Origin of the sequence: Proteus hauseri (assembly GCF_004116975.1) — a bacterium.
Lineage (GTDB): Bacteria > Pseudomonadota > Gammaproteobacteria > Enterobacterales > Enterobacteriaceae > Proteus > Proteus hauseri.
This window is the reverse complement of sequence record NZ_CP026364.1, coordinates 2,191,513-2,249,183: the sequence shown is the minus strand read 5'-3', so window position 1 is coordinate 2,249,183 and position 57,671 is coordinate 2,191,513. Positions and strand designations below refer to the sequence as shown.

41 protein-coding genes and 2 pseudogenes (2 of these 43 only partly in view) are annotated in these 57,671 nt (G+C 37.6%); 10 read left to right on the top strand and 33 right to left on the bottom strand.

The window, feature by feature from the left end; genetic code table 11:
• On the bottom strand, positions 1-162 hold the 5' portion of the coding sequence (locus PH4a_RS10245) for a porin (protein ID WP_239994678.1). Its footprint begins 1,032 nt before the window's first position; the window shows 162 of its 1,194 coding nt (coding positions 1-162); the start codon lies at positions 160-162; the stop codon falls past the left edge of the window.
• Between the two features lie 1,354 nt (positions 163-1,516).
• Between PH4a_RS10245 and rdgC the strand changes: the two genes are divergently transcribed.
• Positions 1,517-2,425 carry a recombination-associated protein RdgC gene (gene rdgC / locus PH4a_RS10240; protein ID WP_129039557.1) on the top strand — a complete coding sequence of 303 codons (909 nt, stop codon included), beginning with the start codon at positions 1,517-1,519 and terminating at the stop codon, positions 2,423-2,425.
• Between the two features lie 298 nt (positions 2,426-2,723).
• On the opposite strand, the gene PH4a_RS10235 is transcribed toward rdgC, so the two are convergent.
• Positions 2,724-3,425 (bottom strand): DAPG hydrolase family protein, encoded by a 702-nt coding sequence (locus PH4a_RS10235; RefSeq protein ID WP_129039555.1) that lies wholly within the window; start codon positions 3,423-3,425, stop codon positions 2,724-2,726.
• Positions 3,426-3,516: 91 nt separating this feature from the next.
• Here PH4a_RS10235 and PH4a_RS10230 point away from each other — a divergent pair, with 91 nt between their 5' ends.
• Positions 3,517-4,155 carry a TetR/AcrR family transcriptional regulator gene (locus PH4a_RS10230; protein ID WP_129039553.1) on the top strand — a complete coding sequence of 213 codons (639 nt, stop codon included), beginning with the start codon at positions 3,517-3,519 and terminating at the stop codon, positions 4,153-4,155.
• 71 nt (positions 4,156-4,226) lie between these two features.
• Here the strand turns inward: PH4a_RS10230 and yedF are convergent, their stop codons facing one another.
• The 14 genes from yedF to exbB form a co-directional block, all read right to left on the bottom strand.
• Positions 4,227-4,469 (bottom strand): sulfurtransferase-like selenium metabolism protein YedF, encoded by a 243-nt coding sequence (gene yedF, locus PH4a_RS10225; RefSeq protein WP_064718982.1) that lies wholly within the window; start codon positions 4,467-4,469, stop codon positions 4,227-4,229.
• Positions 4,466-5,692, bottom strand: a complete 1,227-nt coding sequence (gene yedE / locus PH4a_RS10220; protein ID WP_129039551.1) for a selenium metabolism membrane protein YedE/FdhT — start codon at positions 5,690-5,692, stop codon at positions 4,466-4,468. Before yedE ends, yedF begins: the two co-directional genes overlap by 4 nt.
• 208 nt (positions 5,693-5,900) lie before the next feature.
• Positions 5,901-6,920 (bottom strand): hydrogenase expression/formation protein HypE, encoded by a 1,020-nt coding sequence (gene hypE, locus PH4a_RS10215; RefSeq protein ID WP_129039548.1) that lies wholly within the window; start codon positions 6,918-6,920, stop codon positions 5,901-5,903.
• The gene (gene hypD, locus PH4a_RS10210) at positions 6,917-8,053 is read right to left on the bottom strand and encodes a hydrogenase formation protein HypD (RefSeq protein WP_064718979.1); all 1,137 of its coding nucleotides are present in this window, start codon (positions 8,051-8,053) and stop codon (positions 6,917-6,919) included. Before hypD ends, hypE begins: the two co-directional genes overlap by 4 nt.
• A complete protein-coding gene (gene hybG / locus PH4a_RS10205; protein ID WP_064718978.1) occupies positions 8,040-8,306 on the bottom strand; it encodes a hydrogenase maturation factor HybG in 267 nt (88 codons plus the stop codon). Before hybG ends, hypD begins: the two co-directional genes overlap by 14 nt.
• Positions 8,297-9,460 carry a hydrogenase nickel incorporation protein HypB gene (hypB, locus tag PH4a_RS10200; protein ID WP_129039546.1) on the bottom strand — a complete coding sequence of 388 codons (1,164 nt, stop codon included), beginning with the start codon at positions 9,458-9,460 and terminating at the stop codon, positions 8,297-8,299. The genes hybG and hypB overlap by 10 nt, the downstream gene beginning before the upstream one ends.
• A gap of 61 nt (positions 9,461-9,521) precedes the next feature.
• Positions 9,522-10,022, bottom strand: coding sequence for a hydrogenase-2 assembly chaperone (hybE, locus tag PH4a_RS10195; RefSeq protein ID WP_129039544.1), 501 nt, complete (start codon positions 10,020-10,022; stop codon positions 9,522-9,524).
• Positions 10,019-10,507: a HyaD/HybD family hydrogenase maturation endopeptidase gene (locus tag PH4a_RS10190; RefSeq protein ID WP_064718975.1), complete on the bottom strand. Its 489-nt coding sequence runs from the start codon at positions 10,505-10,507 to the stop codon at positions 10,019-10,021. The genes hybE and PH4a_RS10190 overlap by 4 nt, the downstream gene beginning before the upstream one ends.
• Positions 10,507-12,210 (bottom strand): hydrogenase 2 large subunit, encoded by a 1,704-nt coding sequence (gene hybC, locus PH4a_RS10185; protein ID WP_129039542.1) that lies wholly within the window; start codon positions 12,208-12,210, stop codon positions 10,507-10,509. Before hybC ends, PH4a_RS10190 begins: the two co-directional genes overlap by 1 nt.
• A complete protein-coding gene (gene hybB / locus PH4a_RS10180; RefSeq protein ID WP_064718973.1) occupies positions 12,207-13,388 on the bottom strand; it encodes a Ni/Fe-hydrogenase cytochrome b subunit in 1,182 nt (393 codons plus the stop codon). The genes hybC and hybB overlap by 4 nt, the downstream gene beginning before the upstream one ends.
• Positions 13,375-14,388 (bottom strand): hydrogenase 2 operon protein HybA, encoded by a 1,014-nt coding sequence (hybA, locus tag PH4a_RS10175; protein WP_064718972.1) that lies wholly within the window; start codon positions 14,386-14,388, stop codon positions 13,375-13,377. Before hybA ends, hybB begins: the two co-directional genes overlap by 14 nt.
• Positions 14,385-15,512: a hydrogenase 2 small subunit gene (gene hybO / locus PH4a_RS10170; RefSeq protein WP_064718971.1), complete on the bottom strand. Its 1,128-nt coding sequence runs from the start codon at positions 15,510-15,512 to the stop codon at positions 14,385-14,387. Before hybO ends, hybA begins: the two co-directional genes overlap by 4 nt.
• A gap of 1,942 nt (positions 15,513-17,454) precedes the next feature.
• Positions 17,455-17,883, bottom strand: a complete 429-nt coding sequence (exbD, locus tag PH4a_RS10165) for a TonB system transport protein ExbD (protein WP_064718970.1) — start codon at positions 17,881-17,883, stop codon at positions 17,455-17,457.
• 6 nt (positions 17,884-17,889) lie between these two features.
• Positions 17,890-18,891 carry a tonB-system energizer ExbB gene (gene exbB / locus PH4a_RS10160; RefSeq protein ID WP_129039539.1) on the bottom strand — a complete coding sequence of 334 codons (1,002 nt, stop codon included), beginning with the start codon at positions 18,889-18,891 and terminating at the stop codon, positions 17,890-17,892.
• Between the two features lie 330 nt (positions 18,892-19,221).
• On the opposite strand from exbB, the gene metC reads away from it, so the two are divergent.
• On the top strand, positions 19,222-20,415 hold the full coding sequence (gene metC, locus PH4a_RS10155) for a cystathionine beta-lyase (protein WP_129039537.1): 1,194 nt from the start codon (positions 19,222-19,224) through the stop codon (positions 20,413-20,415).
• 121 nt (positions 20,416-20,536) lie between these two features.
• Entirely contained in the window at positions 20,537-21,202 is a 666-nt protein-coding gene (locus tag PH4a_RS10150; RefSeq protein ID WP_064718967.1) for a DedA family protein, read from the top strand.
• A gap of 145 nt (positions 21,203-21,347) precedes the next feature.
• On the opposite strand, the pseudogene PH4a_RS10145 reads toward PH4a_RS10150, so the two are convergent.
• A pseudogene (locus tag PH4a_RS10145) lies at positions 21,348-22,130 on the bottom strand (class I SAM-dependent methyltransferase).
• 188 nt (positions 22,131-22,318) lie between these two features.
• Between PH4a_RS10145 and PH4a_RS10140 the strand changes: the two are divergent.
• The 3 genes from PH4a_RS10140 to PH4a_RS10130 all read left to right on the top strand — a co-directional run bounded on the left by PH4a_RS10140 (position 22,319) and on the right by PH4a_RS10130 (position 31,671).
• Positions 22,319-23,476 carry an iron-containing alcohol dehydrogenase gene (locus PH4a_RS10140; protein ID WP_129039535.1) on the top strand — a complete coding sequence of 386 codons (1,158 nt, stop codon included), beginning with the start codon at positions 22,319-22,321 and terminating at the stop codon, positions 23,474-23,476.
• 26 nt (positions 23,477-23,502) lie between these two features.
• Positions 23,503-24,333 (top strand): 2,5-didehydrogluconate reductase DkgA, encoded by an 831-nt coding sequence (dkgA, locus tag PH4a_RS10135; protein WP_064718964.1) that lies wholly within the window; start codon positions 23,503-23,505, stop codon positions 24,331-24,333.
• Between the two features lie 234 nt (positions 24,334-24,567).
• Positions 24,568-31,671, top strand: coding sequence for an Ig-like domain-containing protein (locus tag PH4a_RS10130; protein ID WP_129039533.1), 7,104 nt, complete (start codon positions 24,568-24,570; stop codon positions 31,669-31,671).
• 767 nt (positions 31,672-32,438) lie between these two features.
• Here PH4a_RS10130 and carB read toward each other — a convergent pair.
• The 8 genes and pseudogenes from carB to ribF all read right to left on the bottom strand — a co-directional run bounded on the left by carB (position 32,439) and on the right by ribF (position 44,120).
• Positions 32,439-35,666: a carbamoyl-phosphate synthase large subunit gene (carB, locus tag PH4a_RS10125; RefSeq protein WP_129039531.1), complete on the bottom strand. Its 3,228-nt coding sequence runs from the start codon at positions 35,664-35,666 to the stop codon at positions 32,439-32,441.
• Between the two features lie 17 nt (positions 35,667-35,683).
• Positions 35,684-36,847, bottom strand: a complete 1,164-nt coding sequence (carA, locus tag PH4a_RS10120) for a glutamine-hydrolyzing carbamoyl-phosphate synthase small subunit (protein ID WP_129039529.1) — start codon at positions 36,845-36,847, stop codon at positions 35,684-35,686.
• 433 nt (positions 36,848-37,280) lie between these two features.
• Positions 37,281-38,102, bottom strand: coding sequence for a 4-hydroxy-tetrahydrodipicolinate reductase (gene dapB / locus PH4a_RS10115; RefSeq protein ID WP_129039527.1), 822 nt, complete (start codon positions 38,100-38,102; stop codon positions 37,281-37,283).
• A gap of 245 nt (positions 38,103-38,347) precedes the next feature.
• Positions 38,348-39,300 (bottom strand): annotated as a pseudogene (ispH, locus tag PH4a_RS10110) (4-hydroxy-3-methylbut-2-enyl diphosphate reductase).
• Positions 39,281-39,751 carry an FKBP-type peptidyl-prolyl cis-trans isomerase gene (gene fkpB, locus PH4a_RS10105; RefSeq protein ID WP_064718956.1) on the bottom strand — a complete coding sequence of 157 codons (471 nt, stop codon included), beginning with the start codon at positions 39,749-39,751 and terminating at the stop codon, positions 39,281-39,283. Before fkpB ends, ispH begins: the two are co-directional and overlap by 20 nt.
• A gap of 71 nt (positions 39,752-39,822) precedes the next feature.
• Entirely contained in the window at positions 39,823-40,335 is a 513-nt protein-coding gene (lspA, locus tag PH4a_RS10100) for a signal peptidase II (RefSeq protein ID WP_129039525.1), read from the bottom strand.
• Positions 40,336-40,338: 3 nt separating this feature from the next.
• Complete coding sequence (gene ileS, locus PH4a_RS10095) at positions 40,339-43,149, bottom strand: isoleucine--tRNA ligase (protein ID WP_129039522.1); 2,811 nt, start codon at positions 43,147-43,149, stop codon at positions 40,339-40,341.
• Between the two features lie 29 nt (positions 43,150-43,178).
• Positions 43,179-44,120, bottom strand: coding sequence for a bifunctional riboflavin kinase/FAD synthetase (ribF, locus tag PH4a_RS10090; protein ID WP_129039520.1), 942 nt, complete (start codon positions 44,118-44,120; stop codon positions 43,179-43,181).
• A 452-nt stretch (positions 44,121-44,572) separates the two neighbouring features.
• Between ribF and rpsT the strand changes: the two genes are divergently transcribed.
• Positions 44,573-44,833 carry a 30S ribosomal protein S20 gene (gene rpsT / locus PH4a_RS10080; protein ID WP_004248964.1) on the top strand — a complete coding sequence of 87 codons (261 nt, stop codon included), beginning with the start codon at positions 44,573-44,575 and terminating at the stop codon, positions 44,831-44,833.
• A gap of 79 nt (positions 44,834-44,912) precedes the next feature.
• Here the strand turns inward: rpsT and nhaR are convergent, their stop codons facing one another.
• Together nhaR and nhaA are read right to left on the bottom strand one after the other, a co-directional pair.
• On the bottom strand, positions 44,913-45,833 hold the full coding sequence (nhaR, locus tag PH4a_RS10075; protein ID WP_129039518.1) for a transcriptional activator NhaR: 921 nt from the start codon (positions 45,831-45,833) through the stop codon (positions 44,913-44,915).
• A 198-nt stretch (positions 45,834-46,031) separates the two neighbouring features.
• On the bottom strand, positions 46,032-47,204 hold the full coding sequence (nhaA, locus tag PH4a_RS10070) for a Na+/H+ antiporter NhaA (protein ID WP_129039516.1): 1,173 nt from the start codon (positions 47,202-47,204) through the stop codon (positions 46,032-46,034).
• A 450-nt stretch (positions 47,205-47,654) separates the two neighbouring features.
• Between nhaA and PH4a_RS10065 the strand changes: the two genes are divergently transcribed.
• The gene (locus PH4a_RS10065; RefSeq protein ID WP_129039514.1) at positions 47,655-48,500 is read left to right on the top strand and encodes a DMT family transporter; all 846 of its coding nucleotides are present in this window, start codon (positions 47,655-47,657) and stop codon (positions 48,498-48,500) included.
• A gap of 64 nt (positions 48,501-48,564) precedes the next feature.
• Here PH4a_RS10065 and dnaJ read toward each other — a convergent pair whose 3' ends face one another.
• From dnaJ to tal, 5 genes are all read right to left on the bottom strand, one after another.
• Entirely contained in the window at positions 48,565-49,704 is a 1,140-nt protein-coding gene (gene dnaJ, locus PH4a_RS10060) for a molecular chaperone DnaJ (RefSeq protein ID WP_129039512.1), read from the bottom strand.
• Positions 49,705-49,809: 105 nt separating this feature from the next.
• Positions 49,810-51,732 (bottom strand): molecular chaperone DnaK, encoded by a 1,923-nt coding sequence (gene dnaK / locus PH4a_RS10055; RefSeq protein ID WP_129039510.1) that lies wholly within the window; start codon positions 51,730-51,732, stop codon positions 49,810-49,812.
• A 493-nt stretch (positions 51,733-52,225) separates the two neighbouring features.
• Complete coding sequence (mog, locus tag PH4a_RS10050; protein ID WP_129039508.1) at positions 52,226-52,807, bottom strand: molybdopterin adenylyltransferase; 582 nt, start codon at positions 52,805-52,807, stop codon at positions 52,226-52,228.
• Between the two features lie 150 nt (positions 52,808-52,957).
• Entirely contained in the window at positions 52,958-53,941 is a 984-nt protein-coding gene (locus PH4a_RS10045; RefSeq protein ID WP_129039506.1) for a tetratricopeptide repeat protein, read from the bottom strand.
• A 183-nt stretch (positions 53,942-54,124) separates the two neighbouring features.
• Positions 54,125-55,078: a transaldolase gene (tal, locus tag PH4a_RS10040; RefSeq protein WP_129039504.1), complete on the bottom strand. Its 954-nt coding sequence runs from the start codon at positions 55,076-55,078 to the stop codon at positions 54,125-54,127.
• A 304-nt stretch (positions 55,079-55,382) separates the two neighbouring features.
• Between tal and yaaA the strand changes: the two genes are divergently transcribed.
• The gene (gene yaaA / locus PH4a_RS10035) at positions 55,383-56,165 is read left to right on the top strand and encodes a peroxide stress protein YaaA (protein WP_129039502.1); all 783 of its coding nucleotides are present in this window, start codon (positions 55,383-55,385) and stop codon (positions 56,163-56,165) included.
• A gap of 92 nt (positions 56,166-56,257) precedes the next feature.
• On the opposite strand, the gene PH4a_RS10030 is transcribed toward yaaA, so the two are convergent.
• A protein-coding gene (locus PH4a_RS10030) for a calcium-binding protein (RefSeq protein ID WP_129039500.1) crosses the window boundary here: on the bottom strand, positions 56,258-57,671 show its 3' end. The gene runs 6,758 nt beyond the window's last position; 1,414 of the gene's 8,172 nt are visible here — the last part of the coding sequence; its start codon lies beyond the right edge, outside the window; the stop codon is at positions 56,258-56,260.

The window sequence follows — 57,671 nt, the reverse complement described above, 5'->3', positions numbered from 1 at the left end:
CATTTTCATTTCATGATTTTGGCTAGTTACTTGTGTTTTTAAACGGAACTGACCATTTACATCGAAACGTGTCCCTTTATCGTTATACACGTTTACTGCGTTTGCTGATCCAGAAAGGATCAGTAAACCAACCAATGCTGCTAAAGGCTTCAAGCTTTTCATGATTAAAATACCCATCTATTTTCTATAGTTTTATGATTTTCTTTAAGGTTAAAAAGAATACCGCCGTAATTTAATTAACCTGTAATTCAGACAAAAAGATCCCTGCCACGAATTTCGAAAAAGAAAATCGCTCTCACAATCGATAATTTTTATGACTACTAATTATTACTCTACTTTTACTCTACTTATTACTCTATAAAACTTCTTAAGGGTTTTAATTTCTGGACACAGACGTAATCACCATTAAGACGTAAAAATAACGTCCTCATCTATATTTAAATAAAGGCATTACTTTTATTTCTATCTGGAAATGAATTACATCATTGATGTTTTCGCTGGCATGTTACTCAAAAAAAAGCCTAACTTTCGTGATGCAGCCCACAATTACACCAACATACATTTTCATGGTTACATACCTAAGTGATAGGTATCACATTAAAGAGTAAAGATACGTGTTTTTTGAACTTAATCAACTTTTTCAAAATTATTATTTTTACTTTTTCTTTTATATTTCATTCCGTTATAGCATTATTTTTTTTGACAATAAAAAATTTATCTCCTCCTTTAATATATTTAAAAGGAAGTATTAATTTTAACCACTAAATAAATAACACTAAAGGTTTAAATATTATTATTCTGAATTAATAATTTTATATTTTTATATTTATTTCTTATTTAAATAAAAACAAAGTCGAATTTAAATACAATTTCACTGGTGGTAACGAATAACAACTGCTCATTAAAAGAATAAACAACCAAAAATATTAATAAAGAAAGCACAATAGCGAGATTCAATTACAATATCTAATCAATACGTAGAGGTATTAAAAAAAACCAAAGAAACATTACAAAATCTAAACAATAACCATATGTAATATAAAAAGGCCATTTGTGCGATTTTCACTATATTTAGAAAATAAATATTCAAGTTTGTGATCGCCATCACTATAAATCCAATGAAAAATCACCTGTTATATTTTCCTAATTTTGTGATATCAATCACACACAATCGTCAAGAAGATTTTTGTTTTGTAAATTACTACAGGGATAATTCAGAAAATCATTTCATATTATGAATAAAAAATAGCTATAAAAAGAAAGAACGTGATCATAGTCACATAACAAGTTGTACTAAAAATTTAGTAATTTCATTATTAATATTCTTAAGTAAATCAAAACAATTGAGAATGCCTATCATTTTCATAAATCGGTTTCACTAATTATTCGTTTCAGCTTTTCTTGGCATTTTTATTAAATAACTAACTGAGTATTTTCTTTTCAGGGATATTACCTTTTAGATACTCCAAACATTCAGTATCATATCGGAGTTAATTATGATTAAGGGGAATGTCAGATGCTGTGGTTTAAAAATATTTTGGTCTATCGCTTAAATAAAGAGATAGCACTGTCAATGGATGAGTTAGAACAACAGCTTGCTTCATTGGCATTCACTCCTTGCAGTAGCCAAGATATGACAAGGACAGGCTGGGTTTCACCTATGGGTGACCGAGGTGATGCTTTTATTCATGTTGCAGGCAAACAAGTGATGCTGTGCGCTCGAAAAGAAGACAAAATTTTACCCGCAACCGTCATAAAACAAGCGGTACAAGAAAAAGTAGAAAAACTTGAGGGTGAGCAAGGTCGTAAACTGAAAAAAACGGAAAAAGCCACATTAAAAGATGAAGTGGTTCATACCCTACTTCCTCGTGCTTTTAGTAAGTTTAGTCAAACCTTTTTATGGCTAGATTTAGAAAAACAACTCATCATCATCGATTCAGGTAGTTCAAAACGCGCCGAAGACAATTTAGCGCTGTTACGTAAAACCCTTGGTTCTTTGCCTGTTGTTCCACTTAATTTTAACGAATCTGTTGAGCTGAAAATGACAGAATGGGTACGCTCTGGTGAACTACCAGCAGGGTTCTCATTAATGGATGAAGCGGAATTAAAAGCGGTATTAGAAGAAGGCGGCGTTATTCGCTGTAAAAAACAAGAACTGGTTTCTGATGAAATCGCGACACATATTGAAGCGGGCAAATTTGTCACTAAGCTTTCTATCGATTGGGAAGAGCGCCTGCAATTTATGCTTTGTGATGATGGCTCAATAAAACGGATCAAGTTTAGTGAAACTTTACGTGAACAAAATGATGATATTGATAAAGCAGATTTTGCCCAACGTTTTGATGCCGATTTCGTTTTAATGACTGGTGAACTCAGTGCTTTAATTGAACGAGTCACCGAAGTCCTAGGTGGCGAAGCAGAGTAATCCAGATAAAATCACGGGTAGAACAGCCAATTCGCCGATCTACCCGCTATTAATGTTTACACCCTCACTCCCTTCATTCTTTTACTCTTTTTATTCTTTTAGCTCTTTCTATCCTCATAAATACTCTAAATAATTCGAGGTGTAGCTAGGCGACAAGTGAATGAGTCGCTAGGAGCATACAATAGTATGTGACTAGTGCGAGTGAACGTAGCCACAACGCTACACCTTGAAGTATGACGAGTATTGTGACTAGTGCGAGTGAACGTAGCCACAACGCTACACCTTGAAGTATGACGTATTACCAAGGCAAGGATCCTTTCTCCCCATTAGCATGCTCCCCATAATAAAGTGAAGGTAGGAAACGAGAAAGATAAGTAAATTCATTATAACAGTGCTGTAATAAACCAAATCCAATCTCATCAGATAACTCTGTTAGCGGATCAGCAAGTGAATTTCCTAAGTAAAAACGACTTCTTAATACACATCCCCATTGTGTATCTCGGGTTAAATGCACCATTTTTCCGTCAGTTGGATCACCGTTATTATCTATTTTTATATGCTCACCAAATCCAATCGTGCCGCAAACCGCTGCGGAAAGCGCGCCTGAATTATAGGCTTGAGTAAGTTTAGAATGATCAAAAAAATCATTGGCATCATGAAATTTAAGTTGCGCATTGACTGGAGGAATATCCCCTAAAGACTCAACAGCACTAATCGATGCACCAATATAGTTTTTTCCTTTTATCCATTTATCATCCCAACCATGATGAGCGACATGGTCATGAGGATGCCACCAGCGAATATGCTGTGAGGTTTCAAAAAAAGTAAACCACCACGCTAACATTTTTCCTTTGCAACCATGCAAATCCGTTCGAACTGCTACTGTTAAACACCCTTTTTCATCTCGCTCAAGCCCCATTTCTAGGCGCAATGGCGCTGGCAACAGTAGTTCATTAATTTCATTAACGGCCCAAGGTAAATAACGTGTTTGTTTTTTCATTGTCATACTCCAATCAATTAAGAAACGAATTATGTTTCTTAATTGTTTTATCGCTAAAGAATGATAAAATCAATAAAAAAGAGGGATTCGAATGACCGATAGCAAGATTAATCAAAAACGGGGACGTCCAGCCCGTCCTGAGCAAGAAATACGCCAAGAAATTTATCAGGCAACATTAACATTGCTTTTTCAACGCGGTTATAACGCGACAACGGTGGATGATATTGCTAAACAAGCAGGAATGGCGAAAAAAACACTCTATCGGTTTATTACAGATAAAGAAAATTTAGTAGAACAAATTGTATTATCGTGGACAGACCGTTTTATTGAAGTTTTTCATGATGATGCAAATAACTTTGATGAATTTAAAGCACTATTATCACAGCATTTACATCACATGACACAAACCGTACTTAATCATGATGCCGTGGGGTTATTTAAATTGTTGCAGCAAAATTTCCCAAGCCGAGATATTTTGATGGAGAAATATCAGCGTAGCGGAATTTTACGTGGGCGTGAGTTACTCACTCAATGGTTAAAACGCCAAGAAAAAAATAAAATTATCAACCAATACGATTACGCTACGTTAAGTGACCTATTACTGGCTATGGTTATCGCTGAGCCTTTACGTCAAATTACGTTAGGCATTATTCCCCCAGCGCCTCAATCTGATTTTACTGCGCGCATTCAACATGCTATCGCATTAATTTTGCCTGCATTAAAACCTTAAAATAATTCACAAAAAAAACAGCAAATAAGCCTAACTAACTTATTTGCTGCCTTTTAATACTATCTACAAAGTTATTTTTGAATTAAATAACGAATTGTTGGACCATCTTGTTGAATATCTAATACGGTATAACCGTAGTTTTTAGCATCAAGAGGTATGTTATTAATCGATTGAGGGCAATCACTTACCACTTCTAATATTTCGCCTTTCTTAAGTGATGGCATTGCTTCTAACGTCGCTACCGCAGGATAAGGGCAAGGCTCACCCACCATATCAAGACGATAATCAGGGATTATTGTGCTTTTCTCACTCATGCTATTTCCTTATTAATCTGGTTAGAAATTGATTGTGCCTGCTGTGCTTTTTTGCGGAAAAAGTGTTTTTCCCACCACAGTAACAACACAAATGACAGACCCAGCATAAGATAAGTCACTACTAATCCACCTACTGGCCCAAAAGTATCAAGAAGATTTATTTTGTCGTAATCTGTGGCTAATACTGCTGAGAAATCATCCCAATAATAAGCCAACAAAGTAGAACCAATAACGTTGCCTAACCCCACCCACCAAAAGTGGATTTGTCCTTCAACGGCACGATACATCCAACCTGTTTCACAACCACCCGCAAGTACGATACCAAAACCAAACAGTAACCCGCCCACAACAGCATTTGGCCCAGCCCACATAATTTTTGGTGCAGCACCTAATTGGACATAACTAAAAATACCCACAGCACTCACGGCCATACCAATAATTATCGCTTTGGCCATATGCGTTCTGCCAGTTATCCATAAATCACGGAAAGCAGAGGTAAAACAAATTTGTGCACGTTCAATTAAAATACCAAAACCAATTCCACCCAACATAGCAAAGCCGAGTTTAGGCGAATCAAAGAGAATAATTAATGACCATGCAATCATGGCAAAAAAGATAACCATGCCCAATCTAAAGCGGCGTTTTGCGCGCTGTTTATCTTGAGTTAATGGCGAGGCTTGACTTACTTTTTGTAATTTAACCGGAATACGGAAAATTGGCATAAGTGAAAGTTTAGCGCCAAAATAGGAACCAATTGCCGTTGCAACCGCGAAAAACCACGCATGAAGCGAGAATTGAGGGATCCCCGTAAAGAAAGCAGCAAGGTTACACCCCATTGCTAAACGAGCACCAAATCCGGCAATAATACCACCTAAAACGGCCTGAAGAATGCGGATTTTATGTTGAGGATGGCGAAGTTTGACGTTGTTAGCCCAAAGTGCGGCCATAATGCATCCAGCGAACATACCAATAATCATCACACCATCAATGCGTGTTAATGGCGTTCCTTCAAGGCCGATGATTTTAAAATAACCCCATTCCTCAGGGTGAGCACCAAACCATTGCATAATGTGACCACCCCAGCGAGTAAACTCACCAGTAACAGCCCAGAATGTGCCGGTTAAACCAAAGTAGTAAGTTGAAATGATACCCGCCGCAATGACTGCTGGAAGAGGCTTCCAAAAACGGATCAGGTATTGAGCTTTAAATTCTGACCAAGACATGTTTTTTCCTAGAACTTACCTCTACGAGAGACCCTCTCCACGCAGTAGGATGAGCCGAACATGTTACTACTAAAAATTTTTTAGCAAAGAGCCAGAATTAAGATAAATGACGGAAGTTTGCGTTATAGCAAACTTCCGTAACAACTAAGCAACTTATTTTATTTACAAATCAATAATACTTTTCGATTTATAAATAAGAAGAGAAAACTTAACAAATACGAGGAAGTGGTTCGTTATAAGGTAGGTCAAGAATACGGCTAGTACCAAAAATACCTGTTAAACGAATATAATTATCTGTTGTAACTTCACCAATAGCACAAGCATCTTTGCCTAATGGATGTTGATGTAACGCCTCTAATACTTTGGCCTCAGCTTCAGGTGAAACCACTAATACAATTTTACCTTCATTGGCAAAATTAAGTGCTTCTAACCCTAAGAGCTCACACACACCACGAACAGATTGTTTCATTGGTAGTTTGTTTTCATGCACATTCATACCACAACCACTTGCTTGCGAGAATTCATGCAAAATAGCCGTTACCCCACCACGCGTTGCATCACGCAGTGCTTTAATGCCATCAATATTACGTAAAGGTGCTATCATCGGCTCAAGTACCGCGCAATCACTTTGCAGATCAGCTTCAAGACCTAAATTTTCACGTAGATTAAGAATAGTTGCACCGTGATCACCAATAGTACCGCTGACTAAAATCTTATCACCCGCTTTAATATTCGATGCAGCCCAATTAATCTTAGTTGGGATCACACCAATACCCGCAGTATTAATAAAAATTTTATCCGCAGCACCACGAGGCACCACTTTAGTATCACCTGTAACAATTTGAATGCCTGCTTGCTTTGCAGCATTTGCCATTGCTGTTACTAATATTTCTAACGTCTCAAAAGGTAAACCTTCTTCAAGGATAAAACCACAAGAGAGATAGCGAGGAACGGCACCACCAACAGAAAGATCATTTGCCGTACCACATACTGATAATTTACCGATATTTCCACCAGGGAAAATAATCGGATCAATAACATAGCTATCAGTACTAAACGCTAAACGATCACCTAATGCGGTGAGATCATTTAACGATATGCGTGCCTGATCTTCTTTTTCATTAAGTAACGGATTATCGAAAGCCTTTAAAAAAAGACCTTCGATAAGTTGTTGCATCCCTTGCCCACCATTTCCTTGAGCTAAGGTTATTTCATCAGGTTGTTTCATATATTACCTTCGCGGCGATACTGATAATAAGCCGCACACGCACCTTCTGAAGAGACCATCAATGCACCCAACGCAGTTTCTGGTGTACAACTTTTACCAAACAGTGGGCAATCAGATGGTTTACAGCGCCCTGTTAATACATCACCACAACGAGATTGCGGATTATCAGCAACTTTTTGTGGTGCTGGCATAAAGCGTAACTCAGCATCAAACTGTGCATAATCTGGCGTAAGTTGAATGCCCGACATAGGAATTTCACCTAATCCACGCCATTCGCTGGTTTCTTTTAGCATAAAGACTTCTTGCAGTGCTTTTTGAGCAAGCTTGTTGCCTTCATTAGGTACAATGCGACTATATTGATTTTCAATACTTAAAACATAATTTGCATTTTCTGCTTTTGCTTTAAGTTGCTTTATGACCATCAGTATAGCTTGTAATAAGTCTAAGGGTTCAAATCCTGTTACAACAAAAGGCTTTTCAAATTCGTCACATAGCGGTTGATACGGTGTACAACCAATCACCATGCTCACATGTCCTGGAGCAATAAAACCGTCGATACGAACATCATCTTGTTCAAGTAAACAACGTAATGTAGGCACGATAGTAATATGCTGACAAAACAGTGAAAAGTTTTTCAGCCCACGTAATTTTGCTTGTTGTAGCGTCATTGCTGTACTTGGCATGGTGGTTTCAAAACCAAGACCAAAAAAGACTACTTGTTTATCTGGATTTTCTTGTGCGATTTTTAATGAATCGAGTGGTGAGTAAACAATACGAATATCAGAACCACGACGACGTGCATCAAGCATAGAGCCATTACGACCCGGCACTCGCATGGCATCACCAAAGGTACAAAAAATAACCTCAGGACGAGCCGCTATTTCTAAACAAGCATCAATCCGCCCCATTGGTAATACACAAACAGGACAGCCAGGTCCATGAACAAATTCAATTTCTTCAGGTAATAAACGGTCTAATCCAAATTTGAAAATGGCATGGGTATGCCCACCACACACTTCCATAATTTGTAATGGCCGTGTAATGGGATGAGGCCATTGTGAGATTGTTTCACGAATTTGCACTAATAATGCTTTAGCAAGTTCGGGATCACGAAATTCATCAACGTATTGCATCATCAGCCTCTTCAAGGGTGACACCATAAACATGCTGTAATGCATCAAGGGTATCTTGTGCTTCTTGTTCGTCAAGAATACTCATGGCAAATCCAACATGAATAAGCACCCATTTACCTAATAATTCTTCCGGTTCACCTTCGCATACCATTGAAATATTAACCGCACGTTTAACGCCACTGACTTCAGCCCAAGCGAGTTGGTGGACATCTTCGCCCACCTCTACAATTTTAGCGGGAACACCTAAGCACATAAACGACTCTCCAGCCAAGCCAGCCATTTTTCCATGCCTTCACCTGTTGTGGCAGATAACGCAATGATTTGAATATCTGGGTTAACTCGACGAGCAGATTCAATGCACGCATCAATATCGATGTTTAAGTAAGGTACTAAATCGATTTTATTAATGATCATTAAATCAGCAGCTGCAAACATATGTGGGTATTTCAGTGGTTTATCTTCGCCTTCAGTTACTGAAAGGATAGCCACTTTATGTCTTTCACCAAGATCAAAACTTGCAGGGCAAACTAAGTTACCTACGTTTTCAATAAACAGTACGCTGTTGTCCTGTAACCCTAATTGGTGAGTCGCATCATGCACCATTTGCGCATCAAGGTGGCAACCTTTACCTGTATTCACCTGGATCGCAGGAACACCTGTCGCACGAATACGATCTGCGTCATTTGTGGTTTGTTGGTCACCCTCAATAACCGCACAGGCTACTCTTTGCGCTAACTGTTTTAAAGTTTGCGTAAGTAATGTGGTTTTGCCTGAGCCTGGGCTTGAGACTAAATTTAAAGCCAACACATTTTGCTGTTCAAAATGTTCACGGTTATGCACAGCGATACGATTATTTTTATCCAGCACATCCATTTCAATTTTCAGCATACGTTTTTGGCTAATACCAGGAGCATGAGTTCCTGCTTCACCTTGACCATAATGCATATTTTGATTTTCGATAACTGGATTAAATTTTTCTTCATGTTCATGGTCATGATTATGCGCATAATCGTGAGTATGACTGTGTTCATGGTGATGATCGTCATCTCCATGATGATGCTCATGGACAACTTGCGGTTTATTAGGCTGAGTGTCGCTATGAAAATGAAGGTGTACATCACCACTGTTATGATAATAGTGATGATGAACAATGATAGGCTGACCATTGGTTTCGTAGTTATGTTTATGCTTTTGTTCAGACTTATCAATATATTTATGAACGGTATTTGCTGGAGCAGCGTCGTGTTCATGATGATGATCGTGACCATGATGATGATCGTGATCGTGGTGATGACCGTGGTCGTGATGATCATGGTCATGAGAATGATGATGGTGGTGCTCGTGCGAATGAGGCTCTTGACCTTCAATTCTCACATTGCCTTCGCCACAACCGCAAGTGCTACACATATTCTGACTCCTGACTATTCAATAAGAAGAATTTGACTCTGTGTCGCGTAAAATTTCTACCCTATGATCTTAACTGACCACGGAAGAGAGAACGACGACTTAAATCAACTTCTGCTACGGATTGAGTCTGAACAGGAAGAGAAAGTGCCATTTTTACACTATTTTCTGCCAACTCAACCGCCTGATCACCTTTTAAATGACGATCAAGAGGCGACATTAATGAACAAGCAAGATATTGAATACCATCAGCAAGCTCACCAACGACAAATTTAACCTGACCACAAGGCAATTCTAATGCGATGCGTTCGCCAATTTTACGTCGTGGCCACTCTTGTGAAGGCCCAGGAAACACAACTAACTCTAACATCCAAGGTGTTAGTACTGTACCTATCCATTGCTTTTCAAATAAAGTGAAACCACCCGCTTTTACCGGAATACCCTCTCTAAAAAAGGGCAGGCCTTTCATCTCTTTTTCTGCAATTTCACTAAAACAGGCTTCTAGTTGTTCGATAGGCGGTGCGTCATACCCCATGATATCCCAGCTTAATTCTAGTTCACTCATGCGGTTACCTCTTTTGGTGTTACTACAACACCATATTCACGTAAAATATTCACAACGTGTTCTAACGCGATTTCCATAGACTGATTACCAATGTCAGACAGCGACATGCTTGGCTCTAAAGAGGCTGGCTCAATCCCAACTAAAATCAGTTTACGCGGAAACTCATCCGTCATACGTAATGCCATCAAGACATCAGATAAGCCTAGTTGATGAGGCGATATTTTCTGGGTGAATAATGCAGGTACATCATCATCATGCAAAATAAAAATACTACCCGGTTTATGATTACTTCTTACCGCATCAGCAACAATCAGTAAGTCTCTTGCTGCGATATCTTGCAAGATTTCCATACCTGATGTGCCACCATCAATAACATCGACGTTCTCTGGTAAAGAGAAGCGCTCTTCGAGCGCTTCTACTATACGAACACCAATGCCTTCATCGCTTAGTAATAAATTACCAATACCTAAGACAAGAATTCGCATTACAATACCTTCACCTTACTCAGTTCTTTACCAGTCAAATCAACCATATGCACGGCGCATGCCATACATGGGTCAAATGAGTGGATAGTTCTGACAACTTCCAATGGTTTTTTCGGATCAGCAACAGGTGTGCCAACCAGAGATAACTCATATGGACCCGGTTCATCATTAAAGTTACGAGGACCCGCATTCCATGTAGAAGGAACGACTGCCTGATAGTTAGTGATTTTACCGTCTTTGAAAACAATCCAGTGAGAGAGCATACCGCGTGAGGCTTCTTCAAAACCAACACCACGATATTCTTTACCCGGTTCAAACTCTGGCTTAATAAATGCAGTGGTATCACCACGGCCAATATTATCTACCAGTGATTGCCACAAGAAGTTTAGAGAATCTTGTAACACACACGCATGAACAGTACGTCCAATAATGCGTCCCCAAGTTGACTCTAACTGCTCATTAACCAGTGTTTCACCCGTTAATTTAGTATAGATCCCATTGATTTCATTGTAGTGTTTAACAGTCCCTTCATGCTTACCTGCTAAACCACATACTAACCATGCTAACGTACCCACTTCGACAGGTTTGCCGTAGAATGTAGGTGATTTAACCCATGAGTATTTTTCGTTCTCATCCCAACCTGTATATTTAGGACGAGTCAAACCTTCCCACGGTTTTAATGGTTCATCATCTTCATACCAAGCATGCTTACCACTTTCTTCAATACCGTCTTTTAGGTTTTCATCTTTCCAGTCTTTGATTGGACGATACGTTGAGAAATCAACGCCTTCCATATAACCACCAGAAAGTAAGAACTCTGTATTGTTACCATTAATAGGTAACTCTGGCACAGATAAATAGTAGTTAGCACCTTTACCAATTTTTAGCCACTCTGGATAGTAAGCAGCAAAAATCGCGGTATCGACTTTATAAACTTGCTCAATAAAATCGCCAAGATTATCGATAAAGTGTTTCACATACATTAAGCGTTCTAAGTTAAGAACACTTGGCGCATCAAGGTTAATTGGGTTAGCAACGCCACCCACTGCCAAGTTTTGAATGTGTGGTGTTTTACCACCCAGAACCGCTACGATACGGTTTGCATCACGCTGGCATTCAAGCGCTTGCAGATAGTGAGCTACCGCAATCAGGTTAACTTCTGGCGGTAATTTCATAGCTGAGTGACCCCAGTAGCCGTTAGCGAAAATACCTAACTGACCGCTGTCCACCAGACCTTGAATTTTCTTCTGAACTTTTCTGAACTCTTCAGCAGAGTTTAGTTGCCACTGAGAAACACCTTTCAGCATTGCTGACGCTTTTTCAGGATCAGCTTGTAATGCTGAAGTAATATCAACCCAGTCCATCGCAGAAAGCTGATAGAAGTGAACGATATGGTCATGAAGAATGTGAGAAGCCAGAATGATGTTACGGATATACTGCGCATTGACAGGAATATCCATCCCTAAGGCATCTTCAACTGCACGTACTGAGGCTATGGCGTGAACTGTCGTACAAACACCACAGATGCGTTGCACGATAATCCATGCATCACGAGGATCGCTTCCTTTTAGGATCTCCTCCATTCCGCGCCACATGGTACCGGAAGACCAAGCCTTAACAACTTTTCCGTTATCAATTTCACAATCGACGCGTAAATGCCCTTCAATACGGGTAATAGGATCAATAGTAATGCGTTGGCTCATGATTTAACCTCAGCCTTTTTTAATTGTATATTTGAGTCTGTTTGTGCTGGTAAAACCGGCAGTAAACGGATAATAAGAATGTAAGCTGTCACTTCAAATGCAACGAAACCAATAGAAATCAGCAATTCACTTGCTGTTGGGAAATAGTGGTAACCATTGCCTGGATTGTAAGCAACTAAAGAATAGTTCATACGCCACATTGCTGCGCCAATTAAGATAAATACAGCACAGACAAACAACATTCTTGGACTACGGCGATTGTTATTTAAATGCATCAGAATAAGAGGAAGTAATAATAATGCACTTTCAGCGATAAATAACCACGAGAACATATCCCCATTGGCGATATAACTCAGTTTACCGTTCCAAATTACCTCACCCCAGCGACATACCAAGAAAGCAATCAATAACACTTCAATCACTCTAGTTAACTTGGTAAATAGTGGTGTTTCATCATCATTCATAGTGCGACTTGCTTTTAGCAAAGAGCCTTCAAAGATAACGATAGTGAAACCAAGGAGAAAAGCGGTCAGCAAAGAAAACAGAGGTAACATCTCATACGATTGCCACAATGGATGTACTTTCCAACCCGCTGAAATCATTAATGATCCCATTGAAGATTGGTGCATAGTTGGCAGCAAAGCCCCAAGACCAATGATAAAGAACATCGCTTTGTTGAGACGTTTCAACGACACTTTCCAACCTAAACGTTCTAATAACGCAGGTAAGAATTCTAATGCCATCACCATAATATAGATGGTCATACAGGTCGCTGTTTCAAACAACACAGAGTTGACGTTAAAGTACTGAGGCATAAAGAAGTGAGGCATGTTCCAGTAACGACCGATATCAATGGCGATAGATAAACCACCTAATGAATAGCCGAACAAGCTCGCTAATAATGCAGGGCGCACTAATGGATGAAATTCCCCTTTATTAAAGACATAAACCGCCCATGCAAGTGCCCAACCGCCACATGCAAAGCCTGTTCCTATCAATAAGTCAAAGGCAATCCAGATACCCCAAGGGTATCCCCCATTCAGATCGGAGACATCACCCAGACCTAAGACTAAACGCTTACCAATAAGAATAAAACCGAGCACAGCAAGCGGAAGGAAAACTCTCACCGCGAGAGTAAATAGCTTACCGCCAAGTGGACGAGGATCATGACTCGACATCGTTATCCTCCTTGTGGTGTTCCTGCTCTTGTTTTTTACTATTACGGTTAACCAAATAGGTGATCCCTGCAAGGGCTGCTATTGGTAATACCATGCCTTTATAAAGCGTATGTTGGATATGTTCAGAACGCGCACCTGTTGATAATGGATCAACTTCTGGCATTCCTAATTTGTCAAAAGGAACAGCAGAAAGCACCATTACCTGAGTACCACCACCTTCAAACTCACCATAGATATGATCCTGATATTCTGGGATCTTATGCAGATAAGTATCGCCACCACTAATGGTTTGACGGGGATAATGATATTCATCACCTGCTTTTTTCGCTAAACGACGTTTAGCTTCTTCAAGCAGCTCTTCACGAGTACCGAAAATAACCGCACCTGTAGGACAAACTTCAACACAACCCGGTAATAAACCTTTATCCAAACGCTCTACACCTTTTTGGTTGCAGAGTTCACATTTATAAAGCTTACCGAAGGGATCATCGTAGTCATATTTAGGAATGTTATAAGGGCATCCCACCATACAATAACGACAACCTGTACAAATATCCGCGTGATAATGAACGATACCGGTTTTTGGATCTTTGGTTAATGCAGAAACAGGACAAACAGAAACACAGTTTGCATCAACACAATGCATACATTGCTTCTTAATAAAGGCATAACCGTTTTCAAGTTGGTCTTTATTATCACCTGTGCCATCACGCCAAATTTGGATAATGTTATTTGTGTAAGGACTTAGCTTGTCATTGTTTGACCAAATCGGATCACCATTAGCGTAAGTATCACCACGCTCCATAGGTTCCGGATGATTAATTTCCTGACATTTTGTGACACATGCTTGACAGCCTACGCAAAGTGTAGAGTCATAGAGCATACCGAGAGACCCAGGAATTGGGGGACGGTTCTGCGCCGCAGCATGACTCACCGTGGGTGCCATTCCCGCAAGAAGAACCCCACCTGATGCCAGCTTAAAGAAATGACGCCTATTCACCGTTTATCCTCCTGTGAGGCTGCTCCTGTGGCATTTTTGTCACGGCCTAATTGACGCACAGCCATCACACTCACACCCGCTACTGCCCCTACAACTGCACCAAGTAAACCAGCCGCACCGTAGGATACGCCACCACCTTCTTTCGCATTCACATCAGGAACTTGTGCTTTTGGTGTTGGTTGATAAACATTCGCTAATTGGAAAATACCTTTAGTAAAGCCGATACCTTCTTCGTTACAGCCATAGCAAGGGTGACCAATACCGACAGGCCAAATGCCCCCACCAATATCACAGAATTCTAGTGTTGGGCAGTTACCGTAAGTCTCAGGCCCTTTACAGCCTAAGTGATATAAACACCAACCTTGGCGGTGACCTTCATCACCAAATTCTTTAGCAAAACGACCCGCATCAAAATGAGGACGACGTTCACAGTTTTCGTGGATCAGTCGCTCATAAGCAAAAAGCGGTCTGTTTTTGCTATCTAACTTAGGCAGTGAATTGAAAGTAATAATATGAGCCACAGTCGCTAAGAAGTTATGTGGGTTTGGTGGACATCCTGGAATATTAATAACCGTTTTACCCGGTAAGATTGCTTCCAGTGATTTTGCACCAGTTGGGTTACCTCCCGTTGCCGGTACACCTCCCCAAGCAGAACATGAACCAATAGCAATAATCGCAGCAGCCCCTTCAGCGGCTTCTTTAATATGCTCAATAATTGGTTTTCCAGCGACCATACAGTAAATGCCACCATCTTTGTCTGGGATTGACCCATCAACAACGAGAACGTATTTACCTTTATATTTCTCCATCGCATTATGCTTGTTCTCTTCGGCTTGCTCGCCAAAAGCAGAAGAAAGCACTTCGTGATATTCGAGTGCGATAACATCAAGAACGAGGTTTTCTAAAGTTGGGTGAGTCGCTCGTAATAAAGACTCAGTACAACCAGTACACTCTTGCGCACCAATCCAGATAACCGGTGGTCGCTCTGATGATGCCATTGCTTCAGACATTTCTGCGGCAGCTTTGCCGCTTAATCCCATGGTAGCTGACAACGCAGCACACAATTTCATAAAATCGCGTCGGTTAATACCATGATGGGAAAAAACATTATTCCCCAAGGCCATATATCTCTCCTGATATGATGATTTTTAATTGGAATAATTTTAAAACACCGCCTTTTTAACACTCCGTCATAATAATGACTTGATCATTATCAATCGATAATTCATTAAAAAATAAATTACTCCTTTATGTGAGTAAAAACGTTTCAGCAATATAAAGTTCAATCTATATTTTTTATATATTACGTCATTTTAAATTTATTTATTCTCTATTTAGTAATGATAAAAGAAATGTGAATAATTCTCATTATCTAAATAATGATTAACCAATAATATTTTAAATCATTAATAATCAACAAGATAAAAACAAACCAAAAAATAAACAAAATTTAAGACAATATATTTAAAATAATACAAAATTAATAATTCATTATTTTTACTTTCTAATAATTTTTATTAAAAAAATTTTTTAATATATTTTTTAATTATAATGGTGACTCTTATTTTCATATTATCAACCTTTACATTACATTATAAAAAATGTTAAAAATTGCATTTCATAAACAATAAATCATTACATTAATATATTTAATTTCAGCTTATACCCATTACTAATTTAACAAACCTTTTATAGTTATTAATTTTTAACCACTATTTAAATGATTATATCTTAGTCACTTATCAACCTATTTTTTTTATCATTTTTCATGTAGTTATAAGTATATTCACTTTTGGAATAAGGATATTTCTCTGTACAAAATCGCTATAAAATTAAATACATATTGATGAGTGATAGTGATATTCATTTCTTATTATTCATAATTGCTAATTAGTATTTATTGGTAATTATTTCAAAGCGTTACTTTATAACATATCGTATCTATAATAAAATTAACCTGAATAAATTTTCATGTTAAATCCTTGTTATTGTTATGGATAAAAATTATTCAATTTATCGTCTAATAATGACTAATTAGAGCGCATATTCATTTTTTGTGAGAATAGATAAAAAAAATGACCATAAATCTAAAAAGTAAGAGGATCACTTTGTTAAGAATTTGTAGTCGTCTACCGACGATGAGCAGTTAAAAGACGATAAATAAGCACTTAGATAAGCGAGAGAAAGGGGTTTAAAGATAATCGAGATAAAAGATATTTGTTTTTGCCCTATCGCAAACAAACGCGTTTTAAACGCTGAAAAGAGTAATAAAGAATATCGATGAAATAAAAAATAAAAAAAGCCATAACACCAAAGTGTTATGGCTTTTAAATTTATTAAAATAATAAAATGCTATGTGTAGTTCTCTGCCTTTCACGCTTTATTTTACTTATCTCTTATAATAAATAAGAGATAATTTGATAAGTGGAAATTTCCACTTATCGGAAATTAGAATGACTGAAAACAACGGTCTACCTGGTGTAATAAAAAAATAAGTTACCAAAGGTGGATAACTTAGATAATAAACAAATTTGGCGTATTAATATATTACAAGATGTTTCATTCTGTAACATGGAGGCATTATATCCAATAAGAATTTTTGCGCAAGTTTTTTTACACCTAAATCAAATGGACACAAAAACATTATTTTTCATGTGGTTATAGCACAATTCACTTTAAAACAAAGAATATTAATGAAATAAAAAGTGAAAAAAAATGAATAGTTAATAAATATTAATGTTCTTTTAATTGAAATAATCGTAACTACTTAGTATTAATTGATTCAGCTTATAATCTCACGATTAACTTAATTAATGAACAACCATTAAATTTAATCTATATGTTATTAGCATCGCTTAACACTAAAGCTAAATTTTATTCTATCTCAAATTTCAATTTAAATTAATAACAGCCTAAATAGATAAATCATCCTATTTATTTAATCAGATAAATAAAAAAATATGGAAAATAAGATAATAAAAAAGCATCTTATCCAATCTAATTTAATGAATAAGATGCTTTTTTTATCAATTTTGTCAGCTTAATTAGTGTATTACTTCTTACTAATTAACCTCCCGCAGAGACAGTTTCCATGCCAACAAGCCCCACTTTGAGATAACCCGCTTTTCTTAGCGAATCCATTGCACTCATCAGTGTCTCATAATCGACTGTTTTATCGGCTTGGAAAAAGATAGTGGTGTCTTTATTTGCCTGCGTTAATGTGTCTAGCACATTTGCAATAGTCTCATGCGTAACCATCTCTTCACCAATAAATATTTGTTTGTCTGATTTAATGGTCAGATAAACAGGTTTTTCAGGACGAGGTTGTGGTTTTGCACTTGAAGCCGGCAAGTTCACTTTAATATCAACGGTTGCTAACGGTGCAGCAACCATAAAGATAATGAGCAGAACCAGCATGACATCAATAAAAGGCGTCACATTGATATCATGCAATTCATTATCATCACCTGAATCATCACCAAGACGCATTGCCATAATTCATTACCTTGCTTTGCTGTTTTCAATATCTAAGTCACGGCTAACTAATGTGACAACCCCAGTTGCAATATCACCAATTTCACCACGGTAACCAGCAATCATACGAGCGAAGATATTGTAAATAATAACGGCAGGAATAGCCGCGATCAGACCAATTGCGGTTGCTAATAAAGCTTCTGCAATACCCGGTGCAACAACCGCTAAGTTTGTGGTTTGAGAGTGAGCAATACCAATAAAGCTATTCATAATGCCCCAAACGGTACCAAACAGACCGATAAAAGGAGAAATTGCACCAATTGTTGCAAGATATCCATTACCACGACCTAATTCACGAATGATTGCAGCAACACGACGTTCCATACGCATTTCAACTCGTTCTTTAATGCCTGCGGCAACTTTACTCTCTTTAGAATACTCACGTTCTAGATCAGCATCGGTAAAGAAATCAGCACTTGCGCTTTTATTACCAAATTTTTTACTAATAGCTAACGCATCATCTAATGATTTTGCATCTAATAATTGTGCTGTTTCATTTCTTAAACGACGACGAAGTGCTAATAAATAGCTGCCTTTCGCGAAAAAGAGTGCCCAAGTCACAATAGAAGCCAGCAATAAACCAATCATGACACTTTTAACGACTAAGTCAGCATTACGATACATACCCATAACAGAAAGATCTTCAGCAAAGCCACCACCAGCAACCATTTCAGGTTGTGCTTCTGGGGTTGCATTTTCTACGACAGGGGTTACTGCCGTCGTATTTACACCTTCGGTTACTGGTGTTTCAGACCCAGTTGCTTTTATTTCACTACCTGTTGTCGCAGTATTAGCCGTATTTTCTGTTGTAGTTGCTACAGTATTAGTTGTAGCTGTTCCCTGTGTAGAAGCTGTTGAAGAAACAGCAGCAGTTGTTGGCTGTTCAGTTGGTGTGGCAGGTGTTGTATCCGCAAAAGCAGAGCCTGTCAGACCGATTGCCAATAGAATAGAAGCTGTCAAATTACGCATCAGTTGGCCTTTTACTCTCTTTTTTATCTATTTATATATTCAGTAATGAAGAAAAATGCTTCATTACTTACCCAAAATCGTTCGCTTGCCATGAGCCTGTTTGCCATCAGGAAAGAGAAAACGCTCAAATGATATCAAACATGAAGCATTTTGATAGTAATTATCATTACTATTTGGCTATTTTTTCTCATTTGTTTATTTTTAAGACAATCTATCGTCATTTTACGTAACATGAAATTTTATCAATTGCCTTGATTCCCTTTTGTACTTGTACAAAAAATGCATTAACGTGAGACAAACACATCATCAAATTAAAAGAAGGTATTAAGGATGACGCTAAAAAAATCAGAAACCTCACTTATTCTTTCTGGACGAGCTAAAAAATATTCACAATCCGCCGTAAATCCGATTATACAACGAACTTCATCGGTAATTTTTGATTCTGTTGCGCAAAAGCGTGAAGCAACCAAAAAACGTGCTGAAGGCACACTTTTTTACGGCCGCAGAGGTACTACGACTCATTTTGCATTACAAGAAGCCTTAACTGAGCTAGAACAAGGCGCAGGTTGTGCGCTCTTTCCTTCTGGTGCTGCTGCGATAACACAATCTATACTCGCTTTTATTAAACCAGGGGATCACATTCTGATGACAGGTTCAGCTTATGATCCAACACAAAATTTCTGTGATCAGATCTTAGGTAAGCTATCAGTCACTACCACCTATTTTGATCCCTTGATAGGTAAAGAGATCAGCCAATTACTACGCCCTGAAACTAAAATTGTATTTCTTGAATCGCCCGGCTCTATCACAATGGAAATACAAGATTTACAATCCATAGTAACTGCTGTTAGACAATATAATCCCGATATTATTATCATGTTCGATAATACATGGGCGGCTGGTTTATTACTCAAACCCATCACTTTTGACGTTGATATTTCCATACAATCAGCAACCAAATATATTATTGGTCACTCTGACGGAATGCTGGGATTTGCAGTAGCAAACGAACGTTGCTGGGCTCAATTACGCGAAAATGCCTATTTACTTGGTCAATGTTGTGACCCTGATACCGCTTATATTGCAGCTCGTGGCTTAAGAACCTTATCCGTAAGAATGAAGCAACATGAACAAAGTGGTTTAGAAGTTGCTCGCTGGTTAAAACAACATCCATTAGTCGATAATGTCTATCATCCTGCACTTTCATCTTGCGCTGGCCATGAATACTTTCTACGGGATTTCACTGGCAGCAATGGGCTATTTTCTTTTAGTTTAAAGAAAATCTTAAATACGGATGATTTTGCCCTCTTCTTAGATAATTTATCATTATTTAAAATGGCATTTTCCTGGGGTGGATTTGAATCGTTAATTTTAGGCTACCATCCAAATGATATTAAAGCGATGCGCCAATATCACTCACAACCTGAATTTAATGGCACTCTTTTCCGGGTGCATATTGGATTAGAAAATGTCGATGATTTAATTGAGGATTTAGCGCAAGCATTTATACGTATTTCTGATTAAATAATGAATTTTTTATTAAAAAAAAGCTATCCCTGTGGTTTCACAGGGATTAAATCAAACGATCATTTTTTTTTTGCGTTAGAATAGTTGCTATAAAGTCCTTTTTTATGCGAGTTCGCGAATGGATACATTAAAAGAGATAATCCACGCACTATTGCAACATGATTATATGGTGCTTGCTGATCCAAATATAATGTGGGTTATCTATGTTGTACTTTTTATTATTATTATGCTGGAAAACGGTATTTTACCCGCCGCTTTTTTACCAGGAGATACACTGCTTGTTCTTTGTGGTGCGTTAATAGCCAAAGATGTTTTACATTTTATTCCAACCATAGCCATATTAGGCACCGCCGCAAGCGTCGGAAGTTGGCTTGGCTTTTTACAAGGGCGTTGGCTAAGTGATACAAAGATCGTTAAACGTTGGATGTCACAGCTACCAGATCAATATCACCAGCGAGCCAACGAGCTATTTCATCGCCAAGGTTTATACGCGCTATTAATTGGTCGTTTTATTGCCTTTGTGCGAACTTTATTACCAACACTCGCTGGTTTATCAGAGCTAGAACAGCGACGTTTTCACTTATTTAATTGGATAAGTGGATTTTTATGGGTAGGTATCATTGTTTCGTTAGGCTATATCTTAAATCAGATCCCTTTTGTTCAAAAACATGAACAATTGGTCATGAATATTCTAATGATAATACCTGTCGTATTACTTACTGCGGGGCTAATTGGCTCTATTGCAATGTATATTAAGCATCGTCGTAGTAGCGCAAACAAATAAAAAATACGCCATTATGTTAGTCAGTCATAATGGCGTATTTTTATTTAATTCATCATCAAAAGTTCAGTTTTTCATCAGTTTTTCTCCTATCAAATTAATATCTAATCAAAAATCCGTTTATATTAATAACTATCATACTCTCACCTTAAAGCTTAATTGCCTTTGAAGCCAAGAATGTCGGAATATAACTATCAACTAAAAAACGCACATGAGGAGCAAAGTCTTCAACAAACTCTTGTAATAAGAAACCAGCGGTTAATTGCCCACCGATTAAATCAGTTAAAGAGTGACCAAATACCAGACAGTCACCTCTTGCTACTTTTTCTTGCAGAATATCTGATGGTAATGAATTTTGATCACTATAAGGCAAGCGATAAGCAAGTCGCATTAATCCTTGAGCTCGCAATTCAGGATCCCTATCATCGACAAATACAATAGGATTATAAAAGCTGGCCATCAACACACCACCTTTTTTCAATACACGGTAACACTCTTGCCAAACAGGATTTACATCAGGCACATACAAATTAGAAATGGGATGAAACACAATATCAAAGCTTTCATCAGCAAAATCGCTTAAATTTGCCATATCACCTTGTGCAGTAACCAAATTTAATTGATATTTTTCTGCTAATTGTCTGTCTTTACTTAATTGCCCTTCTGATAAATCAAAAACTGTCACTTGTGCACCTGCAGCAGCTAAAATAGGCCCTTGTTGCCCACCAGCAGAGGCTAAACAAAGTATTTTTTTACCTTCAATATCGGTTAACCACGATGCTTTTACCGGGGTAGGTGTGAGATGTACTTTCTAATTCCCTTTTTTAGCAGCCATAATTTCTTCATCGCTGACAGGTTTAGACCACTGATTTTCCATCGCAGCTTGATTATCCCAGTGAGCTTGGTTTAATTTTAAATAATGATTTGTCATATATCTCCGATAAATTAAAAGTAACTTATAATTAGTATTGTGTTTATCATTGAGAGAAAACACCAATACTCTCATTTTCACAATCTTATAGTTATAGTTTTGTCACTATTATCCGTCTATATACAGAGAAAAATTTTTTACTTATTTATTGTCATATCACACACCAAAAAAACAAGGTGAAAACTATAATGCAAAACTTTACTTATTACTCACCAACACGTATTCATTTTGGTCGAGGACAAATAGACAAACTTCGTACTGAAATTGCAAAAAGTGAAAGAATTTTACTCACTTATGGTGGAGGTAGTATTAAACGAAATGGCGTACTAGACCAAGTTTATACAGCGCTACCTGGTTATCAAATTCATGAGTTTGGCGGTATTGAGCCAAATCCCTCATATGAGACCTTAATGAAAGCAGTCTCATATGCTCGCTATTATGGCATTACACACTTATTAGCCGTTGGTGGTGGTTCTGTTGTTGATGGCACTAAATTTATTGCCGCGGCAGTACCTTATCAAGGCGAGCCTTGGGAAATTGTCACTAGCCGCGGGAACGTGGTGCAAAAAGCCCTGCCATTAAGTTGTGTGCTAACACTTCCGGCCACAGGTTCAGAAACCAATAGCTTCTCTGTTATTAGTAAAAAACAGACAATGGATAAACAGAGCTTTGCTAGCCCTTATGTTTATCCTCATTGCGCAATTTTAGATCCTACAACCACGTTTTCATTACCACCAAGGCAAACAGCTAATGGTGTTGTTGATGCTTTTATTCATATATTAGAGCAATATCTCACTTATCCAGTGAATGCTCGTGTACAAGATGAATATGCAGAAGGTCTTTTACGTATTTTAATTGAAGAAGGCCCTAAAGCGTTGGTATCACCAACAGACTATGATATTCGTGCTAATATAATGTGGACAGCATCACAAGCGCTTAATGGCATCCTTGGTGTAGGTGTCCCTCAAGATTGGGCGACCCATGCATTGGGACATGAACTTACCGCTTTACATGGTCTTGATCATGCCCAGACTCTCGCCATTGTTTTACCTGCCCTACTCAATGAAAAACGCCAGGAGAAATACCAAAAGCTTATCCAATATGCACAGAAAGTCTGGGGAATTCACCAAGGTTCTGACGCTTTTAAAATTGAAACTGCAATTAACGAAACTCGAAAATTTTTTGAAATTATGGGACTTAGAACTCGACTGTCTGATTTTAAAATCGGCGAAGCGGATATCCCAGCCTTAGTGCGAAAACTGCAAGAACATGGTCAAACCGCACTAGGTGAACATCAAGATATCACCCTTGAAGTTAGCCAACGGATCTATACAGCGGCGATCTAAGTACTTTAATGGGACTGGAGGCATTAATGGATAAACCTAAATTGATTCAACTATCTGATGGAAAAACCATACCACAACTTGGGTTAGGTGTTTGGAAAGCAGATAATAATCAGGTCATTAAAGCGATTCACCATGCATTAGATACAGGTTATCGTTTATTTGATACAGCAGCGATTTATCACAATGAAGAAGGTGTGGGAAAAGCGCTAAAACAAACAACTGTTCCTCGTGATGAGCTTTATATCACCACAAAACTGTGGAATAACGATCAAAGTCATGCTCGTGGCGCTGTATTAGAAAGCCTCCAGCGTTTGCAACTGGATTATATCGACCTTTATTTAATGCATTGGCCAGCACCTTCGCGTGATCTCTATGTTGAAGCATGGAAACAAATGATCATCTTACAAAAAGAAGGGCTGGTTAAAAGCATTGGTGTTTGTAACTTCCAACCAGAACACCTTGAACGTCTTATTACTGAAACTGGTGTTACGCCTGTTATTAACCAAATCGAAATCCACCCATTAATGCAACAAGCCCCGCTACGCGCTTGGAATACGACTCATAAGATTGTAACTGAATCGTGGAGTCCGCTCGCTCAAGGTGGTGAAGGTGTATTTGATAGTCCGATCATTCAAAAACTAGCTGAAAAATACAACAAATCACCGGCACAGATAGTGTTGCGTTGGCATATAGATAGTGGATTAGTGGTTATTCCAAAATCTGTGACTCCATCAAGAATTGAGGAAAATTTTCATATTTTTGACTTCAAACTTGAAAGAGAAGAAGTTACAGCAATAACAACATTAGACCAGAAAAAGCGTTTAGGTCCAGACCCTGATTACTTTATTGATATGTAGTTGTAGTTATTGAATACCAAAAGCCAATGTAAATATTTACATTGGCTTTTTTATCAAAAAAATCTTATAACACTATTTGTTTATTTTTCTAACTATCTTTTTATTTTATTTTTATATTTTTGATCTTGATTTTTTAGATATTTAAAAATTAATGAATTCAAGTTTAGTTTCTGATATCGAAAACATCTATAAGTAAGAGAATCTCATCATTATTTATTACGATGAGTTTCTAAAATGACAATATCGAAATATGGGCTAACACCGCAGCTATCGTCTATAGCTAAAAAAGTTGCATGGGCAAATATCTTTATTCAATTTATTTTCCCCATCGCAGCAAGCATTCCTGCCAATGTTTTCGCTAGCGAAAATATTAATGAAAATCAGTTTATTAACAAACCATTACTGCGAAACCTTTATCAAGTAAAAGATGGCGATACACCTGAATCAATTGCTAAAAACTTCAATATAAAACTCTCAAAATTAATTGCCACCAATCCTGATTATGTCTCTTTGGTAGGGAAATTAAAAATTAAAACCGGTATTACACTTAATATTCCTAATAATGAGCCACGAAAAGGAAAATGGTTAAATAATATCAGTCAAGATTTACCTGAAATATCTTCTGATGGTAAAGAGTTAGCACAATTAATTGTTAATAACTCAGCTTTATTAAATAAAGAAACTAATGCAAGCCAGTATGCAATAAGTCAAGTGACTAACAAAGCCAACGAAAAAATAGAACAATGGTTAAATCAATTTGGTCATGCTCGTGTATCACTTTCTACTGATAAAAACTTCACATTAGAGAGTAGCTCTGCTGATCTTTTAATTCCTTTGTATGATCAAGAAAAAAACTTAGTTTTTTCTCAAACAAGCTATCATCGTAAAGATTCTCGTAGCCAAATCAACCAAGGCATCGGTTATCGCCATTTTACTGAACGCTTTATGCTTGGTATTAATGCCTTTTATGATTACGATTTAAGTCGTTACCACAGTCGATTTGGTATTGGCGCTGAAGTATGGCGAAATTATTTTAAACTCAGTGCAAATCATTATCACCGAATATCTAATTGGCGTACTTCTGATGATGTAATGGATTATAACGAAAGACCCGCCAATGGTTGGGATATACGCACTGAAGGTTATTTACCTTCTTATCCTCAATTAGGTGCAAAATTAATTTTCGAGCAATATTATGGTAAGGAAGTTGGTTTATTTGGCAAAGATAATCGCCAAGAAAACCCTCACGCATATACAGCGGGATTAACTTACACTCCAGTACCTTTAATTACCTTTGGTGCAGAGCGCCGTTTTGGATTACATGAGCAATCAGATAATAAGTTTGATGTTAATGTACAATATCGCCTAGGTGAATCGCTCTCTTCGCAACTTAATTCAGATAATGTACGTGCTATGCGGCTAATGTCTGGTAGCCGTTATGATTTTGTTGATAGAAATAATGACATCGTACTTGAATATAAAAAGAAAACCTTAGTCTTCCTTTCTGTTGCCCCTTCTATTGCCGGATACGCTAAAGAAGAAAAAGACTTAGCCGTTCAAGTTCGTTCTAAATATCCAGTGAAACACATTGAATGGTCAGCCAGTCAATTAATCACGAATGGTGGAAAAATTAAAAATAATAATAATTTTAATTACTCCGTTATCCTTCCTAATCATATCTCTGGCTCGAATAGCAAAAATAGTTATACCATTAGTGCTGTTGCGATAGATGAAAAAGGTAATCGCTCTGATCCCGTACAAAGTAAAGTAACGGTCGTTCAGTCTGCGATAAATACACAAAATAGCAAATTTGAACCTGATTTTAGCCAATTACCAGCAGATGGTCATACACAACAACAATTAGAACTTTCCATATTTGATAATGATAATCTGCCTGTTGATATCAATATCAATGAATTATCATTAAAAAAACAGACTGACAACTCTCTGAGCGGAAGTACTATTTCTAAGTTTAGCCGTATAGACACAGGTAAGTATCAAATTACAGTAACGGCAGGTAGTTCACCTGAAAAATTAATTTTAACACCTTATTTTAGAGAGAGTATTTTTAAATCAGCAGAAATTAGTTTTCATGCTGATAAAAAAACAATTCATATAGGAAAAGGTAACCTTACTGTTATTAAAGATAATTCACCGGCAGACGGTACAAGTGAAAATAAAATAAAAGTCATTGTTACTGATATTAATAACAATCCCGTTATTAATTACCCTATTCGTTTCACCGCTGACAATGGTGCAAAAATTATTCCTATTGGTTACAGTGGATTTTATGGTGAATCTGAAATTCCTATTACTAATACCACTGCGGGCATAACAAATATTAAAGTCAGTGTCGCAGATATTGACTACCCTATTTCAGTCAACTTTGTTGCCGATAAAAAAACGGCTTACATCCCTCGTTCTTTATTAACAATTAAGCCTGAAATTTCACCGGCTGATAATGTAACAGAAAAAGAGATATCATTAGCCGTCATTGATAAAAATAACAATCCTGCTCCTAATATTAAGGTTATTTTACGCGCTAATAATCAAGCTCAAGTTAAAGATAAATTCGTTACTACCGATAAAGATGGGAAAGCCAGCACCACAATGGTCAGCCAATTCGCGGGTGATGTTTTACTAAAAGCAGAAGTAACCCATAGCCATGAAGTAACGGAAGCAACAACCACATTTATTGGTAATCTTTCTAATGGGCAAATCGTTTCTATTACACCATCAGCACCACCTTATATCGCCGATGGAAAAACAAAAGTCACATTTACAGCAAAAGTGACTGATAATTTTAATAACCCATTACCTAATGCATTAATTTTATGGTCAACAGATAGAGATAAAAATGTCGTTAATATTCAAAACACTTCATCGACAGATATAAATGGTATTACAAAAACCACATTAACCAGTACTCAAGCTTTAGATGTTGTTGTCACTGCAACAACAAATAATCACTCATTATCCACAGCCCCTATTACTTTTATTGCAGATAATCAGCAAGGTTTAATTACATTATCTTCCGATAAAACACAATTAATTGCAGATGATCAGGAGCATGCGATATTAACAGCAACAGTAAAAGATAAATTTGGTAATAAATTACCAAATGTTATTGTTGAATGGCAATCTAATTCTGCCACTACGCTTAATAAACAAAAAACAACTACTGATAATCAAGGGCAAACCTCTAATCAAGTTAGCACCAAAGTTGCAGGCGATTTTGATATTATTGTCAAATTAACCAATAACGAAAAAACACAGATTACACTAAATGCAATTGCTAATCCTAACAGTGCAAAAATAACATTAACCACGGTTAATAATAAAATACAGGCAATTGCAGATAATAACGACAGTATTACCTTACTTGCTCATGTTTCTGATAAACAAAATAATCCTTTAATTAAACATGCTGTTTTCTGGCGTTCAAATCATAATAACCTTAGCGAAAATGTGGTTAAAACAGATAATAATGGCGATGTGAAAATAACAATTAAAGGAACTCAAGCACTTCTAACAACTATTACGGCAACTTTAGCGAATAAACAAACTGCGGCTGAAGATGTTTATTTTATTTCAGGTACAGCAGATCCTTCTCATAGTATATTCACTCTTGATCCACAATCTATTATCGCCAATGGACAATCACTTGCGACAGGAACCCTTATTTTAAAAGATAAGTTTGGTAACCTTATCTCTAAACAACAAAAATTTATTTCACTTACTGGCGACAATAGCACCATTCAATTTGGTGTAATAAAAGAAACAACTGATGGTATTTATCAAGTAACCATAAGTGGTAAGAAAGAAGGTATTAGCATTATTAACGCTAAATATACTAATGCAAAGAATACATTTACCTTAAGTCAACCACTTGGTTTTATTGCCGATAAACAAAATGCCACAATTCAAGCAGTTAATGTTGTAGCCCCTTTCGATGTTACAGCGAACGGCACAGATAAAGTAACGATCCGCGCTAAAATTGTCGATAAACAAGGCAATCCAAGCATGGAAGGCATTGCCGTAGGTTGGTTAACTTCATTAGGTAAACTCTATTCCCCAATCAGTAAAACCGATAAAAATGGTATTGCAACAATTACCCTAAGCAGTACACAAACAGGCTCAGCACAAGTAACTGCTATGTTAGATAGCCAGCAATCTCTTGATGCTGACCATACAATTACTTTTAATGCTGATGTAATCTCTGCGGATAAATCACAATTATTTGTCTCGCCAAATACAATTATCTCAGGAACAGATAAAGCACTTATTACCGTAAAACTGGAAGATAAAAACAGTAATTTATTAACGGGGTTGGCAAATAAAATCACCATAAATCACACGACTGATTTAACTTTTACGACCAGCTCATTTACTGAAAAAGAAAAAGGTGTTTATCAAGCACAAATTAGTGCATTAAAAGCAGGCAATACAATATTAAATGCAAATGTAGATTCAACGTTAATTAAGCAAACAGCACCGTTAACCGTATTACCCGATGCTCAAAGTGCAAAAGTCAGTAAGTTTAATATAAGCGATACAAAACCACATGCTGGCGATACCATTATTTATAAAGCTTACCTTGTTGATAACAACAATAATCCATTAAATAGTGGTGTTGCTGTTACATGGACAACAGACAAAGACAGTTTATTAGCGCAACCTTTAACGCTTACGGATAATCAGGGGATTGCTCAAGTTAAATTAACGCGTAATCCAGCAGGGTTATCAAAAGTAAATGCGGTATTAAATACAGGCACTTTTGCTGCTCCTGATGTGAGTTTTGTTGCTGATAATGTGGATGAAAACAGTTCGGAAATCACTTTATTACCCGCGACTATTATTGCCAACGGAAAAGATAAAACGCTATTAAGTTTAATTATTAAAGATAAAGGCGGAAATATTCTACCTAACCAGCAAGTAAAAGGTATTTCAAATAATCCGACCATTGTTTTTGGTGCGGCAAAACAAGTGTCACCAGGTCATTATGATATTGAAGCGACAGGAACTAAATCAGGTACAGCTAATTTAAGTGTCAATATCAACGGTATTGACTTTAAAAAACAAAAAACCTTACAACTCAATGCTGACCCAACGACATGGAAAATAAAATCAACAGATGTAGATCGCACAAGTATAATTGCAGGCGATAAAGGCGTTAATTATCAAGCAACTATTATTGACGCTAATGACAATATTTTGCCAAATGTTATTGTGTCATGGAAATTATTAGGCTTAGCTGATGACTACGATTTCAGCACTTATACAGATGCTAAAGGTATAGCAAGAACCAATATTACCAGCAAAGTTGCAGGTATATTAAAAGTCAGTGCATTCCTTGATTTAAATAATCACCAAGCTATTTCTGATGTAACTGTATTACCTGCTGATATTGATGCTAATAAGTCAACTCTGAGAACAAACCGCCAGAATATTGGGGGCGATAATAAAGACGAAGCCGTATTAACGGTCCAATTAGTTGATAAATATGACAACACGATTGATGGCAAAACGGTTAGCTTAAAAGCCACAACGGGTACTGCGCATTTTAGTGATAATCCATTAAAACCATTAGGAAATGGCCAATATCAAACCAAACTAACTTCTAATGTTAAAACAGATATTACATTAACCGCAGAAGCCGAAGGAACCGCGATTGCTCAACCTATTATAGTTAAAGTCACCATTCCTAAACCTGAAATTATTTTTGATAAAAAAATTCAGCAAGAAATTTATGCGTCATCGCCAATAAATGCGCTAAGTTTTACAGGGCTGCCAAATAATATTGATAAAATGTGGTCAAGTTCCGATCCGAGCATTGCTTCTATTGATAGCCGCAATGGAACAATTTTGATGAAAAAAGCGGGAACAGTATCCATCACATTACAGACCGCAGGTGATGATCACTATCTTCCTGCTGAAAGTAGTTATCCATTACTTATTGAAAAAGCAGATATAGGATTATCTGCTAAAAATACTCAAATAAATTCAACATGGGATGATGGTATTACACAAATTGTTAGTGCTAATTATAATAACCCAGATGCGACTAACAGCAAGCCACCATTACAGTTTACAAGCTCAGATGACAAAATATTATCTATTAATAACAAAGGGGAAATCACTGCAATTAAACCAGGTGATGCGAAAATTAATATAATTTCTGAAGCAACTGATCAATTTAAATCGTCAGCAATAATCGTAAATTATCATCAAGAAAAAGGGATACTTAATTATACCTTTAAAGATAAGACGGTATCTTTATCAGATGATTATATTAATAATGGTCCTATAGCAGCTCAAAAGACAATAAATCCTATTCCAAGCAAAGCACAAGCAATGTGGCATAGTGATGATCCAAATGTTGTTAAAATTACACCTGATGGAATGATTACTTATCTAAGTGTAGGTAGCACTGAACTTATTCTTGAGGTACTAAATAATAATTACTATCAAGATTATAATAATAGCTATAGCGTCAATGTAGCTAAAACACCAAAGATTAATATTGATAACATTGAATTTATTTCAATGGATGCTAAAAACAGTGAAACTAATACGGCTAATATAAATTGGCATCCTTTATATAAAACTGATAACAGTTTTACCGTAAAATGGAGTCCAGTTGGAGAAGATCCACATGCCATTGATTTTATCTTACGAGATAAAAATAATATAGAAATAAGTAGAATAAGCAGATTAGGATACCCACCTAAATTTAACTTAAAAGATCCTGTGATATTTGATTCTATACCTGAAAAATATTTAGACAATATCAACACATTAATATTAGAGGTTGAAGTCTTTGATTCAAATAATAAATCTTACAAAAAATCCTATAACATTAATATATCAGGAATAGATGCTCAAGATGCAACAAGCCTGATGAATATTAATAAAAATTCAATATTCATCCATACTTTAAATGGCTCAAGTACAACAGACCATTGCCAATATCCTAGTGAAACAAAACCAACACATTTATTTATAAAGGTTGAAGTTTCTCTTCATCGACAAGATAAAGAGCTACTCTATCCAATAACATTAAATGCAAAAATTAGGGATGTTACTCTTGGAGGTAGTGATGCATTTGTTGGCACAATAATTAAGAGTGTGGACTACCCAGATAGTTATACTTTCCATAAAAACTTAAGTGAAAAAATTACTTTTTATTATCCTTCATCTAGTTATGCTATTGATAGAGAATGCCGAAATACTGATAGCGGTACAGGGAACTTAATTATAGAGCTGACTGTAAATGGAAATAAAAGCCAAATTAAACAGGGGTTTAGCTGGAGTGGGGATAGCAATATAACAAAATAGAGTCTATTATTAACTAAGTAAAACCTCACTTAATATTTAATATTAAGTGAGGTTTAATATAATAGTACATGACTATTTAATAAATTATTGCTTGAACAATTTTTTAATATTTATTTAAAATAAATGAAAACGTTTATATTCCGCATAAGTGATAAATACGAAAAAATATAGGCCATATCGACTTAGTAATCATTTTCGCTACAAAATCGAGAAAACCATATTGATGATGACAATAATTCTGTTGGTGTTCCTTGTTCAATCACCTTTCCATTATCTAAAACAACAACATAATCAGCACATTTAGCAAGTTCAGGATTATGAGTAATAACAACCCGAGTACAATCTAATGGCTGTAGATAATCTGCTATTTTTCAATGCATATGGTATCAATTACTGGCGCTAATAAATGAGCCAGAATACTCATAGTGTTATGAAAATAGAATTCAGGGCTTTTCTCTTTCTGGCTCTTGCAAAATGCTTGAACCAAAATGATCCAATCGCCCAGCACTATAGTAACAGAACTCCCCTTACCCCCTAGATTGCCTCAATAGAAAATAAAAAATATAACAAGTTAAAACAACATATTATAAGATATTTAAAAACAGTTTCTTCTTGGCTTAGGCTCAAAAAAAGACGAAAATCAATCCGTCAAACAAAGAAATTAACATGCTCTATTTTTAGAGACGTCTTCTGTAAAAAAAGAAGACAAAAAATCCTGAATACGAATCTTTCCGTATTCAGGATTAATATAGTGACAAGGGTTAAAATTAAATTTTATTTATCTTTTTGTGCATTTCTTGGACTGAAATCACATCAGCAGTAGGATCAGCACTTAAAGATAGCGTCGTGGCAAATCCGCCATTTAATGTGGTGTCATAATGGACTTTATATCTTAATGCACTACGACGAATAATTTTAGAATCCTCAATCGCTTGGCGACCTGAAGTGGTATTGACAATATAATCATACTCACCATTTTTGATTCTATCTTCAATATGCGGTCGCCCTTCATGGACTTTGTTGACTAGGCGTGGATTTATACCCGCTTCACCTAATACAACAGCGGTGCCATGTGTCGCATCTAGCTCAAAACCATATTTTAGAAGTTTGGTCGCTAAATCGACAACTCGCTTTTTATCACCTTCACGTACTGAGAGCAGAGCTCTGCCTTTTTTCTTCATCGTAGAGCTACTGCCTAACATGGCTTTAGCAAAAGCCTGAGCAAAAGTTGCACCAACGCCCATCACTTCACCGGTAGAGCGCATCTCTGGCCCTAAAATTGGATCGACTCCCGAGAACTTATTAAACGGTAAAACCACTTCTTTTACAGAATAATAAGGCGGGATCACTTCTTTAGTTACACCTTGCTGTGCAAGGGTTTGCCCTATCATTACCCGTGCTGCAACTTTAGCGAGAGGGACTCCCGTGGCTTTTGAAACGAAAGGTACTGTACGTGCAGCTCTGGGATTGACCTCGATAAGATAAACATCGTTGCCTTTTACTGCAAACTGTACGTTCATCAACCCTTTTACACCTAATTCAAAAGCAAGCTCACGGACTTGTTTACGCATCACATCTTGAATTTCTTTGCTTAGGGTATAAGCAGGCAATGAGCACGCAGAGTCACCAGAGTGAACGCCTGCTTGCTCGATATGCTCCATAATGCCACCGATAACAACTTGCTCACCATCACAAATGGCATCGACATCAACTTCTATCGCATCATCAAGAAAGCGATCTAACAACACTGGCGCATCGTTTGACACACTCACTGCGGTTTGGAAATAGCGACGTAAATCGACTTCATCGTAAACAATCTCCATTGCGCGTCCACCAAGTACATAAGAAGGACGCACCACCAGCGGATAACCAATTACCTGCGCTTTTTCTACTGCTTGTTCTAGCGCAGTCACTGTTGCATTTTCTGGCTGTTTTAAGCCTAATTTATCGACAGCTTTTTGGAAACGTTCACGGTCTTCGGCTTTGTCTATAGCATCAGGACTTGTACCAATAACAGGCACGCCTTCAGCTTCTAGTGCTCTGGCTAATTTCAGAGGAGTTTGTCCACCATATTGAACTATCACCCCTTTTGGCTTTTCTATGCGGACAATTTCCAGCACATCTTCAAGCGTTACGGGTTCAAAATAGAGTCTGTCTGAAGTGTCGTAATCGGTTGATACCGTTTCAGGGTTACAGTTCACCATAATGGTTTCGTAGCCATCTTCACGCAGCGCTAATGCCGCATGTACACAACAATAATCGAACTCAATACCTTGTCCTATCCGATTTGGCCCGCCACCTAATACCATAACTTTAGGCTTATCTTGATGCGGATTTGATTCGCATTCATCTTCATACGTTGAATACATATATGCGGTATCCGTCGCAAATTCAGCCGCACAGGTATCCACCCGTTTATAAACAGGATGTAATTGATATTGATGACGTAACTCGCGAATAACCTGTTCTTTAACACCTAAAACTTGAGCTAAACGTGCATCAGCAAAACCTTTACGTTTTAATTGACGTAAAAAGTCGGCCGTTAAGCCATTTATTCCCACTTCAGCAACTTTTTCTTCAAGGCGAACGATTTCTTCAATTTGTACTAAAAACCAGCGGTCAATATTAGTAAGGTTAAACACGCCATCAACCGATAAACCGGCACGAAAAGCATCTGCGATATACCAAATTCGGTCAGAGCCCGCTTCTTTTAACTCTCGGCGAATTTTAGTTAACGCTTCAGGATCATCTAAACTCACTTTAGGATCAAAACCTGTTGCGCCAACTTCAAGGCCTCGTAACGCTTTTTGCATTGATTCTTGCTGAGTTCGGCCAATAGCCATGACCTCACCAACAGATTTCATTTGTGTGGTTAATCTGTCGTTAGTACCTGCGAATTTTTCAAAATTAAAACGCGGAATTTTTGTTACCACGTAATCGATAGAAGGCTCAAAAGAGGCTGGCGTTCTACCGCCAGTGATATCATTCATTAGCTCATCAAGGGTATAACCCACAGCCAGTTTTGCCGCTATTTTAGCGATAGGAAATCCTGTCGCTTTTGACGCTAACGCTGATGAACGTGAAACACGTGGATTCATCTCAATAACAATTAAGCGTCCTGTTTTTGGATCAACAGCAAACTGAACGTTAGAACCACCTGTTTCAACACCAATTTCGCGTAAAACTGCCATCGAGGCATTACGCATAATTTGGTACTCTTTATCCGTTAACGTTTGAGCTGGTGCAACCGTAATCGAATCTCCAGTATGAATACCCATCGCATCAAAGTTTTCGATAGAGCAGACAATAATGCAGTTGTCGTTTTTATCGCGCACCACCTCCATTTCATACTCTTTCCAACCAATAAGTGATTCATCAATCAATAACTCGTTAGTCGGTGATAAATCTAATCCACGAGTACAAATTTCTTCAAATTCTTCACGGTTATAAGCGATACCGCCACCCGTGCCGCCCATAGTAAATGAAGGACGAATGATGCAAGGGAATCCGACATCTTCAGCGACGGCAAAAGCTTCTTCTAGATTATGAGCAATACCTGAGCGAGCTGTGCCTAAGCCGATTTTTTTCATTGCTTTATCAAAGCGTTGTCTATCTTCTGCTTTATCGATAGCATCTGCCGTAGCGCCAATCATGGTCACACCAAATTCGGCTAAAACACCTTGACGTTCTAATTCTAATGCGCAATTTAATGCCGTTTGCCCCCCCATTGTTGGCAAAATCGCATCAGGGCGCTCTTTTTCAATAATTTTTCTGACGACTTGCCAATGAATAGGCTCGATGTAGGTGGCATCCGCCATTTCAGGATCAGTCATAATAGTTGCTGGATTAGAATTAACCAGCACCACTCGATAACCCTCTTCACGTAATGCTTTACAAGCTTGAGCTCCTGAGTAGTCGAACTCGCACGCTTGACCAATAACTATTGGGCCGGCACCTAAAATCAGGATTGTTTTGATATCTGTTCTTTTCGCCATTTTCTTTCGCTCCTGATTTATTTGGTTGTCACTGATTGCAGGTTTTTACGATAGTGTGTGATGAGCTCGATAAAGTGGTCAAAAAGAGGCGCCGCATCATGAGGGCCAGGGCTTGCTTCCGGATGCCCTTGAAAACTAAAGGCCGGTTTATCGGTGCGATGAATTCCTTGTAAAGAACCATCAAAGAGTGATTTATGAGTGACTCGTAAATTAGTGGGAAGTGTCGATTCATCAACTGCAAAACCGTGATTTTGCGCAGTGATCATAACGGTATTGTTATCTAAATCTTTTACAGGATGATTGCCACCGTGGTGACCGAATTTCATTTTTATGGTTTTTGCGCCACTGGCGAGGGCTAATAATTGGTGACCTAAGCAAATACCGAAAACCGGAATATCCGTCGTTAAAAAGGTTTTAATCGCACTGATGGCATAGTCACAAGGCTGTGGATCACCTGGACCATTAGAAAGAAAAATACCATCAGGTGAAAGCGCAAGCACCTCTTGTGCCGGAGTTTGCGCCGGTACGACTGTAACGCGACATCCTCTATCCACCAGCATACGTAAAATATTACGCTTCACACCAAAATCATAAGCCACAATATGCAACGGTAATTCATCCGCTAGCTTAGCGTTAGGGTGTTCATTTTCTAATCTCCAGCTCCCTTGTGTCCATTGGTAAAGCTGTTTCACCGTTACCGTTTTTGCCAAGTCCATGCCTTTTAAACCGGGAAACGCTACTGCTTTTTCTAGTGCAAGTTCATCATCAAGTTTATCACCCGCAATAATACAACCGCTTTGCGCGCCTTTTTCTCGTAATAAACGCGTGAGTTTACGGGTATCTATATCAGCTATTGCGACGATATTATGGCGTTTTAGATAATCAGATAGGCTCTCTTGAGCACGATAATTACTCATCACCAATGGCAAATCGCGAATAATTAATCCTTGAGCATGAATAGCATCTGATTCTTCATCTGAATGGTTAACGCCAGTATTGCCGATGTGGGGATAAGTGAGAGTGACAATTTGTTGAGAGTAGGAAGGGTCGGTTAGTATTTCTTGATAACCGGTCATTGAAGTATTAAAAACGACTTCACCAATAGCGGCGCCTTGTGCGCCTATCGACTTGCCGTGGAATTTGGTTCCATCTTCGAGAACCAGTATAGCTGATTTGTTCAAAACGCCCTCCTGAGAATAATAAATCACATTTCATGCATATTAATTCAGATTTAACGCACTAAATCAATGCCAAAAAGATAAAATAGGGCAAATTTTTGGCAAATTGGGCGCATTCTAAAGATCGAACTGCTCGATGTCTAGAAAAAACACATTTTTAATTGAAAAAATATCAATCATTAGCATTTTAACCACCCAAGTGATCATTAAAGCAAGATTTCTTACAAAGTTAACCGTTTGCTTACCAAGATAATTTAAAAATGTAATTATTTTTAGAGAAAATCAGAAAAAAAGGAAAAACACGATAAAAAGAGAGAATAAATATAGGATTAGATAAATAAATAACATCAATTAATAAAAATTAAATAAAAACCAATAAAAAACCCAAAGTTATATATTTAACCCTGGGTTTTCAATCAATTAAAAAATAAAAATATTATAAATCTTCTAAAGACAACACATCTTTCATATTATAAAGACCTGACTTTTTACCACTTATCCAAATGGAAGCCTTTACAGCACCATTTGCAAATGTCATGCGACTAGAAGCCTTGTGGCTTATCTCTACTCGCTCACCAATATCTGCAAAAATAGCGGTATGCTCACCAACAATATCGCCAGCACGAATAGTCGCAAAGCCAATACTTTGAGGATCACGTTCGCCAGTATGGCCAACGCGCTCATAAACAGCGCAAGTTTTTAAATCACGTCCAAGAGCATCAGCAATAGATTCCCCCATTGCTAAAGCGGTACCTGATGGTGCATCTACTTTGTGACGATGGTGCGCTTCTACAATTTCAATATCACTGTAAGAACCCATCACTTTAGCTGCTTTTTCAAGTAATTTAAGCACCAAGTTAACACCAACGCTAAAGTTAGCTGCGAAGACAATAGGTATAGATTTTGCAGCATTGCTTATGGCTTTTTTACCTTCGTCATCAAAACCTGTTGTACCAATAATCATACCTTTATGATGTTTAGCACAAAAGTCGAGATGCAAAAGTGTTCCGTCAGGGCGCGTAAAATCAATTAATACATCAAAATTACCCGCTTGCTCTAATAAGTTGTCCGTCACAGTAACACCAATATGACCAATACCCGCCAATTCCCCTGCATCAGCACCAATTAAAGACGAGTTTGTACGTTCAAAAGCAGCACCTAATACCGTGCCTTGCTGTTGAGAGATCGCCTGAATTAATTGACGCCCCATACGTCCACCTGCACCGACAACCGCAAGACGAAGTTCTTTTACAGACATAATCTAGTTTCTCCTAAGCAACGCTTAAAAAAGCTTATTTGTTATTTACAGATTAGCGATGTCGCCTCTCTGACGCCAGCATTTAACGTTGGTGATAAGAAAAACACACAAAAGTATACTAATTATCAGTAAAACCAATAATCAGCATGTTTATTCATTTTGTTATTGTGTGGGATTATTGCAGGAAAAATAAAAAAGCAGAGGGATAGGCTCTGCTTTTAAAATTTATGATTGAACGCAAAAGGTTATTCGATAACTTTATAGTCAAGGCGCAGTTCTTTAGGAACTTCAAAAACAATATTTTCTTCTCGTCCTGAAAGTTCAATTACTTCATCAGCACCAAAAGATTTAAGCTGTTCTAATACTTGTTGCACTAAAATATCCGGAGCGGAAGCTCCCGCAGTAACACCAACAATATTGACGTTAGCCACCCAAGCTTCATTGATATCCTCAAAACTATCAATTAAATAAGAGGGTTTTCCTGCACGTTGCGCAAGTTCAGCCAATCGATTTGAATTAGATGAGTTTTTTGAACCCACGACAAATACTACATCAGCTTTCTGCGCTAACTCTCTTGCTGCCTCTTGACGATTTGTCGTTGCATAACAAATATCATCTTTACGAGGACCAACAATTTTAGGAAATCGTGCATTTAATGCATCAATAACCTCAGACGTATCATCCACTGACAGCGTGGTTTGTGTCATAAAACAAAGATTATCTTCATCTTTTACTTTCAGTTTCCACACATCGTCGGGTGACTCAACTAAATACATGCCCCTTCAGGGTTGTTGTATTGCCCCATAGTGCCTTCCACTTCAGGATGCCCCGCATGACCTATTAAAATGGCTTCTTTGCCTTTACGGCTTGCTCTAGCGACTTCCATATGTACTTTAGTAACTAATGGACAAGTGGCATCATAAAGCATAGTTAAATTACGAGAACGTGCTTCTTGGCGAATAGCTTGAGAAACACCATGAGCAGAGAAAATTAAAATCGCGTTATCTGGTACTTCGGAAATTTCTTCAATAAAGATAGCGCCACGTTCACGTAAATCATTGACAACATAACGGTTATGTACAACTTCATGGCGAACATAAATTGGAGCGCCATAAATTTCTAAAGCACGGTCAACAATGCTGATAGCTCGGTCAACACCCGCACAAAAGCCTCGTGGGTTAGCCAGCAATATTTGCATCGGTTGCATCCTCCTGCACATCAACATTAACGACTTCAATATCAAAAGTAACCTCTTGAGAAGCTAAAGGATGATTGAAATCGACGGTTACAGAGTCTTCTGTGATTGCTTGCACAATACCCGGCATTTCATTGCCGTTCATCGCTGTAAATAGCATAATAGTGCCAATTTCTGGCACACCCGATTCTGCAAAGTCAGAGGGCATAAAATACTGGAGAAGATCAGGGTTATATTTACCAAAAATATGCTCGCCGGCTAGCGTAAAGGTTTTCTTATCGCCTTCAGCTAATCCAATCAATTGCGCTTCTAATGCTGGAGATAAACTTTCATCGCCAAGACGAAAAAGTGCCGGTTTACCATGTGTTTGAGTAGATTCAGCGACTGAGCCATCTGCTAACTTTAAGGTGAAATTCAACAACACTGCGCTGTTTTTGTGCACCTGCATAACCATGCTATTACCTTTTATTAAGCGTAACCCCGCCATAAGGCAGGGGTTATCTAAGTTGACTAATTGTCTGATTGTTATTGCTTTTTAGCTTTTTGTGAGCTGACATTTTTATCAGGAAAAAAACTTTCAATGATAATTAAAGCAGCACCAATACAAATTGCCATATCTGCGATATTGAAGGTAGGCCAATGCCAATCTCCAACATAAACATCCAGAAAATCAATAACGAATCCATGGATCAGACGATCAGAAAGATTACCCAATGCTCCACCAATAATTAATGCATAAGCAATATTACTTAGTTTGGCACTCGCTTGGTTTTTATAGAGCATGACCAATAAAGTAATACAGATAGCTAATGCAATCAGAGCAAAAAACCAGCGCTGCCATCCGCCTTTATCTGCTAAAAAGCTAAAGGCTGCACCATAATTATGAGCATAAGTGAAATTGAAAAAAGGCATAACAGCGACAGACTCATACAGACGAAATGTCTGCATGAAATACTGTTTTGTTCCTAAATCCAAAACCACCACAGCAATTGCAAGCCAAAGCCAGCGTAAACCTGTAGAGCAAAGCGTTTTCTTCATTGATTAAGCAAACTTACGTTCTTCACCGTTACCGGCTACGTTAGTGACACAGCGTCCACATAACTCAGCGTGTTCCGCTACCTGACCAATATCTGTTGCATAGTGCCAGCAACGTGGGCATTTTTCACCTTCAGCTTTATTGAAGGCAATCTTAAGACCCGCCATATCAGATGCAATAGCTGATTCTGGTGCTTCGTTAATATCCGCAACTTTTACTTGTGATGTTAATAAAACAAAACGCAATTCGTTACCTAATGCATTAAGTTTTTCAGCTAACGCTTTATCCGCATATAAAGTTACCGCAGCTTCTAATGAACCACGCAGTTGTTTATCGGCACGAGCTTGCTCTAATACTTTATTGACTTCACCACGAACAGCTAATAATTCAGCCCAGTAGTCATCATTCAGCGGTTGCGCTGAATCTAAACCAAATAAGTTTGTATACCACTCTTCAGTTAATACAAATTTTGCCCGTTCACCAGGTAGTTCATTCCAAATTTCATCGGCAGTGAATGACATTACAGGTGCCATCCAGCGAACTAATGCTTCACTGATATGGTAGAGTGCTGTTTGGCAACTACGGCGCGCTACGCTATCGCTTTTCGCCGTGTATTGTCGGTCTTTAATGATATCTAAGTAGAATGAACCCATTTCTACTGAACAGAACTGCATTAAGCGCTGAATAACATTATGGAAATCATAATTTTCATAGTGTTTTAAGATCTCAGCTTGAGCAGCTTGTGCACGACCGACAGCCCAGCGATCAAGTATTACCATATCTTCTGGTTTTACTTGGTGTTTAGCCGGATCAAAACCATTTAAGTTAGCTAAGAAGAAACGCGCAGTATTACGAATACGACGATAGGTGTCTGCTGCACGTTTTAAGATTTCATCAGATACTGCGATTTCGCCAGTATAATCTGTAGATGCAACCCATAAACGCAAAATATCAGCACCCAGTTTATCCATCACTTCTTGTGGGCTAACGGTGTTACCGATAGATTTAGACATTTTACGACCTTGCCCATCAACGGTAAAACCATGTGTTAATACTTCACGGTATGGCGCTTTGCCTTTAATGGCAGTCGAAATCATCAGTGAAGACATAAACCAACCACGATGTTGGTCAGAGCCTTCTAGATACATATCTGCTGAATTACCATGAAATTCAGGACGAGCATCAACCACCGTCGAGTGCGTTGATCCTGAATCGAACCATACATCAAGTGTATCCGGTGTTTTCATGTAATCATCAGCTTCATCGCCTAGCACTTCACGGATATCTAAATCCCACCATGCTTGAATGCCGCTAACTTCAACACGTTTGGCAACCTCTTCCATTAATTCTAATGTGCGAGGATGTGGCTCTTGCGTCTCTTTATGAACAAACAGAGACATTGGTGTGCCCCAAGTGCGTTGGCGTGAAATGCACCAGTCAGGGCGATTTTCAACCATTGATTCGATACGAGCTTGGCCCCAATCAGGGATCCACTTAACACCTTTGATTTCTTTTAACGACTGCTCACGTAAACCATTTTTATCCATACCCACAAACCATTGTGGTGTTGCACGGAAAATAACCGGTGTTTTGTGTCTCCAACAGCATGGATAGCTATGTTGTAACACTTCATGATGTAGCAGTGCGCCTTTTTCTTTTAATAATTCAACGATGACATCATTGGCTTTAAACACAAAGACGCCATCGAGTGTTGGATAAGTATCTGGCAGATAACAGCCATTTGGTCCAACTGGGTTTGCAGTCTCTAAACCGTATTTTTGACCTATTACGAAGTCATCAGGACCGTGGCCTGGTGCAGTATGAACAGCACCAGTACCCGCTTCTAATGTAACGTGGTCACCCAAAATTGCAGGAACATCAAAGCCCATAAATGGATGATTAAAGCGTAAAAGCTCCAAATCAGCCCCTTTACATTCGCCTAAAACTGTCCATTGCGCGATACCAAGACGTTTCATCACGCTTTCGACTAAATCTGCCGCTAAAATGACACACTCATCATTAAATGAAACCAGTGCATAATTAAATTCAGCATTCAGTGCAATAGCGCGGTTAGCCGGTAAAGTCCACGGAGTCGTTGTCCAGATGACTAACGAAATTGTTTTATCCGTAGTGGCTCCAAATTTAGTGGCAACCGCTGCTGAGTCAACCGCAGTAAAACGAACATCAATAGAAGGTGATGATTTATCGTAGTACTCAACTTCAGCCTCTGCCAACGACGAACCACAAGCTGTACACCAGTGCACAGGTTTAGCACCTTTGATCAAGTGACCATTTGCAATGATGCGAGCTAAAGCACGAATAGTGTTCGCTTCGGTTTTATAGTCCATAGTGAGATAAGGCTTATCCCAATCTCCCAGCACACCTAAACGGATAAAATCTTTTTTCTGGGCTTCAATTTGCTCGTGAGCATATTTACGGCATTCCGCGCGGAATTGCGCTGCTGATATTTTCTCTCCTGGCTTACCTACGATTTGTTCAACTTTTAATTCGATAGGTAATCCATGACAGTCCCATCCTGGAATGTACGGAGAATCAAAACCTGACAGCCCTTTGGACTTAATAATAATATCTTTGAGAATTTTGTTAACTGAGTGACCAATATGAATATTGCCGTTGGCGTATGGAGGGCCATCGTGCAAAATAAATGTTTTCTTACCACTTTTAGCCTGACGAATTGCTTGATACAAACCTTCTTTGTACCAGCGTGATAACATATCTGGCTCGCGCTTTGCTAAATCCCCGCGCATTGGGAACCCTGTTTCTGGTAAGTTCAGGGTATTTTTATAGTCACTCATTCGATTCTCAGTTCCAAGTTTCCGCTAGTTTATGACTCCGACCGCTGCAATAAAAAATCCCTAGCAGTAGCCACATCATCTGCGATTTGCTGCTTCAATGCATCCAATGATGCAAATCGCTGTTCATTACGTAATTTCTTTCGTAACACAACATCAATGCGACGTCCATATAAATCCATATTAACGTCGATTAAATGAACTTCTAATTGTACGCCTTTACCTTTCACAGTAGGGCGAGATCCGATATTTGCAACACCCGCTAAAGGTGATTGATGACCGGATAAATAAACATCAACCGCATACACGCCTTTAACAGGGGCTACTAAGCGTTTCATTGGGATATTCGCTGTAGGAAATCCAATTGTTCTACCCAATTCATTACCATGAACAACACGCCCACAAACACTGTAAGGGTGCCCAAGTAAAGATTCAGCAAGGGCTAAATCATCATTGAGTAATGCTTCTCGCACTGCGGTACTACTAATACGTAGGCCTTGGTCACAATAACTTTCTGTATTTGCGACTTCAAATCCGTATTTATCACCGGCTTGTTGTAAAAAATGGAAATCACCTTCTCTATTTTTACCAAAACGAAAATCATCGCCAATGGCAAGAAATTGCACACCTAATTTTTTCACTAAAAGTGATGAAACAAACTCTTCAGGTGTTTGTGCCGCAAATTGTTTATCAAATTTAACGCACAGAAGATAATCAATACCACATTCCGCTAGATACTTTATCTTGTCGCGTAAACGCGTAAGACGCGCTGGTGCCTTTTCAGGCAAGAAAAACTCCAGTGGTTGAGGTTCAAATGTCATAACCACTGTGGGTAAACCACGTTGTGATGCTTCTTGCTTCAAGTGCTTCAATAATGCCTGATGGCCTCGATGGACTCCATCAAAATTACCAATTGTCAGGACACAACCATTATGCTGTGACCGGATATTTTGTATACCGCGAATTAGCTCCATAACTGGCTCAATACCGTGGAAATTATTAGATTATACCTTGTCAAAGGCTTGAGAGTAACCCAATATATCAATGTTTATCTACGAGTAATATCTTGATGGCGCAATTCCCATTGATTGCTAAAAATTCACATTGGTTGCTAAATTAAAATGCGGGCATCAAATAGTAAAATAAACGATCACTCAGTTGTTGGCGATAAAATCGCATAAAATCAAGCGTAGATCCTCTATGAATCTACTATTTATTACTCATATACACGATTTTGATGATTTTTTCACTCAAAAGACTGTATTCTACCCGCCTTAACTGATAAAATCTTGCGCCATCACAACGAAACAAGTGTCGCGTACAACGACGCTAATTTTGTATAAATCCATTGACAAACTTAGGTTGAAAAGGCATATTCCTTCACCTTTGTATTTGTCCTCGCTAGAATATATTTGGGAGTTGGAACTTGGCTAATATCAAATCAGCTAAGAAACGTGCGGTTCAGTCTGAAAAGCGTCGTCAGCACAACGCAAGCCGTCGTTCTATGATGCGTACTTACATCAAAAAAGTATACGCAGCAGTTGCTTCAGGTGATAAAGAAGCAGCACAAAAAGCATTTAATGACATGCAACCGATTGTTGACCGTCAGGCAACTAAAGGCTTAATTCATAAGAATAAAGCAGCACGTCATAAAGCTAATCTTCAAGCACAAATCAAAGCAATGTAATAATTGTTTTCTTGTGTTATAAAAAACCGGCTTAGGCCGGTTTTTTGCTTTCTATTGATTTTTCACTCTAAATAACACGTTATGAAACGGCAACACTCTTCTTATTGCCATTAAATAGCTCTGAAAAATCGGTATTACACACTCGCTGAACTGCGGGGTGTTGGATCATTCTTTCTGCAAAGATAACGTAATACTCTTCTTTTACTGAATCTAATACACCAATTTCTTCAATATTACTCTGTGCAAAAATTTCATTAGTATAAAGTGAAGGCGCAACAAAAATGGCATTATGATTTAAACCAAATGCTTTCATTAATGCAGCATCATCAAATTCACCTAAAATTTCGACTTGCAGATTTTTATTACGTATCCATGTTAATAAATGGCGACCTAACATAGAACGGCGACCAGGAATTAACAATTTTCGCGTTTCTAAACACTCAGGAAATGGCTTTTCAGGAACAGGCTGGCTACAAAAAAAACTTACATTACATTCGCCCAGTTTTACTGAAAATAATCCTTCTTGCTGGGAAGAATCCACAGGGCAATCAGATAAAATCATATCTAATTTATGTTGGCTTAGCTGCTCTAATAATAATTCATGAGTAGATTCAAAACAGCGCAAATGAATTTGCTCATGATCAGCAACTGCCGTTTCTAATACCCGGCTTACTAATTGTTTTGATAAGGCGTCAGCGACACCGACATCAAATAATAAATTAGATTCGCGACTGTAATTAACGATATCGAGCATTTCTTGGCTCAGCATAAACATCTTATCAGCATAACGGAAAATAAGTTGTCCTAGCTCAGAAGGGACTAATCCTCTTCCTTGGCGTTTAAATAACTTCCCACCCAGTCGTTCTTCTAATGCTTTAATTTGTCCTGTAATTGTCTGTGGTGTCAGATACAGCGCTTCAGCTGCTCCTACAACCGAGCCTTCTTTACATACATGCCAAAAATAATAAAGATGGTTAAAATTGAGATGTGACACCCGCATAGTTATATTCCTTTCAACTTCTGTGCTCTCGCAACACAGACTATTCAACAACGCATTAGTTTGCGACAGGCCTTCCTTGCACCCAATCCCCATAAAAACACCTACGGCACAATAATCAATATTGCACCGTAGGTTTAAGTATATAGCTCGGTATTTGTTATGTTGACAATACCAAGTTCATATCAGTTTTTGCTGTTTTTATTTCTGTTTTAACTTCGGTAAAACAGAGTGAAGCAATAAATACCCTACAATTGCAGCTACTGTTGAACCCACTAAGATCCCTAGTTTAGCGTAGGTATTATAAGCATCATCAGCTCCTTCAAACGCAAGCCCTGCGATAAAGATAGACATAGTAAAACCGATACCACACAGCACTGACACAGCAAATATCTGCTTAAGATTAATCGCATCTGGTAATTTTGCAATGCCTAGTTTTACCGAAACCCAGCTAAAGAGAAAAATTCCTATTGGCTTACCTAAGAATAGACCTAATGCAATACCTAAAGGTAAGGTAGATAACATTCCATCTAACGTAACACCTGTTAAAGAAACCCCCGCATTACTAAAGGCGAACAGCGGCAGAATTAAATAAGCAACCCAAGGATGTAACACATGTTCTAAGTCTTCAGAAGGAGAGGCTCCCTCTTTGTCTCTTAATGGGATAAGAAATCCAACAATCACCCCAGCAATAGTAGCGTGAATACCTGATTTTAAAATACAAACCCATAAGACAAACCCAAGTATTAAATAAGCGGGCGTATTACCAACTTTGCGCCAATTCATAATGAAAAGGATGACCACAATAGCGCTCGCTATTGCCAGTGGTAATAACGCCACACTCTTTGAATAAAAGAGCGCAATAATGACGATAACACCCAAATCATCGATAATAGCCAAAGCTAATAAAAATACTTTTAATTCAACAGGAACACGTTTACCTAATAACGCCATAACGCCAAGAGCAAAAGCAATATCAGTTGCAGCTGGGATTGCCCAACCTTGCTGGCTAATTGCATCACCATTATTAAAAAATAGATAAATCAACGCAGGTGCTAACATGCCACCTACAGCGGCAATAGCCGGAAAAATAGCTCTATCTCTTTGAGCGAGAGAGCCCTCTTTAAGCTCACGTTTTACTTCAAGTCCAACGACAAGAAAAAAGATCGCCATTAGAGCGTCATTAACCCAAAGAATAAGCGGTTTATCGAGTTCAAACATTCCAAACTTAATCATAATTGGAATAGATAAAAACTCATTATATAATGCGCTCAAAGGGGTGTTCGCCATGATTAATGCAATAATTGCAGCAATAATCAGAAGAATACCACCAGAAGCCTCTAATCTTAAAAATTGTCTAATAATTGCTGTCATAGTATTAACCTCAAATCTGTATTCATGTTAATAATATGCTAATTATAAATTCGTAAAAAACAGATTATTTAGCGTAAATAGCTCGGTTTTTACGACTAATAATGCCAATATCAAGGAATATAAGAAAAAAAACCATCATTACCAATGATTAATAATAATAATTTAAAATTTCTATATAATTATTTTATATAAAAACAACTATTTGATATTGTTAAAAAAATAACTAAATTTAATAAAAATCAACTATTTCAATGATAATTAAAACCAATCATCAAAATAACCAAGAAACAATAATATTTCTTATGAAAATAAGATACGTTATTTGAGATCTTACCTTATGCAAATAGCTGTCATAATAATAAAATAATCAGCGGAGCTATTTCACTATTTAATCATTATGTTATTGTCTTATAGATAGTTGCCATATTTTTCTATGAGAGCTTCATTACAATGTCGATTACCGTTTTTATTGCTGTTTTATTTGCTGCAATATTTCATGCTTGCTGGAATGCCCTCGTAAAAATAGGCTCTGATCGATTTCTTGGTATTTCACTCCTCACCTTCTTTTCCGGCATTGTCACATTACCCGCACTATTTTGGATTGGATTACCTGATATTGCAGCATGGAAATGGATTGGCCTCTCTGTTCTATTTCATATTGGTTATACACTTTCCTTAAGCCGTTGTTACACTCTGGCTGATTTTAACCAGATTTACCCTATATCGCGTGGAAGTGCTCCATTAATGACCGCGATCTTAGGCTTTTTACTATTTCATGAACAACTTCCAACAATGGGTTTAGTCGGTATTTTGCTTATCATTGCAGGTATTATCCTTATCTCTCGTAGTAGACAAAGCACCGAGTTTAATTTACGCAAAGATGCACTCTTTTTTGCGCTACTCACCGCATTATTTACCGCAAGCTATACCCTAGCTGATGGTAATGGCTCTCGTGTTGGCACATCACCATTAGCTTATATTTTATGGCTGTTTTTTCTTAATGGTATGGTGATGTATTTGCTAGCTTGGCTTCGTTATCGTAAAAATTTAAACGGTAAAATAAAAAGTTACTGGAAACCTGCTTTTTTTGGCGGTGTCATGCAGTTAGTCAGTTATGGCATTGTAATATGGGCGATGAGCCATGCCTCAATCGTGCTGGTTGCTGCACTAAGAGAAACTAGCGTATTATTTGCAATGCTCTTATCCATTTATATTCTAAAAGAACAATTTAATCGTAAGCAATTACTGGCTTGTTTAGTTATTTTAGCGGGAATTGTTGCTATTAAAATGGGATAAAAAGCATAAAAAAAGCCTAATGACCGTTTTTATCATTAGGCTTTTTTAACGTAAGTATGAAAAATTACTTAGTTAAATCATCAAAGAATTTTTTCACACCATCTAAAAAGCTTTTAGAACGCGGTGTATTTTTTTCACCACTCTTACCGCCAAATGACTCACCAAGTTGTTGTATCAACTCTTTTTGTTTCTCATTGAGTTTAACTGGCGTTTCAACCACGACACGACACATAAGATCGCCAATGGCATTACTACGAACTGATTTCACGCCTTTGCCTTTCATGCGAAACATTTTTCCAGTTTGGGTTTCTGCTGGAATTTTTAATTTCACGCGGCCATCTAGCGTTGGAACTTCAATTTCGCCACCAAGAGCTGCTATTGCAAAGTTAATTGGTACTTCACAATAAAGGTCATTGCCATCACGTTCAAAAATATTATGCTGACGAACATGAACCTGTACATATAAATCGCCAGAAGGAGCACCGTGCTCACCCGCCTCACCTTCGCCACTTAAACGAATGCGGTCACCAGTATCAACGCCTGCTGGTATTTTAACTGATAAGGTTTTATAACGCTCAACACGACCATCACCATGACATTTAGAGCAAGGCTCTTTGATAATTTTTCCGCGACCATGACAAGTCGGACACGCTTGTTGTACGGTGAAGAAACCTTGACGTAAATGAACCTGACCTGCACCATGACATGTCGAACATGTTTCTGCTGATGTACCTTCTTTCGCGCCACTACCATGACATTTATCACATGTCTCCAGTGTTGGAATACGAATTTCTTTACTTACACCACGAACGGCTTCTTCAAGCGTTAACTCCATGTTGTATTGTAAATCAGAACCCCGTGCTGCGCGTTGCTGGCGGCGACCACCACCAAAAATATCACCAAAAACATCACCGAAAATATCACCGAAATCAGCGCCGCCGCCAAAACCGCCGCCACCTTGACCACCAAAACCACCTTGCTCAAAAGCAGCGTGTCCATATTGGTCATAAGCAGCACGTTTTTGTGCATCACTTAAAATTTCGTAAGCTTCTTTAATTTCTTTAAATTTAGTTTCAGATTCTTTATCACCTTGGTTTCTATCTGGGTGATATTTCATAGCTAAGCGCTTATATGCGCGTTTAATTTCTTTCTCATCTGCGGACTTTGCCACACCAAGAACTTCGTAAAAATCTCTCTTCGCCATACTCGTTTACCCTTGACATAAGCACACGGGCGTTGAGTTTCCTCGACGCCCGTGCTCGGTATCAGTAACTGTTCACTTATGAGTTACCGCGGCCCGTGAAGGGCATTATTTCTTATCTTTGCCGTCAACTTCTTCAAATTCAGCATCGACAACATCATCATCTTTCTTCGCACTTGCATCAGCACCCGCTGCATTACCGGCGCCTGCCTGAGCTTGTTGTTGTGCAATTTCTAGCAGTTTTTCAGAAGCTTCAACTAATGCTTTAATTTTCGCTTCGATAGCATCTTTATCTTCGCCTTTAGATGCGATATCTAATTCGCTAACTGCTTTCTCGATAGCTTCTTTATCTGTTGCTGGTAATTTATCGCCAGCTTCTTCAATTTGCTTACGAGTACCATGAATTAATTGGTCTGCTTGATTACGAGTTTGAACTAATTCTTCAAACTTACGGTCTGCTTCAGCATTTGCTTCTGCATCGCGTACCATTTTTTGAATTTCTTCTTCATTCAAACCAGAAGATGCTTTAATGGTGATGTTTTGTTCACGACCGCTATTTTTATCTTTAGCAGACACATGCAAGATACCATCAGCATCAATATCAAAAGTAACTTCAATTTGTGGCATACCACGTGGTGCAGACTGAATACCATCTAGGTTAAATTGACCCAGTGATTTATTATCATTTGCACGTTTACGCTCACCTTGTAACACATGAATAGTTACAGCAGATTGATTATCTTCTGCAGTTGAGAACACTTGGCTGTGTTTAGTTGGGATTGTGGTATTTTTCGCAATCAGGGAAGTCATTACGCCACCCATTGTTTCGATACCTAAAGACAGTGGAGTTACGTCAAGTAACAGAACGTCTTTTACATCACCCGCTAAAACACCGCCTTGAACTGCCGCACCCATTGCAACCGCTTCATCAGGGTTAACGTCTTTACGTGGCTCTTTGCCGAAGAACTCAGCAACAGTTTTCTGAACCATAGGCATACGAGTTTGCCCACCGACCAGAATTACGTCGTTAATTTCGCCAACTTTCAGGCCAGCATCTTCTAATGCAACACGTACTGGCTCCATTGAGCGTTTAACTAAATCTTCCACTAAAGATTCTAGTTTTGCACGAGTTACTTTGATGTTTAAGTGTTTAGGACCTGTTGCATCAGCAGTAACATAAGGCAAGTTCACATCTGTTTGTTGTGCAGAAGACAATTCAATTTTTGCTTTTTCTGCAGCTTCTTTCAGACGTTGCATTGCTAATGGATCATTACGCAGATCAATGCCTTGCTCTTTCTTAAACTCATCAACTAAATAGTTAATTAAACGGCTATCGAAGTCTTCACCACCTAAGTGAGTATCACCGTTGGTAGATAGAACTTCATAGGTTTTTTCGCCATCAACTTCATCGATTTCGATGATAGAGATATCGAATGTACCACCACCTAAGTCGTATACAGCGATAGTACGGTTACCGACTTCACGATCTAGACCATAAGCTAATGCTGCAGCTGTCGGCTCGTTAATAATACGTTTAACTTCAAGACCTGCGATACGACCCGCATCTTTAGTTGCTTGACGTTGAGCATCATTAAAGTAAGCAGGAACGGTAATAACCGCTTCTGTAATAGTTTCACCCAAATAATCTTCTGCTGTTTTCTTCATTTTTTTCAATACTTCAGCAGAAACTTGTGGTGGAGCCATTTTATCGTTACGAGCTTCAACCCATGCGTCACCGTTATCAGCCTTAACAATTTTGTAAGGCATGATAGCAACGTCACGTTGAACTTCTTCATCTTCAAAACGACGACCAATTAAACGTTTGATAGCAAATAATGTATTTTGTGGGTTAGTCACCGCCTGACGTTTTGCAGGTTGACCAACTAAAATTTCACCATCTTGCGCATAAGCAACGATTGAAGGAGTAGTACGATCACCCTCACTGTTTTCAATAACCCGGGCATTTTTGCCATCCATTACAGCAACACAAGAGTTAGTTGTACCCAGGTCAATACCAATAATTTTACCCATTTAAACGCCTCCAAAGAGAATTCTTTATCAATTTGACTACCAATCTATATGAGGATGAATATTCCTATTTCAAGTCATGAATAAAAGACTTAGGCACATCATCTCAAAGCGGATATAAATCAACGCAACTCAATAGTGGTAATTGCAGTTGAAAAAGTAGATGGGGTCATAAATACATTCATCAAGGGGAAATATGAAAAAAAAGACAAAAATACGAAAAAAAAATTAAGGATAAAAATCAAAAAGAAAAAAATCACATACATATCAATGAATTAAATAACAATTCGATATTTATAAATTTCAGCCAATTAAATCACACTAAAGGCAACAGAAAAAACAAATGTAACATATTGATAATATTTAATTTATTTATTATGAAATGAATAAGTTTAATAATTCAAAGTAAAACAAGAAGAAGAAACAAGCAAAAAAGAAGTGATAAGAATAAGGTTTAAGGTACTGATAACCCAATCAGCACCTTAAAATTCAATATTTACTCAGGACGGCGAGCTGATTTAGGTCTAAATGCCACAACTTTATTCTCGTTAGTTTCAACGTAAGGGCCATCTAAAAGTTGAATACAATAAGGTACGCTGGCGAAAATACCGCTTACAATTACATTACCCTCTTTATCTTTTAAGCCTTCCAAGGTTTCTGCTATTGCTTTTGGTTGTCCTGGCAGATTTAAGATTAATGCTTGATTACGAATAACACCCACTTGACGAGATAAAATTGCAGTTGGTACAAACTGTAAGCTTATTTGACGCATTTGCTCACCAAAACCAGGCATTTCTCGATCTGCGATAGCTAATGTTGCATCAGGAGTCACATCTCGGCGAGCGGGCCCTGTTCCACCCGTTGTTAATACCAAATGACATCCTGTTTCATCAACAAGTTCACAAAGTGTTTGCTCAATCATTAGCTGCTCATCGGGGATTAAACGCGATTCGATATGAAAAGGTGTGGTTAATACTTCTTTAAGCCAAGCTTCTAATGCAGGTAGCCCTTTATCTTCATAAACTCCACTGGATGCTCGATCAGAAACAGAAACAAGCCCTATACGTAATTCATTCATATCAACCTCAATTTAATCAATAACCGCCAAATAGCTCGCAGATATTAACATGGGAACACAATACATTCATTGTTCTATATGATGATTAATATAAACAAAAATGGGAGCTAATTAGCTCCCATCCCCCTTAATCAACAATATAATTAAATATTATTCATCAAGATATTTAGCAATATAAGAAGCCGCTAACGCTTTCGCTTCAGCTAATTGTGCAGCATTTAGTGCACGAGCAGTACGTTTTAGCATTGCTTCATCACCATCACCATTTTCAACGGCAACAGAGAACCATGCATAAGCTTCTTTTAGATCACGTTTAACGCCTTTACCATAATAGTAATTTAAAGCGAGGTTGTTTTGCGCTAAACCATTACCTTGGAATGCTGCTTTTTTATACCATTCAACAGCTTTACGAGTGTCTTTAGCAACACCGTCGCCTTCGTCATACATTACACCAAGGTTATTTTGCGCATCGCGATTACCTTGGTTTGCTGCTTTGGTGTACCAAAATACAGCTTTGCTGCCGTCACGTTCAACACCTTCACCATCATCATAAGAAACCGCAAGATTATACTGAGCATCAGCATGACCTTGTTCTGCCGCTTTGGTGTACCATACTACTGCTTTAGCGTGATCTTGACCTACACCAATACCTTCATCATAAGAGATAGCAAGGTTGTATTGAGCATCGCTATCACCTTGTTCACCCGCTTTGGTATACCAATAAACGGCTTTTTCGTGATCTTGTTCAACACCATCACCATCATCAAAAGAGACAGCTAAGTTATACTGTGCTAAAGAAACTCCTTGAACCGCTGCTTTGTTATACCAATAAACGGCTTTTTCCGCATCACGGTCTATATCGTCACTCATATCATACATTAATGCTAAGTTTAACTGAGCTTCAGCATGACCCTGTTCTGCTGCTTTGGTATACCACTCCAGTGCTTTTTGAGCATTTTGCTCAACCCCTTCACCACTTTCGTATTTGATACCCAGTTGATATTGAGAGGCTGCATTTCCACCTTCAGCACTTTTCTCAATAGCAGGTAAAGAGAAAGCGTTTTTGCTTTCTGCCATAGCCATGCCACTAAAAAATAGCGATGCAAGCATGGTTGCCAAGACAATTTTTTTCATAATTCACCAATAATAAATAGAGTGTTTTAATAATTAATTTTTATAATTATTACTGGATAAATAATATATTCCAATCAATTTAATCTTAAAACTTGCTTAAATGTTATTTTGACTCGCGAAAAATAAAAATACCCACCTATAAAAGGTGGGTACGGAAGTTTTTTATAAGAATTTAACGACAGATTATAATAAATCCGCAATCATTTTCTCTAATTTTTCCTGATCAACAGCAAATTTACGAATACCATCAGACAATTTGTCTACTGCCATTGGGTCTGCATTGTGATCCCAGTAGAATTGAGCTTCTGTAATCGCTTCTGGACGCGCCTTTGTTTCACCTTTGAACACTAATTTATGTTCAACTTCACCTTCTGCTTCTGACAGTTCTTTTAGCAGTGATGGAGAGATGGTTAAACGGTCACAACCAGCAAGTTCTAAAATTTCACCGATATTACGGAAGCTTGCGCCCATAACAACCGTGTTATAACCATGTTCTTTATAATAGTTATAAATTTCAGTAACAGAAATAACACCTGGATCTTCTGCTGGTGCGAATTCTTTTTTATCTGTATTGGCTTTATACCAATCCATAATACGGCCAACAAATGGAGAAATCAGGTAAACACCCGCTTCCGCACATGCACGTGCTTGAGCAAAAGAGAACAGTAAAGTCAGGTTACAGTTGATACCTTCTTTTTCTAATTGTTCTGCAGCACGAATACCCTGCCAAGTTGAAGCTAATTTGATCAGAATACGGTCATTACTAATACCCGCATCGTTGTATAACTTCATCAAATGACGCGCTTTTGCGATACAAGCATCGGTGTCATAAGACAGACGCGCGTCAACTTCTGTTGAAATACGACCCGGAATAAGTTTTAAGATTTCCAGACCGATATTTACTGCCAGTTTGTCGCAAGCATCTACAATTTGTTGCTCACGAGAAGAACTTTGTGAACGAGCCCATGTAATCGCTTCATCGATTAATTTACGATATTCAGGAATTTGTGCAGCATTAAGAATTAAAGAAGGGTTGGTAGTTGCGTCTTGTGGCTGATACAGTTTCATTGCAGCGATATCGCCAGTGTCAGCAACAACGGTTGTCAGCTTACGCAAAGAAGTCAATTTGTTGGTCATTTTATTTATCTCATCTACTAGGTAAATCTGTTTGCAGTCACCTGCGGATATCTTTGATAATAACATGGACTGCTCACACTACAAGATGGTTAAATCCATACAGAGCAATTATTTGAATGCCAAACGTTTTCGCGGAATGAAAGCGGAAAAAAACAGAAGGAAATCACAAGCTGAATCGATTAATAACCCAACTTTACCCTCTTAAAGTAGATATCATTGTTTTTTCCTATCACTACAATTTAGCTTATTATCCGTAAAAATTTGCTATATTGCAGACTCATTAAAGTAACGAATTGAGGGAATTATGCTAATTACCATTTCACCAGCAAAAACGTTGGATTACGAATCGCCTTTAGCAACAACACACTTCACCCAACCTGAATTGCTGAAATATTCCCAACAACTTATTGATGAATGCCGAAAATTATCTTCAAGTGATATCGCAAGTTTAATGAAAATAAGCGATAAATTAGCGGGTCTTAATGCAGCTCGATTTGGTGAATGGCACCCAGAATTTACACCAAATAATGCACGCCAAGCTATTCTCGCTTTTAAAGGCGATGTTTATACCGGTATGCAAGCTGAACACTTTTCTGAAGATGATTTTCTGTTTGCTCAACAACATTTACGCATATTGTCTGGTTTATATGGCGTATTGCGTCCATTAGATCTTATGCAACCTTATCGCCTTGAAATGGGTATCAAATTAGAAAATAAGAAAGGCAAAGATCTCTATCAATTCTGGGGTAATATTATTACTGATACACTAAATAAAGCGCTTGACGAACAAGGCGATAATATCCTAGTAAATTTAGCTTCCGACGAATATTTTAAATCTGTTAATACTAAAAAACTAAATGCAGAAATTATTAAGCCAGTATTTCTTGATGAAAAAAATGGTAAGTATAAAGTCATCAGTTTTTATGCCAAAAAAGCACGTGGTTTAATGAGTCGTTTTATTATTCAAGAAAAATTAACCAATAAAACACAACTCAAAGAATTTGAACTTGAAGGCTATCGGTTTAATTCAGCCGAATCAGAAGGTAACACCTTGGTCTTTAAACGCTCTGAGTCTATGGCTAGATAAATATAAATTCTTTAATTTTTAATATATAAATCAATAATAAAACACGGCTCTAATAAGAGCCGTGTTTTATTCATTATTTTAATAGACAAAAGTTACAAATATTTTGTCACTAATGTTAAAGGTGACCATGTTGATGATGGAATAAATTCACTGCCTTGCATTGTAGTGAGTTGTTGCTCATTAAACTGAGCCATCTCCTGAATAATAGAAGCAAGTGATTGCATTGAAAATGTGTTTTGTTTTTCAATTAAAATAACCGATGAATTATTATTCTCTTTTGTTTTAACTGTTAAGATAAATTGGTTATCTTGGCTTCTATATTGTATATCATCACCGATTTCAGAATAAGTAAAAGTGTCTTGTTCAGATAGTCCGGTAATAAAAAGGTGGCTATTTTCACCTTCATCATATACCGTCACATTACCTTGCCTTTTTTGCACAATATAAACATTACTTCCAGCACCGCCATTCAGATAGTCATGACCGGATTGTGAAATAAGCAGATCGTTCCCACTTCCTGCATTAATATTATCGTTACCTTCTCCTGCTATCAAAATATGATGTCCACCATTTACTACAATATGATCATCACCATTTCCACCATCAATAACTGAGCTGCTTTTATTATGATTAACCACAATATCATCACCATCCATTAATTCTAAAATAGGTAATAAATCAATCGATTTATTCTTATTGTCTTTTAAACTTAATAAGATAGGCATAAAGTGAGATTCGGGAGTATAAATAGAATAGGCTGATAATACTGCTTTATTTAAAATAAGTGCTTCAGGGATCATAAGTACATCATCTTCAGCACTTATTGTTAAATTTAAATTAGCAATAGGCGTTAACAAGCCTTGCTGATTCTCTTTTATTGGAAGCGTGAAGATAGTATTATCTTTATCAATAAATCTAATATTTGCGCCTGAATCAAGAAAATATTTTAAATTCAACTTATTAAAAGTTATTTTTAAATGTGCATCAGGATGATAACGATGTGATAACATACCATTATTAAAGATCAAATCGAATCCGCTCACATCCGATAAAAAAAAATTACTCATGCAATTTTTATTTAAATCACCTGAAGAGTTAGAAAGAGAAACTTTAATCTCATCACTCTTATTTTTAGCTAAAAATGTTTTAATTTGATAATTATCATGCCCTGAGCTTAATTTTATAAATGAATTTGCTGTAATAGAAAAGTAGTTATTATCTTCTTTATTACTATCGATACCAAATCGCAAACCTTCGCCAGAGGAAAAACCACTATATTTAATTTTAGAAAATAATTTTATTATTTTATTTTTATTAGCATAAGATAAAAGTAAAGATTTATTATTTTCATCAATATAAATACTCTGTATTTTATCTGTATCATTAGCATAGATATCTAAATAGCTAAAATTATATAATACATTATCTGTAATATCTTTACTTTCATTAATGGTTAGCATAAAACCATCCATTGTCGTTAACATATACCGATGTGCTAATGTATTA

Excerpts from the sequence above, each read along its gene's own strand:
- metC (WP_129039537.1), top strand. The coding sequence starts at position 19,222 with ATGACGCTAAAAAAATCAGAAACCTCACTTATTCTTTCTGGACGAGCT.
- ribF (WP_129039520.1), bottom strand. The coding sequence starts at position 44,120 with ATGGAGCTAATTCGCGGTATACAAAATATCCGGTCACAGCATAATGGT.
- exbB (WP_129039539.1), bottom strand. The coding sequence starts at position 18,891 with ATGCGTAATTTGACAGCTTCTATTCTATTGGCAATCGGTCTGACAGGC.
- exbD (WP_064718970.1), bottom strand. The coding sequence starts at position 17,883 with ATGGCAATGCGTCTTGGTGATGATTCAGGTGATGATAATGAATTGCAT.
- yedF (WP_064718982.1), bottom strand. The coding sequence starts at position 4,469 with ATGAGTGAGAAAAGCACAATAATCCCTGATTATCGTCTTGATATGGTG.
- PH4a_RS10140 (WP_129039535.1), top strand. The coding sequence starts at position 22,319 with ATGCAAAACTTTACTTATTACTCACCAACACGTATTCATTTTGGTCGA.
- dkgA (WP_064718964.1), top strand. The coding sequence starts at position 23,503 with ATGGATAAACCTAAATTGATTCAACTATCTGATGGAAAAACCATACCA.
- rdgC (WP_129039557.1), top strand. The coding sequence starts at position 1,517 with ATGCTGTGGTTTAAAAATATTTTGGTCTATCGCTTAAATAAAGAGATA.
- yaaA (WP_129039502.1), top strand. The coding sequence starts at position 55,383 with ATGCTAATTACCATTTCACCAGCAAAAACGTTGGATTACGAATCGCCT.
- yedE (WP_129039551.1), bottom strand. The coding sequence starts at position 5,692 with ATGTCTTGGTCAGAATTTAAAGCTCAATACCTGATCCGTTTTTGGAAG.
- hybE (WP_129039544.1), bottom strand. The coding sequence starts at position 10,022 with ATGAGTGAACTAGAATTAAGCTGGGATATCATGGGGTATGACGCACCG.
- hypD (WP_064718979.1), bottom strand. The coding sequence starts at position 8,053 with ATGCAATACGTTGATGAATTTCGTGATCCCGAACTTGCTAAAGCATTA.
- lspA (WP_129039525.1), bottom strand. The coding sequence starts at position 40,335 with ATGAAGAAAACGCTTTGCTCTACAGGTTTACGCTGGCTTTGGCTTGCA.
- fkpB (WP_064718956.1), bottom strand. The coding sequence starts at position 39,751 with ATGGTTATGCAGGTGCACAAAAACAGCGCAGTGTTGTTGAATTTCACC.
- hybC (WP_129039542.1), bottom strand. The coding sequence starts at position 12,210 with ATGAGCCAACGCATTACTATTGATCCTATTACCCGTATTGAAGGGCAT.
- tal (WP_129039504.1), bottom strand. The coding sequence starts at position 55,078 with ATGACCAACAAATTGACTTCTTTGCGTAAGCTGACAACCGTTGTTGCT.
- PH4a_RS10065 (WP_129039514.1), top strand. The coding sequence starts at position 47,655 with ATGTCGATTACCGTTTTTATTGCTGTTTTATTTGCTGCAATATTTCAT.
- mog (WP_129039508.1), bottom strand. The coding sequence starts at position 52,807 with ATGAATGAATTACGTATAGGGCTTGTTTCTGTTTCTGATCGAGCATCC.
- PH4a_RS10150 (WP_064718967.1), top strand. The coding sequence starts at position 20,537 with ATGGATACATTAAAAGAGATAATCCACGCACTATTGCAACATGATTAT.
- nhaA (WP_129039516.1), bottom strand. The coding sequence starts at position 47,204 with ATGACAGCAATTATTAGACAATTTTTAAGATTAGAGGCTTCTGGTGGT.
- PH4a_RS10045 (WP_129039506.1), bottom strand. The coding sequence starts at position 53,941 with ATGAAAAAAATTGTCTTGGCAACCATGCTTGCATCGCTATTTTTTAGT.
- PH4a_RS10190 (WP_064718975.1), bottom strand. The coding sequence starts at position 10,507 with ATGCGAATTCTTGTCTTAGGTATTGGTAATTTATTACTAAGCGATGAA.
- PH4a_RS10235 (WP_129039555.1), bottom strand. The coding sequence starts at position 3,425 with ATGAAAAAACAAACACGTTATTTACCTTGGGCCGTTAATGAAATTAAT.
- nhaR (WP_129039518.1), bottom strand. The coding sequence starts at position 45,833 with ATGCGGGTGTCACATCTCAATTTTAACCATCTTTATTATTTTTGGCAT.
- PH4a_RS10230 (WP_129039553.1), top strand. The coding sequence starts at position 3,517 with ATGACCGATAGCAAGATTAATCAAAAACGGGGACGTCCAGCCCGTCCT.
- dnaJ (WP_129039512.1), bottom strand. The coding sequence starts at position 49,704 with ATGGCGAAGAGAGATTTTTACGAAGTTCTTGGTGTGGCAAAGTCCGCA.
- dapB (WP_129039527.1), bottom strand. The coding sequence starts at position 38,102 with ATGTCTGTAAAAGAACTTCGTCTTGCGGTTGTCGGTGCAGGTGGACGT.
- carB (WP_129039531.1), bottom strand. The coding sequence starts at position 35,666 with ATGGCGAAAAGAACAGATATCAAAACAATCCTGATTTTAGGTGCCGGC.
- hypB (WP_129039546.1), bottom strand. The coding sequence starts at position 9,460 with ATGTGTAGCACTTGCGGTTGTGGCGAAGGCAATGTGAGAATTGAAGGT.
- hybG (WP_064718978.1), bottom strand. The coding sequence starts at position 8,306 with ATGTGCTTAGGTGTTCCCGCTAAAATTGTAGAGGTGGGCGAAGATGTC.
- hybO (WP_064718971.1), bottom strand. The coding sequence starts at position 15,512 with ATGGCCTTGGGGAATAATGTTTTTTCCCATCATGGTATTAACCGACGC.
- PH4a_RS10130 (WP_129039533.1), top strand. The coding sequence starts at position 24,568 with ATGACAATATCGAAATATGGGCTAACACCGCAGCTATCGTCTATAGCT.
- ileS (WP_129039522.1), bottom strand. The coding sequence starts at position 43,149 with ATGAGTGACTATAAAAATACCCTGAACTTACCAGAAACAGGGTTCCCA.
- dnaK (WP_129039510.1), bottom strand. The coding sequence starts at position 51,732 with ATGGGTAAAATTATTGGTATTGACCTGGGTACAACTAACTCTTGTGTT.
- hybB (WP_064718973.1), bottom strand. The coding sequence starts at position 13,388 with ATGTCGAGTCATGATCCTCGTCCACTTGGCGGTAAGCTATTTACTCTC.
- hypE (WP_129039548.1), bottom strand. The coding sequence starts at position 6,920 with ATGAAACAACCTGATGAAATAACCTTAGCTCAAGGAAATGGTGGGCAA.